The 55,169-nt window shown below is 73.9% G+C and carries 54 protein-coding genes (1 of these 54 running past the window's edge); 26 read left to right on the top strand and 28 right to left on the bottom strand.

All coding sequences use genetic code 11. The features are described 5' to 3' along the window. The 3 genes from ABZ444_RS42675 to ABZ444_RS42665 all read left to right on the top strand — a co-directional run. A protein-coding gene (locus tag ABZ444_RS42675) for a nitroreductase family protein (protein ID WP_358009790.1) crosses the window boundary here: on the top strand, window positions 1-693 show its 3' portion. The gene continues 282 nt to the left of window position 1, outside the view; the window shows 693 of its 975 coding nt (coding positions 283-975); its start codon lies off the left edge, out of view; the stop codon is at window positions 691-693. A 28-nt stretch (window positions 694-721) separates the two neighbouring features. After that, on the top strand, window positions 722-1,516 hold the full coding sequence (ppk2, locus tag ABZ444_RS42670; RefSeq protein WP_358009788.1) for a polyphosphate kinase 2: 795 nt from the start codon (window positions 722-724) through the stop codon (window positions 1,514-1,516). A 77-nt stretch (window positions 1,517-1,593) separates the two neighbouring features. Continuing rightward, window positions 1,594-2,784, top strand: coding sequence for a MarP family serine protease (locus tag ABZ444_RS42665; protein WP_358009786.1), 1,191 nt, complete (start codon window positions 1,594-1,596; stop codon window positions 2,782-2,784). Between the two features lie 27 nt (window positions 2,785-2,811). Here ABZ444_RS42665 and ABZ444_RS42660 read toward each other — a convergent pair whose 3' ends face one another. Further along, entirely contained in the window at window positions 2,812-4,308 is a 1,497-nt protein-coding gene (locus ABZ444_RS42660) for a carboxylesterase family protein (protein WP_358009784.1), read from the bottom strand. Window positions 4,309-4,577: 269 nt separating this feature from the next. On the opposite strand from ABZ444_RS42660, the gene ABZ444_RS42655 reads away from it, so the two are divergent. After that, complete coding sequence (locus ABZ444_RS42655) at window positions 4,578-4,994, top strand: hypothetical protein (RefSeq protein WP_358009782.1); 417 nt, start codon at window positions 4,578-4,580, stop codon at window positions 4,992-4,994. Between the two features lie 16 nt (window positions 4,995-5,010). Here the strand turns inward: ABZ444_RS42655 and ABZ444_RS42650 are convergent, their stop codons facing one another. The 10 genes from ABZ444_RS42650 to ABZ444_RS42605 all read right to left on the bottom strand — a co-directional run bounded on the left by ABZ444_RS42650 (window position 5,011) and on the right by ABZ444_RS42605 (window position 15,627). Then, window positions 5,011-6,111 carry an alcohol dehydrogenase catalytic domain-containing protein gene (locus ABZ444_RS42650; protein ID WP_358009780.1) on the bottom strand — a complete coding sequence of 367 codons (1,101 nt, stop codon included), beginning with the start codon at window positions 6,109-6,111 and terminating at the stop codon, window positions 5,011-5,013. After that, window positions 6,111-7,028, bottom strand: a complete 918-nt coding sequence (locus ABZ444_RS42645; RefSeq protein WP_358009778.1) for a DMT family transporter — start codon at window positions 7,026-7,028, stop codon at window positions 6,111-6,113. Before ABZ444_RS42645 ends, ABZ444_RS42650 begins: the two co-directional genes overlap by 1 nt. Before the next feature lie 27 nt (window positions 7,029-7,055). After that, on the bottom strand, window positions 7,056-7,667 hold the full coding sequence (locus ABZ444_RS42640; RefSeq protein ID WP_358009776.1) for a glycerol-3-phosphate responsive antiterminator: 612 nt from the start codon (window positions 7,665-7,667) through the stop codon (window positions 7,056-7,058). 10 nt (window positions 7,668-7,677) lie between these two features. Then, a complete protein-coding gene (locus ABZ444_RS42635) occupies window positions 7,678-9,231 on the bottom strand; it encodes an FAD-binding oxidoreductase (RefSeq protein WP_358009774.1) in 1,554 nt (517 codons plus the stop codon). Then, window positions 9,228-10,901 (bottom strand): glycerol-3-phosphate dehydrogenase/oxidase, encoded by a 1,674-nt coding sequence (locus ABZ444_RS42630; RefSeq protein WP_358009772.1) that lies wholly within the window; start codon window positions 10,899-10,901, stop codon window positions 9,228-9,230. The genes ABZ444_RS42635 and ABZ444_RS42630 overlap by 4 nt, the downstream gene beginning before the upstream one ends. Further along, complete coding sequence (locus ABZ444_RS42625; protein ID WP_358009770.1) at window positions 10,898-12,424, bottom strand: FGGY family carbohydrate kinase; 1,527 nt, start codon at window positions 12,422-12,424, stop codon at window positions 10,898-10,900. The genes ABZ444_RS42630 and ABZ444_RS42625 overlap by 4 nt, the downstream gene beginning before the upstream one ends. Next, a complete protein-coding gene (locus tag ABZ444_RS42620) occupies window positions 12,421-13,857 on the bottom strand; it encodes an MFS transporter (RefSeq protein WP_358009768.1) in 1,437 nt (478 codons plus the stop codon). Before ABZ444_RS42620 ends, ABZ444_RS42625 begins: the two co-directional genes overlap by 4 nt. 197 nt (window positions 13,858-14,054) lie before the next feature. Further along, the gene (locus ABZ444_RS42615) at window positions 14,055-14,546 is read right to left on the bottom strand and encodes a hypothetical protein (protein WP_358009766.1); all 492 of its coding nucleotides are present in this window, start codon (window positions 14,544-14,546) and stop codon (window positions 14,055-14,057) included. Window positions 14,547-14,720: 174 nt separating this feature from the next. Beyond that, the gene (locus ABZ444_RS42610; RefSeq protein ID WP_358009764.1) at window positions 14,721-15,023 is read right to left on the bottom strand and encodes a GNAT family N-acetyltransferase; all 303 of its coding nucleotides are present in this window, start codon (window positions 15,021-15,023) and stop codon (window positions 14,721-14,723) included. Between the two features lie 10 nt (window positions 15,024-15,033). Further along, window positions 15,034-15,627, bottom strand: a complete 594-nt coding sequence (locus ABZ444_RS42605; protein ID WP_358009762.1) for a hypothetical protein — start codon at window positions 15,625-15,627, stop codon at window positions 15,034-15,036. Window positions 15,628-15,798: 171 nt separating this feature from the next. Between ABZ444_RS42605 and ABZ444_RS42600 the strand changes: the two genes are divergently transcribed. Beyond that, the gene (locus ABZ444_RS42600) at window positions 15,799-16,335 is read left to right on the top strand and encodes a hypothetical protein (RefSeq protein ID WP_358009760.1); all 537 of its coding nucleotides are present in this window, start codon (window positions 15,799-15,801) and stop codon (window positions 16,333-16,335) included. Window positions 16,336-16,501: 166 nt separating this feature from the next. Here the strand turns inward: ABZ444_RS42600 and ABZ444_RS42595 are convergent, their stop codons facing one another. After that, the gene (locus ABZ444_RS42595) at window positions 16,502-16,654 is read right to left on the bottom strand and encodes a hypothetical protein (RefSeq protein ID WP_358009758.1); all 153 of its coding nucleotides are present in this window, start codon (window positions 16,652-16,654) and stop codon (window positions 16,502-16,504) included. 94 nt (window positions 16,655-16,748) lie between these two features. Next, window positions 16,749-17,585, bottom strand: a complete 837-nt coding sequence (locus ABZ444_RS42590; protein ID WP_358009756.1) for an EamA family transporter — start codon at window positions 17,583-17,585, stop codon at window positions 16,749-16,751. A 117-nt stretch (window positions 17,586-17,702) separates the two neighbouring features. Here ABZ444_RS42590 and ABZ444_RS42585 point away from each other — a divergent pair, with 117 nt between their 5' ends. Continuing rightward, complete coding sequence (locus ABZ444_RS42585) at window positions 17,703-18,308, top strand: XRE family transcriptional regulator (RefSeq protein WP_358009754.1); 606 nt, start codon at window positions 17,703-17,705, stop codon at window positions 18,306-18,308. A gap of 13 nt (window positions 18,309-18,321) precedes the next feature. Here ABZ444_RS42585 and ABZ444_RS42580 read toward each other — a convergent pair whose 3' ends face one another. Then, window positions 18,322-19,077, bottom strand: coding sequence for a ZIP family zinc transporter (locus ABZ444_RS42580; protein WP_358009753.1), 756 nt, complete (start codon window positions 19,075-19,077; stop codon window positions 18,322-18,324). Between the two features lie 154 nt (window positions 19,078-19,231). Between ABZ444_RS42580 and ABZ444_RS42575 the strand changes: the two genes are divergently transcribed. Then, window positions 19,232-19,456 carry a hypothetical protein gene (locus tag ABZ444_RS42575; RefSeq protein WP_358009751.1) on the top strand — a complete coding sequence of 75 codons (225 nt, stop codon included), beginning with the start codon at window positions 19,232-19,234 and terminating at the stop codon, window positions 19,454-19,456. Continuing rightward, window positions 19,453-20,169 (top strand): DUF2071 domain-containing protein, encoded by a 717-nt coding sequence (locus tag ABZ444_RS42570; protein WP_358009749.1) that lies wholly within the window; start codon window positions 19,453-19,455, stop codon window positions 20,167-20,169. The genes ABZ444_RS42575 and ABZ444_RS42570 overlap by 4 nt, the downstream gene beginning before the upstream one ends. A gap of 24 nt (window positions 20,170-20,193) precedes the next feature. Here the strand turns inward: ABZ444_RS42570 and ABZ444_RS42565 are convergent, their stop codons facing one another. After that, window positions 20,194-20,682 carry an HXXEE domain-containing protein gene (locus ABZ444_RS42565; RefSeq protein ID WP_358009747.1) on the bottom strand — a complete coding sequence of 163 codons (489 nt, stop codon included), beginning with the start codon at window positions 20,680-20,682 and terminating at the stop codon, window positions 20,194-20,196. Window positions 20,683-20,766: 84 nt separating this feature from the next. On the opposite strand from ABZ444_RS42565, the gene ABZ444_RS42560 reads away from it, so the two are divergent. Together ABZ444_RS42560 and ABZ444_RS42555 are read left to right on the top strand one after the other, a co-directional pair. Then, the gene (locus tag ABZ444_RS42560; RefSeq protein WP_358009745.1) at window positions 20,767-21,405 is read left to right on the top strand and encodes a TetR/AcrR family transcriptional regulator; all 639 of its coding nucleotides are present in this window, start codon (window positions 20,767-20,769) and stop codon (window positions 21,403-21,405) included. A gap of 78 nt (window positions 21,406-21,483) precedes the next feature. After that, window positions 21,484-23,022 (top strand): alpha/beta fold hydrolase, encoded by a 1,539-nt coding sequence (locus ABZ444_RS42555; protein ID WP_358009743.1) that lies wholly within the window; start codon window positions 21,484-21,486, stop codon window positions 23,020-23,022. A gap of 47 nt (window positions 23,023-23,069) precedes the next feature. Here the strand turns inward: ABZ444_RS42555 and ABZ444_RS42550 are convergent, their stop codons facing one another. Continuing rightward, the gene (locus ABZ444_RS42550) at window positions 23,070-24,326 is read right to left on the bottom strand and encodes a cation:proton antiporter (protein ID WP_358009741.1); all 1,257 of its coding nucleotides are present in this window, start codon (window positions 24,324-24,326) and stop codon (window positions 23,070-23,072) included. Window positions 24,327-24,515: 189 nt separating this feature from the next. Here ABZ444_RS42550 and ABZ444_RS42545 point away from each other — a divergent pair, with 189 nt between their 5' ends. Then, the gene (locus tag ABZ444_RS42545) at window positions 24,516-25,037 is read left to right on the top strand and encodes a snapalysin family zinc-dependent metalloprotease (protein WP_358009739.1); all 522 of its coding nucleotides are present in this window, start codon (window positions 24,516-24,518) and stop codon (window positions 25,035-25,037) included. Window positions 25,038-25,141: 104 nt separating this feature from the next. Beyond that, window positions 25,142-26,563, top strand: coding sequence for a hypothetical protein (locus ABZ444_RS42540; protein ID WP_358009737.1), 1,422 nt, complete (start codon window positions 25,142-25,144; stop codon window positions 26,561-26,563). A gap of 114 nt (window positions 26,564-26,677) precedes the next feature. Here ABZ444_RS42540 and ABZ444_RS42535 read toward each other — a convergent pair whose 3' ends face one another. Further along, a complete protein-coding gene (locus ABZ444_RS42535; RefSeq protein ID WP_358009735.1) occupies window positions 26,678-27,277 on the bottom strand; it encodes a hypothetical protein in 600 nt (199 codons plus the stop codon). 63 nt (window positions 27,278-27,340) lie between these two features. Here ABZ444_RS42535 and ABZ444_RS42530 point away from each other — a divergent pair, with 63 nt between their 5' ends. Further along, window positions 27,341-27,970 (top strand): TetR/AcrR family transcriptional regulator, encoded by a 630-nt coding sequence (locus tag ABZ444_RS42530; RefSeq protein ID WP_358009733.1) that lies wholly within the window; start codon window positions 27,341-27,343, stop codon window positions 27,968-27,970. 61 nt (window positions 27,971-28,031) lie between these two features. Then, entirely contained in the window at window positions 28,032-28,502 is a 471-nt protein-coding gene (locus tag ABZ444_RS42525) for a nitroreductase family deazaflavin-dependent oxidoreductase (protein ID WP_358009732.1), read from the top strand. On the opposite strand, the gene pip is transcribed toward ABZ444_RS42525, so the two are convergent. From pip to ABZ444_RS42510, 3 genes are all read right to left on the bottom strand, one after another. Then, window positions 28,451-29,452: a prolyl aminopeptidase gene (pip, locus tag ABZ444_RS42520; RefSeq protein WP_358009730.1), complete on the bottom strand. Its 1,002-nt coding sequence runs from the start codon at window positions 29,450-29,452 to the stop codon at window positions 28,451-28,453. The two genes, ABZ444_RS42525 and pip, sit on opposite strands and share 52 nt — an antisense overlap. A gap of 23 nt (window positions 29,453-29,475) precedes the next feature. Then, a complete protein-coding gene (locus ABZ444_RS42515) occupies window positions 29,476-29,901 on the bottom strand; it encodes an ATP-binding protein (RefSeq protein WP_358009728.1) in 426 nt (141 codons plus the stop codon). A 226-nt stretch (window positions 29,902-30,127) separates the two neighbouring features. Beyond that, window positions 30,128-30,679, bottom strand: a complete 552-nt coding sequence (locus ABZ444_RS42510; RefSeq protein WP_358009726.1) for a helix-turn-helix domain-containing protein — start codon at window positions 30,677-30,679, stop codon at window positions 30,128-30,130. A 67-nt stretch (window positions 30,680-30,746) separates the two neighbouring features. Between ABZ444_RS42510 and ABZ444_RS42505 the strand changes: the two genes are divergently transcribed. Next, window positions 30,747-31,583, top strand: coding sequence for an alpha/beta hydrolase (locus ABZ444_RS42505; protein WP_358009724.1), 837 nt, complete (start codon window positions 30,747-30,749; stop codon window positions 31,581-31,583). On the opposite strand, the gene ABZ444_RS42500 is transcribed toward ABZ444_RS42505, so the two are convergent. The 3 genes from ABZ444_RS42500 to ABZ444_RS42490 all read right to left on the bottom strand — a co-directional run bounded on the left by ABZ444_RS42500 (window position 31,573) and on the right by ABZ444_RS42490 (window position 36,364). After that, on the bottom strand, window positions 31,573-32,115 hold the full coding sequence (locus ABZ444_RS42500) for an isochorismatase family cysteine hydrolase (RefSeq protein ID WP_358009722.1): 543 nt from the start codon (window positions 32,113-32,115) through the stop codon (window positions 31,573-31,575). The two genes, ABZ444_RS42505 and ABZ444_RS42500, sit on opposite strands and share 11 nt — an antisense overlap. A 65-nt stretch (window positions 32,116-32,180) precedes the next feature. Further along, on the bottom strand, window positions 32,181-33,929 hold the full coding sequence (locus tag ABZ444_RS42495; RefSeq protein ID WP_358009720.1) for a CBM35 domain-containing protein: 1,749 nt from the start codon (window positions 33,927-33,929) through the stop codon (window positions 32,181-32,183). 26 nt (window positions 33,930-33,955) lie between these two features. Then, entirely contained in the window at window positions 33,956-36,364 is a 2,409-nt protein-coding gene (locus tag ABZ444_RS42490) for a PQQ-dependent sugar dehydrogenase (protein ID WP_358009718.1), read from the bottom strand. A 374-nt stretch (window positions 36,365-36,738) separates the two neighbouring features. Here ABZ444_RS42490 and ABZ444_RS42485 point away from each other — a divergent pair, with 374 nt between their 5' ends. Next, window positions 36,739-36,912: a hypothetical protein gene (locus ABZ444_RS42485; RefSeq protein ID WP_358009716.1), complete on the top strand. Its 174-nt coding sequence runs from the start codon at window positions 36,739-36,741 to the stop codon at window positions 36,910-36,912. Window positions 36,913-36,919: 7 nt separating this feature from the next. Here the strand turns inward: ABZ444_RS42485 and ABZ444_RS42480 are convergent, their stop codons facing one another. Then, the gene (locus tag ABZ444_RS42480) at window positions 36,920-37,420 is read right to left on the bottom strand and encodes a DUF6789 family protein (RefSeq protein ID WP_358009714.1); all 501 of its coding nucleotides are present in this window, start codon (window positions 37,418-37,420) and stop codon (window positions 36,920-36,922) included. Between the two features lie 54 nt (window positions 37,421-37,474). On the opposite strand from ABZ444_RS42480, the gene ABZ444_RS42475 reads away from it, so the two are divergent. Then, the gene (locus ABZ444_RS42475) at window positions 37,475-39,130 is read left to right on the top strand and encodes a RecQ family ATP-dependent DNA helicase (protein ID WP_358009713.1); all 1,656 of its coding nucleotides are present in this window, start codon (window positions 37,475-37,477) and stop codon (window positions 39,128-39,130) included. Here the strand turns inward: ABZ444_RS42475 and ABZ444_RS42470 are convergent. Then, window positions 39,127-39,582: a protein-tyrosine phosphatase family protein gene (locus tag ABZ444_RS42470; RefSeq protein WP_358009798.1), complete on the bottom strand. Its 456-nt coding sequence runs from the start codon at window positions 39,580-39,582 to the stop codon at window positions 39,127-39,129. The two genes, ABZ444_RS42475 and ABZ444_RS42470, sit on opposite strands and share 4 nt — an antisense overlap. 50 nt (window positions 39,583-39,632) lie before the next feature. Further along, window positions 39,633-40,697 (bottom strand): serine hydrolase domain-containing protein, encoded by a 1,065-nt coding sequence (locus ABZ444_RS42465; RefSeq protein ID WP_358009711.1) that lies wholly within the window; start codon window positions 40,695-40,697, stop codon window positions 39,633-39,635. A 203-nt stretch (window positions 40,698-40,900) separates the two neighbouring features. On the opposite strand from ABZ444_RS42465, the gene ABZ444_RS42460 reads away from it, so the two are divergent. The 3 genes from ABZ444_RS42460 to ABZ444_RS42450 all read left to right on the top strand — a co-directional run bounded on the left by ABZ444_RS42460 (window position 40,901) and on the right by ABZ444_RS42450 (window position 44,405). After that, complete coding sequence (locus ABZ444_RS42460) at window positions 40,901-41,719, top strand: serine protease (protein ID WP_358009709.1); 819 nt, start codon at window positions 40,901-40,903, stop codon at window positions 41,717-41,719. Window positions 41,720-41,913: 194 nt separating this feature from the next. Beyond that, window positions 41,914-43,359, top strand: coding sequence for an MFS transporter (locus ABZ444_RS42455; protein ID WP_358009707.1), 1,446 nt, complete (start codon window positions 41,914-41,916; stop codon window positions 43,357-43,359). Window positions 43,360-43,421: 62 nt separating this feature from the next. Continuing rightward, on the top strand, window positions 43,422-44,405 hold the full coding sequence (locus ABZ444_RS42450) for a BtrH N-terminal domain-containing protein (protein WP_358009705.1): 984 nt from the start codon (window positions 43,422-43,424) through the stop codon (window positions 44,403-44,405). Window positions 44,406-44,450: 45 nt separating this feature from the next. On the opposite strand, the gene ABZ444_RS42445 is transcribed toward ABZ444_RS42450, so the two are convergent. Next, a complete protein-coding gene (locus ABZ444_RS42445) occupies window positions 44,451-45,728 on the bottom strand; it encodes an NAD(P)/FAD-dependent oxidoreductase (RefSeq protein ID WP_358009703.1) in 1,278 nt (425 codons plus the stop codon). A 201-nt stretch (window positions 45,729-45,929) separates the two neighbouring features. Here ABZ444_RS42445 and ABZ444_RS42440 point away from each other — a divergent pair, with 201 nt between their 5' ends. Then, window positions 45,930-49,706 (top strand): protein kinase, encoded by a 3,777-nt coding sequence (locus ABZ444_RS42440; RefSeq protein WP_358009701.1) that lies wholly within the window; start codon window positions 45,930-45,932, stop codon window positions 49,704-49,706. Between the two features lie 12 nt (window positions 49,707-49,718). On the opposite strand, the gene ABZ444_RS42435 is transcribed toward ABZ444_RS42440, so the two are convergent. Continuing rightward, complete coding sequence (locus ABZ444_RS42435) at window positions 49,719-51,596, bottom strand: serine hydrolase (RefSeq protein ID WP_358009699.1); 1,878 nt, start codon at window positions 51,594-51,596, stop codon at window positions 49,719-49,721. A gap of 200 nt (window positions 51,597-51,796) precedes the next feature. On the opposite strand from ABZ444_RS42435, the gene ABZ444_RS42430 reads away from it, so the two are divergent. Genes ABZ444_RS42430 through ABZ444_RS42410 form a run of 5 tightly spaced genes read left to right on the top strand, consistent with a single transcriptional unit; the run spans window position 51,797 to window position 55,079 of the window. Continuing rightward, window positions 51,797-52,636, top strand: coding sequence for a CPBP family intramembrane glutamic endopeptidase (locus tag ABZ444_RS42430; RefSeq protein ID WP_358009697.1), 840 nt, complete (start codon window positions 51,797-51,799; stop codon window positions 52,634-52,636). Next, entirely contained in the window at window positions 52,633-53,889 is a 1,257-nt protein-coding gene (locus ABZ444_RS42425) for a histidine kinase (protein ID WP_358009695.1), read from the top strand. Before ABZ444_RS42430 ends, ABZ444_RS42425 begins: the two co-directional genes overlap by 4 nt. Further along, a complete protein-coding gene (locus tag ABZ444_RS42420; protein WP_357971590.1) occupies window positions 53,853-54,497 on the top strand; it encodes a response regulator transcription factor in 645 nt (214 codons plus the stop codon). Before ABZ444_RS42425 ends, ABZ444_RS42420 begins: the two co-directional genes overlap by 37 nt. 40 nt (window positions 54,498-54,537) lie before the next feature. Then, window positions 54,538-54,663: an SDR family NAD(P)-dependent oxidoreductase gene (locus ABZ444_RS42415; RefSeq protein ID WP_358009693.1), complete on the top strand. Its 126-nt coding sequence runs from the start codon at window positions 54,538-54,540 to the stop codon at window positions 54,661-54,663. Next, window positions 54,660-55,079 (top strand): SDR family NAD(P)-dependent oxidoreductase, encoded by a 420-nt coding sequence (locus tag ABZ444_RS42410; protein WP_358009691.1) that lies wholly within the window; start codon window positions 54,660-54,662, stop codon window positions 55,077-55,079. The genes ABZ444_RS42415 and ABZ444_RS42410 overlap by 4 nt, the downstream gene beginning before the upstream one ends. Window positions 55,080-55,169 lie beyond the last annotated feature (90 nt).

Here is a 55,169-nt window from a genome sequence, read left to right as displayed (position 1 = left end):
GCGACGGTCAGGCCGGGCCGGGAGAGCGAGCCGGACGAGGTGACGCGGGTGCTCGGGGGCGAGATCGAGCGGCGTCACACGCATCGGGCGGGTTTCGCCGACGTCCCGGTCCCTGACCGGTTCGTGGAGTCGCTGGTGAGGGCGGCGATGAGCGAGGGGGGCCGGTTGACGCCCGTCCGGTCGGCGGAGGCGGTGGAGGTGCTGGCCGCGCTGACCCGGGCGGCGCAGGGCGTGCAGGAGCAGGACCAGCGGTTCGGCCTGGAGGTCGTGCGGTGGTCCAGACCGCCGGGCAGCACGCGGGGCGACGGTGTGCCGGCCGGGAGTCACCCGCGGGAGGGCGCGCCGACGGAGGCGGTCTTCCCCCAGCGTCACTACGCGTGGCGGCAGGGCTGGGGCGCGCCGGGCGGCCAGGACGAGACGGCCGTCGGGGTGGTCGCCGTGCTGACCACGCGGGCGGACGACCGGCGGGAGTGGCTGGCCACGGGGCAGGCGCTGCAGCGGGTTCTGCTGCAGGCCTCGGCGCACGGGGTCAGTGCCGCCTTCCACACGCAGGCCCTGGAGCTGGAGCTGTTGCGGGAGTTCCTGCGGCTGGAGCTGTTCTCGGGGGAGCACCCGCAGATGATCATGCGGCTGGGGGTCACCTTCGAGGAGCAGGGCACGCCCCGGCGCCCGCTCTCCGACGTCCTTGAATGAGCGCAGCGCCCTTCTAGAATCCGCAGGCATGGGGACCGACAGGCTGCGCCGCAAGCCGTACGAGAAGGAACTGCTCCGCCTCCAGGCGGAGCTGGTGGAGTTGCAGGAATGGGTGCGGGCCGAGGGGCGGCGCGTCGTGGTGATCTTCGAGGGGCGCGACGCCGCGGGCAAGGGCAGCACGATCAAGCGGGTCACCGAGTACCTGAACCCGCGGGTGGCCAGGATCGCCGCGCTGCCCGTCCCGACCGACCGGCAGCGGTCGCAGTGGTACTTCCAGCGGTACGTCGAGCACCTGCCGGCCGCCGGGGAGATCGTGCTGTTCGACCGGAGCTGGTACAACCGGGCCGGGGTCGAGCGGGTGATGGGGTTCTGCACGCAGGAGGAGTACACGCGCTTCCTGCACCAGTGCCCGATCTTCGAGAGGCTGCTGGTCGAGGACGGGATCCTGCTGCGGAAGTACTGGTTCTCGGTGAGCGACGCCGAGCAGGAGCGGCGCTTCCGCGACCGGCTGGCGGACCCGATGCGCCGGTGGAAGTTGTCGCCGATGGACCTGGAGTCGATCACCAGGTGGGAGGAGTACTCCCGGGCCAAGGACGAGATGCTGGTGCACACCGACATCCCCGAGGCGCCCTGGTACGAGGTGCAGGGCGAGGACAAACGGCGGGCCAGGATCAACATGATCGCGCACCTGCTGTCCACGATCCCCTACCGGCGGGTCGAGCGGCCGCCGCTGGAGATTCCGCCGCGACCGCCCGCCACCGGCTACCGGCGTCCGCCGCGCCGCCCCGGGGGGTACGTCCCCGACGTCACGGCCGGCCTCTGAGCGGGCCGCCGATCAGGGAAATCCGGCGTACCGGACCGGATCCTCCCTTGTAGGGGAAAAGGTGATTGTCTTTGCTTGTGTCCGGTGATCTGCTCGACGTCGTCCTGGTCGTTCTGGTGGTCGGGTTCGGCGTCGCAGGGTTCCGGCAGGGGTTCGTCGTCGGAGTGACGAGCTCGATCGGGTTCGTCGCCGGATGCGTGCTGGGCATCTCCGTCGCCCCCGCCGTGACGAACGCGCTCGTGACCGGCGACGTCCCGCAGACGGCCCTCGCGGTCGTCATCGTGTTCCTGATCGCGCTGGTCGGCCAGTTCGCCGCGTCCACGCTGGGGGTGCGCTTACGCACGTACCTGCGCGGCGAACCGGCCCGGATCCTGGACTCCCTGGGCGGCGGGCTGGTCAACGCCACGTTCGTCCTGCTGGTCGCCTGGCTCGTGGGCAGCCTGCTGGTGTCCGGCCCGTGGACGCTCGTGGTGGAGCAGATCCGCGGCTCGGCGTTGCTGTCCACGCTCGACGAGGCGGCGCCCGAGGCGGCACGGGACTGGCAGCGGCCCTTCAAGCAGTTCATCGACCGGTCCGACTTCCCGCCGGTGCTCGACGCCATCGCCGGGCTGAGCCCCGTCCGGGTGCCGCCGCCGGACGTGGCCGTGCTGCGCAGCCCGGCGCTGCGGCAGGCCAGGACGGGCATCCTGCAGGTCCAGGGGACCGCCTCCTCCTGCGGCAAGCGCATCACCGGCACCGGCTTCACGTACGCGCCCGACCACATCATGACCAACGCGCACGTCGTGGCCGGGGTGGACACGGATCTGCAGGTGGTCGACCATCAGCAGCGGCCGCACCCGGCGCAGGTCGTCTGGTACAACCCGCGGCGGGACGTCGCGGTCCTGTACGTCCCCGGCCTCGGGCTGCCCCCGCTCTCCTTCGACACCCGGGCCAGGGAGGGCCAGGACGCACTGGTCGCCGGCTACCCGAACGGCGGCGGCTTCACGCCGGAGCCCGCCCGCGTCGCCGTCCGGCAGCGGGCCGGCAGCCCCGACATCTACCGGGCCTCGCAGGTGACCAGGGACGTCTACCTGGTCCGGGGCAAGATCCAGCAGGGCAACTCCGGCGGCCCGCTGCTGGCCGTGGACGGCCGCGTGCTGGGCGTGATCTTCGCCGCCGTCGCCGGCCAGGTGGAGACCGGCTACGCGCTGACCGCCGGCGAGGTCGCGCCCGACGCCCGCCAGGCCGCCACGGCCACGAACCCGGTCAGCACCCAGTCCTGCGACTGACCCCGGCCCGCCCGCGGAGACCGGCGCTCACGCCCGCGCGGACGCCGGCAGCGGGAGCGGGTCGAAGGCGTGCCCGGCCCACAACCGACGGGACGCCTCCTCCGGGTACGCCGCCGTGCCCGGCTCGGTGTCGACGATCCAGGTCAGCCGCTCGCGCGGCTCGTACGCCGGCCAGCCCGGGTCGCCGGTCGCGGCGAAGGCGGTCCACGCCGCCCGCACCCGGGCCGACAGCTCGGCGGCCTCCGGCGGCGGCTCCTGGCCGAGCAGCAGCCCGGCCACGCCCGCGGTCAGGTTGCCGAACGTCAGCGGCAGGCCCAGCCCGTGGCAGGCGCCGAGCATCCCGCCCATGCCGGGGGCCGGCCAGGTCAGCTCGTACAGGTGGGCCCGGCCGTGCCGCCCGTGGGCCTCGGCCAGCCGTACGGACGGCATCCGGAACAGCCAGTCGGAGTGGACCAGCTCGTACAGCCGCTCGTCGCCGGCCTCCGGGTGGGCGGCCCGGTAGGCCGCCGGGTCGGGGGCCAGCGTCCGCAGCGCGGCGGCCGCCTGCTCGGCGGTGACCTGGCCGAGCTCGCCGTTGAGCGCCATGAACAGCCGGTACTCGTCGCGGTTGTGCCCCACGAGCAGGTCCACCTCGCCCACCGGTGACCGCCAGGGCGTCGCGGGCAGCACCTCGCCGTCCACGACCGGCGCGAACGGCGTGCGGACGTGCGCGGCCAGACCCCAGTGCGAGCTGCCGTCCATCCCGGCCGCCACCGCGTCACCGGCCTCGATCAGCCGTTCCGGCGACAGGCGCGCCAGATCTTCCGCGTGCGGGGCCGCTCCCAGCTCGGCGGCCACCGCGGCGGCGAGATCGGCGGCCAGCTCGGGAGAGAAGAACAGGCTCGGCACGCTCTGCGCGATCGCCCGGTGGAACAGGCCGGCCGCGCCGGGCATCGTCATCAGCGCCGCGATGCTCCCGGCTCCGGCGGACTCGCCGAAGACGGTGACCCGGTCCGGATCGCCGCCGAAGGCCGCCGCGTTCTCGCGCACCCAGCGCAGGGCGGCCACCTGGTCCAGCAGCCCGCGGTTGGCGGGCGCGCCGCGGAAGTGCCCGAAGCCCTCGGCGGAGACCCGGTAGTTGACGGTGACCACGACGACGCCGTCCCGGGCGAGCACGCCGCCGTCGAAGAGCGGGTCGCCGGACCAGCCGTACATGTAGCCCCCGCCGTGGATCCACACCATCACCGGCAGCCGGGCCGCGCCCAGGTCGGGGCTCCACACGTTGGCCGTCAGCCAGTTCCCGTCCGTGCCGGCGCCGCCGGACGCGCCCAGCAGCCTGGACTGCGGCGGCGGCGGGCCGAACGCGGCGGCCTCGCGCACGCCGTCCCACGCCTCGGGCGGCGCCGGGGCGGCCAGGCGCAGGCCGCCCACCGGCGGGCGCGCGTACGGCACGCCGCGGAAGACGGCCACGCCGCCCTCGATCCGGCCGCGCAGCCGGCCCGTACGCACGGTGACCTGCGGGTGAACGGTTCCGGCGGCGCTCATGGCACGCTCCTCGTCCGGGGGGACGGCTCTGACGGCCGTGCTCGGCCATCCTCACCCCGGACGCGGGCCGGCCGCATCCCGTTTTCGACGGCCGGGCCCACGGCGCAGGCATGGGACGAGCACGTGAGGGTATGCGGTCCGGATCTCCCACCCGGAAGGAGCCGCCGGAAGGCCTGACCGCATCGCCGATCCGTGGGGTTCGCGCACGCCGTACGGGCCGCGGGTGGTCGAGCAGTGCCCGCCGGGAACGGGCGGCGGAGATCTGCGACGTGCCCGTGGCCCTGATCGAACGGGCCGCCGCGGCCCACGGTGACGAGCCGGACGTGGTGCACATCTGCCGACGGCTCGCCGAGCAGTGCGACGAGCACGTACGGCGGCTGCGGCCGTTCGTGGAACGCTACTCCGAGGACGCCCCCGACGAGCCGGAGCGGCTGCACTCGACGCTCTTCTCCGGCACCCGTGGCGGCGGCCTCGGCCTGCTGCGCGACCTGCACGACCTCTACCTCATGGCCGCCGAGTGCGACGTCTGCTGGACGCTGATCGGCCAGGCCGCGCAGGGCGCCCGCGACGAGGCGCTGCTGGCGGCGGTCCGCGGCTGCGAGGAGGAGACCGCCACCCAGATGACGTGGGCACGCGGCCGGATGAAGCAGGCGGCCCCCCAGACGCTGGTCGTCGCGTCGGGGTAGCGCCCGGCCCAGGCGGTCAGCCGTCGAAGACGATCAGCTGGCGCAGGGCGGCGCCGTCGGCGAGCTGGTCCATCGCCTCGTTGACGGCCGCCAGGCCGATCCGGGCCGAGACCAGCCGCTCCACCGGCAGCCGGCCCTCGCGCCACATCCGCGCGAACACCGGGATGTCGCGGGCGGGCAGCGCCGAGCCCAGGTAGCTGCCGATGATGCTGCGCCCGCCGGCCACCAGCGCGAGCGGCGAGATCGAGGCGCGGGCGCCGGGCGCGGGCAGGCCCACGCTGACGGTGCGGCCCCCGGGGGCCGTGGCGGTCACCGCGGTCTCGAACGCCCGCGCGCTGCCCGCCGCCTCGACCACGACGTCCGCCTGGCCCGGCGGGTCGTCCGGGCCGTACACCTCGTGCGCGCCCAGCTCGCGGGCGGTGGCGAGCTTGGCCGGGTTGGCGTCCACGCCGATCACCCGGACGTCGTCGAGGGCCAGCGCGGTGAGCAGCGCCGCCATGCCCACGCCCCCGAGCCCGACGACCGTGACCGTCTGCCCGGGGCGCGGCCGGCCGGCGTTGAGCACGGCGCCGCCGCCGGTCAGCACGGCGCAGCCGAGCAGGGCGGCGACCTCGGCCGGCACGTCGGGATCGACCGGGACGACCGAGCGCCGGTCGACCACCACGTGCGTGGCGAACGCCGACACCCCGAGGTGGTGCAGCACCGCGACCCCGTCCCTGTGCTGGCGGACCGCGCCGCTCAGCAGGGTGCCGTCGTTGTTGGCGGCGCTGCCGGGCAGGCAGGGCGTCACGCCCTCGGTGGCACAGCCGGCGCAGCCGCCGCACCTGGGCAGGAAGGTCATCACGACGCGCCGCCCGGGGGCGAGGTCGTCGACGCCGGGGCCGGTCCGCTCCACCACGCCCGCCGCCTCGTGGCCGAGCAGCATGGGGACGGGACGCACCCGGTTGCCGTCCACCACCGACAGGTCCGAGTGGCACACGCCGGCCACCTCCACCCGCACCAGCAGCTCGCCCGGCCCCGGTGGATCGAGTTCGAGGTCGCAGACCGTCAGGGGCCGCGACCCGGCGTAGGGCCGGGACCGGCCGATCTCCTCCAGGACCGCGCCGCGAATGCGCATCAGTTCGCCCTTCTTCGTGTCGAGAGGTTGGCCAGCAGCACCCCGCAGCCGCCCAGGACGAGCCCGGCCACGGCGAGCGGGGGCAGCGGCTGCCCGGCCAGCGACCAGGCCAGGACGGCGGTCACGGCCGGGGTCAGGAAGAACACCGTGCTCACCCGGCTGGCCGGGGAGCGCAGCAACATCCGGTTGAGCAGGATGAACGCCGCGATGGAGTTGACCAGCGCCATCCAGCCCACGGACAGCCCGAACGCCGTCCAGTCCGACACCCGGACCGGGCCGAGCACCAGGCAGGCCAGCCCGGCGGCGGGGGCGCTGACCAGCAGTTGCACCGCGGTGCCGCTCAGCGCGTCCATGCGGGGCGCGTACCGCTGCTGGTAGAGGGTGCCGGCGCTGAGCCCGGCCAGGCCCAGCAGGCACAGCGCCACCCCGGACGCGGACAGGCTGATCCGGTCGGCCACCGCCAGGACCACCCCGGCCAGGCCGAGCGCGAACCCGGCCCACTGCCCGGCGCCGACCCGCTCGCCCAGCACCCGGCCGACCAGCAGGATGACCACCGGGTTCAGCCCCTGCACCAGGGACACGACCGCGGCCGGCAGGCCCGCGCCGAGCGCGCTGTAGAAGGCGCCGAACTGCACGGCCTGGATCAGCAGCCCGGCCACGGCCACGTGCGCCAGGTCCCGCCCCCGGGGCCACGGCACCCGCCTGACCAGCGCGTACGCCCCCAGCAACACCCCGGCGACGGCGAACCTGCCGAACATCAGCAACAACGGCGGCGCCGCCCTGACCCCCGGGATGCCCGCGATGAACGCGCTGCTCCACAGGACGACGAACACCCCGGGCGCCACCGGCCACCGCCTCCCGGCGCGCCGGGCGGGCACCGTGGGGGCGGCGGTCTCCCGCACGCGGGCAGGCGTCATCGCAAGGTCCTTCCGGATGAAGACGGATCAGGAGGCGCGCAGGGCCGAGCGGCGCAGCCCCCACAGCTCCTCGTCGGAGGTGCACACGCCGACGGCCCCGTGCCGCAGCGCCTCCACCACGTCGTCCGCGCTCTGCACGAACCCCGCGGCCAGGCACGGCACGCCGACCGCCCGCACCTGCCGCTCGACGTGCCGCAACACCATGGCCGGCATGAGCTGCACCAGGTCGGGCCGCGACCGGGTGATGGACTGCATGCTGCGCCGCAGGTTCGACCGGTCGGTGACGAACACCTTCTGCATGGTCAGCAGCCCGAGCCCGGTGGCCCGCTCGATCATCGCCTGCCGGGTGGAGACGATCCCGACCGCGCCGATGCTCTGCAGGTACGCCAGCGCCCCGGGATCGTGCCCCAGGCCGGGGGTCGAGTCGATGTTGACGAATCCGATCTTCTGGGCGGTCACCGTGCGCTTGACCGTGGCCGCCAGGTCGCCGAGCGGGATCGAGGCCAGGATGCCGATCGGCGTGGGGGAGGAGGTGAACCGCTCGACCATCTCCACCCCCACCAGCGACGCGGCGACGGGATGCTCGGCCAGGGCGGCGAGCAGGCGCTGATCCAGCGGGCCCTTGTGGCGAGAGTTCACCGCATCCACCTTAGTGCGCCGTGTTTTCGAAGGGCGCGGGCAGGCCCAGCTTGCCGGGGTTCATGATGCCCCGCGGGTCGAGCGCCTGCTTGACCGCCACCAGCGTGGGATAGCCGCTGCCCAGCGCGTCGCGCATGTACGGCGAGCGCAGCAGGCCGACGCCGTGGTGGTGGCTGATCGCCGCGCCGTGCCTGACGAGCACCTCGGCGGCGGCGTCCCAGGCGGCCCGGTACCAGGCGCGCCGGTGGTCGCGTTCGACGTCGCCGCGCAGCGAGAAGTACAGGCAGGCGCCGTCGGTGTAGGCGTGCGACTGGTGGGCCGAGGCGCGCAGCGTGCCGGGGACGGCCTCGATGGCGGCCACGACCTCGTCGTACAGGGCGGGCAGCGCGGCCCACGGCCCGGCGATCTCGCAGGTGTCGGAGACGAACCCCGGCCCCCGGACGAAGCCGTCGGCGGCCTTGCCGACGATCATGCGCTCGTCCAGCCAGCGGGCGAAGACGGCCGCGCCGTCCAGTTTCACCGACGCGCGTTCGGCGCAGACCTCGTCGGCGATCTTCATGACGGCGTCGACCAGCACCGGGTCGCCCTCGTCGGCGACGAGCAGCAGGTTGGTGCCCGGCTCGCCGAAGTGGGTGCCGCTCTCGTGCGCGTCGTACAGGCGCAGCGCGGCCGGGGTGGCGCCGCGCTGCAGGATCTCCCGGCACGCGTCGAGCCCGGCGGCGAAGGTGTCGAAGCCGTAGGCGATGCCCACCGCGTAGTCGGGCAGCCGGTGCGTACGCAGCCGCAGCCGGGTGATGACGCCGAGCGTGCCCTCCGAGCCGATGAACAGCTGCCGCAGGTCGGGGCCCACCGCCGCGCGCGGGTAGGTGCCGTAGCTGGCGGTGGTGCCGTCGGGCAGCACCACGTCCAGCCCGACCACCATGTCCTCGATCTTGCCGTAGCGGGTGGAGAGCTGGCCCGCGCCGCGGCAGGCGGCCCAGCCGCCGACGGTGGAGATGGCGAACGCCGACGGCCAGTGGCCGGTGGTGGCGCCGTGCGTCTCCTGCAGCTCCTTCTCGAACAGGTCGCCGAACATGCCCGCCTGCACCTCGACGATCATGGACTCGGCGTCGAAGGACAGGATGCGGTTGAGCCGGCACACGTCCAGCACGACGCCGCCGTGCACGGGCAGCGCGGCGCCCAGCACGTTGCTGCGGCCGGCCGAGACGGTCAGCGGGATGCGGTGCTCGTGGCAGATCCGCACCACGGCGGCCACCTGCTCCTCCTCGTCCACCTCGACGACGACCGCCTCCGGCGTGGCCGGGCGGCCGTCGGTCTCGCCGATGGAGGTGCCCGCCCACCAGTCGCGGGTGCGCAGGACCACCTCGTCCCGCTCGGTGTGCACGGCGGCGCCGAGCGCGCGCAGCTCCGCCACCACGCTCTCGGGGACCGGCACGACCTGGCCCTGCAGGCTGGCCGGGCCCTTCCCCGGCGGGCAGTCGGCGGCCCAGCGCGGCGGCGTCGGCGCGCCCACGACGTAGTCGCCGCGGTTGAACGGGTGGGTGACGGTCTGCCTGCTGATCATGAAAGTCCCTCCATCAGAACGCTCTTCTCGCGGTCCACGCCGCGCACGTAGTCCTCGACCTGCCGGGCCACCTCGTCGTCGGAGAGGCCCAGCTCGCGCTGGAGCAGCCGGCCCACCTCGGGAGCCGCCTCGACCGACAGGTCGCGGGCGAAGACCCGCATCCGGGTGCGCCGCGACAACACGTCGTCCACGTTCCTGGCCAGCTCGCAGCGGGCCGCGTAGACCACCTCGGCCCGCAGGTACTCGCTGCCCTCGACGACCGGCCCGGCCAGCGACGGGTCCTCGGTGATCAGGTCGGCGACGAACCTGGCCTCGGTGCCGTACCGCTCGCCCAGGTGGGCGCCGAGCCCGCCGGTCGCGGTGGTCGCCTCGGCGTCGTAGCCCGCGCCGCCGAGCAGGGGCAGCCGCGCGGTGCGGCAGCGGGCCTTGCGGCCGAGCACCTTCAGCGCCTCGTCCACGGCCAGCTCGCCCATGTGCCTGCTGGTGGTCAGCTTGCCGCCGGTGACCGTGACCAGGCCGAAGCCGTCGGTGATGATCCGGTGGTCGCGGCTCATGTCGAGCGTGGCGCCCTCCTTCTCGCCGACCAGCGGGCGCAGCCCGGCGATCGAGCCGATCACGTCGTCCGGGGTGAGGTCGGCGTCGAAGGCGGTGTTGGCGCCGTCGAGCAGGTACTGCATCTCCTCGCGGGTGCACAGCACCTCGTCGGGCGAGCCGTCGTAGTCGGTGTCGGTGGTGCCGACCACGACCACGTCGCCCCAGCGGGTGCAGGTGGCGCGGCGGGCCCGGCCGGGCACCGGGACGGTTACCGTGCCGTCCACCGGCAGCCGCGTCCACGGCACCACGATGTGCACGCCCTTGGCCGGACGCACCCGCGGCCGGTGTCCCGGGTCGGACAGCGCGTCCAGGGTGTCGGTCCACACGCCGGTGGCGTTGACGACGACCCCGGCGCGCACCTCGACCGTGCGGCCGTCCACCTCGACGCGGGCGCCGCGCACCCGGCCGCCCTCCTTGACCAGCTCGCGGCAGGTGGCGCCGTTCAGCACGGTGGCGCCGAAGTGGGCGGCGGTCCTGGCGATGGTCAGGGTCAGGCGGGCGTCGTCGGTGCGGCTGTCGTAGTAGAGCAGGCCGCCCTTGAGCCGGTCGGCGCGCAGCCGCGGCGCCCTGGCCAGCACCTCGGCCACGCTCAGCCGCTGGTGCAGGCGGCCGATGCGCCAGCCGCCCGCCAGGTCGTAGGTCCACAGCAGGCCCTCGAAGGCCTTGGCGATGCGGGCGTCGAAGACGCCGTCCTGGGCGAGGATCGGCAGCACGAACGGCAGCCGCCGCACCAGGTGGGGCGCGTTGCGGCGGAAGCGCTGGCGCTCCAGCAGCGAACGGCGCACCAGCGGCAGGTTGCCCTGCTCGATGTAGCGCAGGCCGCCGTGGACCATCTTGGAGGACTTGGAGGAGGTGCCCGAGGCGAAGTCGTCGCGTTCCACCAGCGCCACGCTGAGACCGCGGGTCGCGGCGTCCAGCGCGGCGTAGCAGCCGGTCACGCCGCCGCCGACGACGAGCACGTCCACCGGCCTTCCGGCCAGCCGCTCGATCTGCGCCTGACGGTCCAGCCGCAGCGGGGTGCGCCGGATGGCGCTCCTGGTCTCCGATCTGGGCTTGCGTTCTGGAAGCCGGATCACGAGGGGAAATCCTCCTGTTGGTACGAGATGTGCCGGGTGAGCAGGTCACGCCAGGCGGCGCGGGCCTCCTCGCGGGCGGCGTCGGGCAACGTGGGCTCGAAGACGGGGACGTCGCCGAGCCCGGCGAGGGCGGCGGGCAGGTCGGGCCAGAGCCCCGCCCGCACGCCCCCGAGATAGGCGGCGCCGCGCAGGCTGGCCGTCTCGTTGGCACGGGCGCGGCGGACCGGCCGCCCGACGAGGTCGGCCTGGCTCGCCATCAGCACGTCGCTGCTGGCCAGGCCGCCGCCGCAGAACAGATCGGTGACCGGCGCGCCGAGCGCCTGCTCCACCCCGTCCAGCAGGTCGCACACCGAGTGCGCGATGCCCTCCAGGACGCCCCGGGCCAGCTCGGCCCGGGTGGTGGACAGGCTGAGCCCGGTCAGCGCGCCGGTGGCCTCGGGCGACCAGACCGGGGTGCGCATCCCGGCCAGCGCGGGCAGGAAACGCACCCGGCTCGGCCCTGGATGCTCGCGGGCCAGCGCGGTCAGCTGGGCGGGCGAGTCGAACAGCCCGATCTCCTCGCACAACCAGCGCACCGCCGAGCCGGTCGTGGCGGCGTAGCCCTCCAGGCTGAACACCGCGGCGCCGCGCGAGCGCCAGCCGACGAGGGTCAGCACCCCCGGCACCGCCCGGCGATGCGCGGGCGGCCGGTCGCCGGCCACGGCGTCCAGGAACGTTCCCGTGCCGTGCACGCACATCGCCTGGCCCGGCCGGTGCGCGCCGAGCGCGATCATCGCGGCGTGCTGGTCGCCCATCACCGACAACACCGGCAGCCGCACGCCGAGCACGGACGGGTCGGTGTGGCCGTAGTCGCCGTCCTCGTCCAGGATCTGCGGCAGCACGTCGCGGGGGCAGCCGAGGAAGTCCCGCCACGGCTCGTACCAGTCGCCGGTGCGCAGGTCGTAGGCGCCGGCGGCGACCGCGTTGGTGGCGGACATGACGTGCCGCGCGCCGCCGGTCAGCCGCCACACCAGCCAGGTGTCGACCGATCCGAACGCCACCCGTCCCGCCTCGTGCGCCCGGCGTACGGCCGGGTCGTCGCGCAGCACGTCGGCGGCCCACAGCAGCGGAGCGCGCGAGCCGACCGGCCGGCCGGTGCGCTCGACCAGGCGGGCGTCCCAGCCGGGTTCCCATTCGCGCAGCCGGGCGGCGTAGCGGCGGTCCTGCCAGACCACGGCGGGGGTGAGCGGCTCGCCGGTGACGGTGTCCCACAGCAGCACGGTGGCGCGCTGGGTGGCGATCGACACGCCGGTGACCTCGACCTCGTGCGCCCGCGCCCACTCCAGGGCCTGCGCGCAGACCTCGGCGGTCTTCGCCCAGATCTCCATGGCGTCCTGCTCGACCCGCAGGTGGTCGGGGGAGTGGACCGAGATGGGCCGGTAGGCGGGCGGGGCCGCGGAGCCGTCGTCCAGGACGACCGCCGCGCGTGTGCCCGTGGTGCCCTCGTCGACGCTGAGGATCCCCCGTCGGGTACGGCCGGTCATCGGCGCTCGTCCCCCTTCCGCAGCGCGATCTCCTCCTCCTCCAGGTTGACCGCCACGCGGGTGGGGTCCCACTTGATCAGCAGGCAGGTGACCAGGCCCACCAGCGGCACCACCGACAGCACCATGAGGCTGGCGCCGACCCCGATGCCCGCCTGCAACTGCGGGAACAGGTACAGGCCGGCGACCGAACCGAGGCTGCCGAGCATGCCGGTCACGCCGGTGCCCAGGGTGCGGATGTCGCTGCGGTAGGACAGGGCGGCGATCGACTTGCCGTTCGGGCCGGGCCCGGCGGAGTGGAAGAAGATGAACATCACGGGCAGCAGCGCGGCCAGCGCGACCGGCAGCTCCTTGAACGTCGCGCCCATCACCAGCAGCGCCACGAACACCACCGCGTACCCGGCCATCGAGCTGACCCGCAGGCCGAGGCGGCGGCCCGTGTAGGCCGCCAGGCAGCCGCCGACGATGCCGACCGCGTTGAACGCCATCGACCCGATCGTGGCCTTCTCGAACTCCTTGCCGAACAGCTCCAGGCTGATCACCGGCAGGTACCAGCCGACCGCGAAGTACTGCATGGCCTGGGTGAGCGAGATGACCGTGGACAACACCGTGCGCGGCAGGTACGGCCTGCGGAACAGCACGCCCGCGTCGCCGAACCCCACCTGCCGCCCCTGCTCGGCCGGGCCGCCGCCCTCTCGGCCGTCCTCCTGGACGGCGAAGCCGTACATGCGGCGCAGGGCCGCGGCGGACTCGCGCAGCCGTCCCTTGGCGGCCAGCCACGTCGGGCTCTCCACCAGGAACGCGAGTTGCAGGACCAGCAGCACGACGGCGAAGGCGGCCGAGGAGCCCACCGACCAGCGCCAGATGTCCGCGCCCACGTCGAAACGGTAGAACACCAGCGTGAGCAGCAGGTTCGTGGTGGTGGCGGTGTACCAGACGCCTTGCCAGAAGTTGAGCCTGCCCTTGAGCGCGGACGGGGTGTACTCGGCCAGCAGCGCCATGGCCACCGCGAAGTCGATGCCGTACGCGATGCCGACCAGGCCGCGGCCGGCGAAGACGGTCTGGAAGTCGGAGCCGGCCGCGGTGAGCAGCGCGCCGAGCGCGAACACCACCTTGGTCAGCAGCAGCGGCTTGACCCGGCCGATCCGGGCGGCCAGCCAGCCGCCGAACGGGTTGGAGATGATGGCGATGGCCGGCGCCATGGCGGTGAGCACCCCCACCTGGCCCGGCGACAGGCCGAGCTGCTTGACCATGGGGGACAGGCCGGCGCCCAGGGCCGCGTTGGAGTAGGCGTCCAGGAACAGGCCCGCCAGGGCGAGGAACCAGATCCAGTTGGCCCGGCCGGCCAGTCTCGTCAGGGTGTTGATGACGTCGGCCGCGTCTCCGGCGTTGCGGATCCGCGTGACCGAGGTGTTCTGCACGGGGGCGTCGCTCATGCCCAGCCGCCTTTCAGGGGGGTGTGATCCCTTGCCAGCGGTCCGGATACGACAAAGGCACAGACGAAGACCACTGACAGGGATCTCTTCGTCTGTGCCTGCCGATTGACGGGACACTATGTGCCGGTTGTCCGGTATGTCAAGCAGTCGCCGTCGTATCGCCGCAGCTCGCACGCCCTGCCCGGCGGACCGGCCGGTCAGGAATACCTGATCTCCCACCAGCCGTGGGTGCACGACCACTTGCCCGCGGCCTTCACGCAGGCGCGGAACTTGCGGCCGTTCGGGGCGTCCACCGCGAAGGACGTGACGCTGCGGCGTCCGCCGCCCCTGACCACCGCGTGGCAGGCGTGGTAGGTGCGGCCCCCGTCGTCGGTCCAGTCGATGGAGATCCGGTCGCCGGAGCGCAGGCTGGTGCCCCACGCCCACCACACGTCCCGGCCGCGGTGGACGCCGCCGGCCTCGTACAGGTAGACCATGCCGCGGCGGCCCTTCGCCTTCGCCATGCGGTGCCAGGTGTTCCTGGGCACGTCCCGGCTCACCCGCAGCCGCGCGCCGCACGAGTAGTTGATCGGCCCGGCGGCCCGCGACACCTGCCGGGCGTCCTGCGCGGAGGCGCCGGCGGGCGAGGCGACGGTCAGGACGCCGCCGGCCACCACCGCGGCGACCGCCAGAGCGTGAAGGTTACGCATGTGCTCCCCCTTGGTGCGGAATCGGATGATCGCAAGGTAGGGGCGCCCGTGTTGAGGATCCGTTGAGCCCGCGTTGATCTCCGCCGACGTCCGCGCGGCCCTGGTCAGGCGCCCGGGGCGGGAGACTCCTGGGTCCTGTCCAGGTCGGCGCGGACGATGCCGTACATCACGCCGTCACGCCACGCGCCGGCGCTGCGCCCGCGTCCCGTGCCCCCTGCCGCGGAAGCCGGGCGCCACGATGAGGCCCATCTCCCAGCAGTACGACACCCGGGAGGTGAGCTGTCTGCGCCACGACACGAGGCCCGCCCGGTCCTCGCCGGAGGCGATCACGAGCAGGCCGCCGTCCTCGCCGAGGATCCCGTTCTCGTCCCAGAGGCGGCGCAGGCGGTGGGGGGCCTGCCAGCCGTACCACTGGTACTCGCCGCTGCTGTCCTGGTCGCCGATCAGCCGGGTCAGGAACGCCAGTTCGATCGTCATGATCGCGACACTATGTGACAGATGTGACGTCGGCGCGGGCCCGGCGCCCGGCGCGCAGCGCCAGGGCCAGCGCCGCCAGCAGCGCCGCGCCCGTGAACGGCAGCCACGACAGCCCGGACGGCGGCCCGAACGTCCCGCCCGCCCCGGCCCGGTCGAGCACCGCGGCCACCGCGAGCGCGGGCAGTGCCTGGGCCGCTCCCGAGACGAGCGCGAGGACGGCGAGCCAGCCGACCCGCGCCGCGTTGCCCACGCGGTACGGCTCCCCCTCGAACACGGACGTCAGCAGCCCCCCGACCAGGAGGGCGGCGACGAGCGCGCACAGGCCGCCCACCAGCACGTCCGCCCGGAAGAGCACCTGCTCGACCGCCGTCGAGTCCCAGACCCGCAGCGTCAGCTCCCCGCCTCCCAGGGAGAGGCCGCGGGGCAGCTTCACCCCGCTCAACCCGAGCCGGTCGGCGGTTTCCAGCCGGGGGACGACGCGGACGGTGATCTCCCCGCCGGCCTGCGTGGCGCCGTTGACGGCGTAGGCGACCCCCCACACCCCCGCGACGGCCCCGGCGAACCTGACCACGTAAAGAACCAGCCGCACGAACAGACGATCCATGGACGCTCCAAGGAGACGGACCGACGGCTGCCCATTATGCGCACCGGGCCGGGCCCGCGTACAGACGCCCCCGGGTCACGCGCGGGACGGCGTCGGTGACGCTGATTGGACTCTCCCCCGCGGGGAGACCGCACGCTATGGGGATTCCACCCAGATCTACCCGGAGGATCCATGACCCCGCGACTGATCCATTGCCATCCCGTCACCTGTCTCAACGTCACGGGCATGGGAGAGCCCGGCGGCGCCGAACACGTCTCGGCCATCGGCGCCCTGTACGCCGTGGCCTCCGTCATGGGCGGCGCCGCCGGGCCGCTGGAGGGGCGGTGGTGGGTGGAGGACACCACGCTGCCGCCGCTGGAGACCCCGCGCGACCAGTGGCGGTGGCACCTGCTGCTGCCGTTGCCCGAGATGCCCGAGCCGGGGGCGGCCGAGGCGGCGCGTGAGCGGGCCCGCCCGTCAGGGGCGGCCGTGGACCGGGTCCAGGTCGTCACCTTCACCGAGGGCGAGTGCGTGGAGCTGCTGCACGAGGGGCCCTACAGCGAGGAGAAGAGGTCGCTGGAGGTGATGGAGGCGTTCATGGCCGAGCACGGGCTGGTGCCCAACGGGCTGCACCACGAGATCTACCTGACCGACTTCACCGACCCCGACCCGAAGACGCTGCTCAGACAGCCGGTCGCCCCCCGCCCGGAGCAGGCGGCTCACCGGTAGACGGCCGGGGTGTAGGCGGTGTCAGCGAACGCCGGTCACGTCCGCGCGGACCGCGGAGCCCCCTGCTGGGCCCCGACCCCCGCGCCGAAGAACACCGTCAGGCCCTTGCGACCCCGCCGTGCGTCGCCCGGCGTCGCGCCTGTCATGCGGACGGAACCGGCGGACCTCACACGAGGCGGGCCTCGTACGCGGCGATGACCAGGTGCACGCGGGTGCGGGCGCCGGCGTGCTTGAGCACGTTGGTCAGCGCCTCCTGGACGATCCGGTAGACCGTCGGCTCCATCTCGCCGTCCACGGCGCCGTCGACCGACAGCTCCACCTCCAGGCCCGCCGCCCTGGTCCGCGCGACGAGCGCGTCGAGATCGGCCAGGCCGGGGGCAGGCCCGCGCCCGGCGTCGTCGGCGGGCAGGAGGTCAGGGCAGGGCGAGGAGGCTGACGGCCAGGGCCGCGGCGCCCAGGCCGACGAGCTGGCCGCGGTGGATGCGCTCGGCGAGCACGCCGCGGGCGAGCAGCACCGTGCCGGCCGGGTAGAGAGCGGTGATCACGGCCACCACGGCCAGGTCACCGCTGCGGGCCGCGAGCAGGAACAGCAGGTTCGCCACGGAGTCGAGCACGCCCGCGGTCGCCGACAGCGCGTACGCGGGCCGCTCGGAGCCCAGCCGGCGGCGCAGCAGCCCGGCCGCGGTCAGGGTGACGGCCGAGGAGACCGCCCGTCCCACGATCAACGGCGCCACCCCGCTGTCGGACGGCGCCTGGTGCAGGAAGACGAGCTGGAGGGCGATCGCCGAACCCGCGCCGAACGCCAGCAGCAGCGCCGTACGCGACGGGCGCGCCGAACCTCCGCCGTGCCCCGCGCTGACCAGGACGACCGCCACCAGCGCGAGCGGCAGCCCCACCAGCCCGGCGGCCGACAGGTGCTCACCCTGGAGCAGCCCCACGGCGACGGGCAGCGCGGCCGACACCAGCGCGGTCACCGGCGACAGCACGTTCATCGGGCCGATCGCCAGCGTGCGGTAGAGCAGGGCGAACACGGCCGCCGAGGCGACGCCCGAGGCCGCGCCCCAGCCGAGCGCGGCGGGGCTGAACGACGCGCCGAGCATCGGCCACAACAACAGCTCGACCACCAGGCTGGCCGGGGCCGCGACCATCACGGTACGCAGCACATGGGCCTTTCGGGCGCCCAGGCCGCCGAGGAAGTCGGCGCAGCCGTAGGCGAGCGAGCTGCCCAGAGCCAGCAGCAGAGCGATCACGACACCTCCCGGACAGTCAGCGGAACGACCAAAGAGTACATTAGAATGACCGCTGGAGGACAACGGACCGACCGCGCAGTACATTGCACCGGTCCGCCCCGCGAGGAAGGTGAACAGATGGCCGAGCCGGCCCAAGCCCTGCGAACGGTCGCCCACAACGTCAAGGCCGCCCGCACCCGCGCCGGCCTGTCCCTGGAGGAGCTCGGCCGGCGCGCCCAGGTCAGCAAGGGCGCCCTGGTGGCGCTGGAGAAGGCGCAGGGCAACCCCAACCTGGCCACCCTGGTCCGGCTGGCCGACACCCTGGGCATCTCGGTCTCGGCCCTGATGCAGGGGCCGCCGGAGGGCCGCCTGCGCGTGGTGGCCGCCGACGCCGTGACCCCCTTGTGGACCGGGCCGCGCGGCGGCCGGGCCCGGCTCATGCTGACCACCACCGGCCCGGCCCCGGTCGAGGTCTGGCGCTGGCAGCTGGAACCCGGCGAGGAGTACCCCAGCCAACCCCACCAGGCCGGGGTGGTGGAGACCCTCAGCGTCGTCTCCGGGCGGATGACGCTCGTCCTCGACGGCGTCGAGCATCCCGTCGAGGCGGGCCAGACCGCCACCTTCGACGGCGACGCCCCGCACGGCTACCGGGGCGAGGGCGCCGGCACCTGCGACATGATCATGACCGTCCACCTCCCTCCGGGACCCTGGACCCTCGGCTCGGCCGAGGCCGGCCGGCCGTGAGCCGCGCTCGCCGTCAGGAGGCCAGGCGCTCGATGGCGAAGGCGGACAGGAAGCCCACGGTGGTGATCAGCCCGGTCAGGACGTGCGCCTGCTCGAACGCCTCCGGGATCATGGTGTCGGCCACCATGGCCAGGATGGCGCCGGCCGCGATCGCGGTGATCAGCGCGATCGCCTCGGGGGAGGCCGACCGGAGGGTCAGGTAGCCGGTCATGGCCGCCACGCCGCTGATCACGGCGATGCCGCCCCAGACGCCGAACACGTACGCGGGGCTGCGCCCGGCCCGTCGCATGCCGGCGGCGCTGGACAGGCCCTCGGGGACGTTGGAGACGAACACCGCCGCCACGACGGCGAGGCCGATCTCGCCGCCGTGCAGCAGGGACAGGCCGAGCACCACCGACTCGGGGATGCCGTCGAGCAGCGCGCCGACGGCGATGGCGGCGCCGCTGCCCTGCGTGTCCGCCTCGCTGGGCTGCTGGTCGCCGGAGCGTTTGCGGTGCCGGGCGCCGTGCCGCGCCAGGATCGCGTTGGCCGCCACGTACGCGCAGGCTCCCGCCAGGAAGCCGACGGCGGTGGGCAGCAGCCCGCCGGACCGCTCGGCCTCGTCCAGCAGCTCGAAGGACAGCGCCGAGATGAGCACCCCGGCGCCGAAGGCCATCACGGTGGCGATCGCCCGCGCCGGCACCCGCACCAGCATCGCCACGGCCGCGCCGAGGACCAGCGCGCCCCCGGCGACCAGCCCCCATGTCCCCGCTTCCAGCCACTCAGGCATGTGCACCGATCCCTCTCGCGTCCTCGTCCCTCAGGTTCTCTCGCCTCTGCCCTTCCCGTCACGCGTTCGCGAATCCGCGCCGGCGGCGGGGGATTGGGCCGGGACGCCCCGGGTAGGGCAGGCGGCGGCCCGCCCCCGTCGTGAGGAGACCTGGATGGAGCACCGCCACACCCCCTGCACCCCGCGTCCGGCGCGCCAGCTCTACGAGATCACCGCCCTGGACGCGGCGGACGACCGGTGGCACACCATCGGCTGGGGGATCGACCAGGCGGAGGCCGAGTCGGCCGCGCGGGCGTGCGTCACCCGCCCGGTCCCGCCCTACCGGGCCGCCCGGATCCGGCACGACGGCCGGGTCCTCGCCGAGCACCGCCGCACGTGAAGGCGCCGCCGTCCCCGCGCGTGGCGCTGCCGGTGATGTGCCACCGGTGGGCGCACATCACGTTCCTGCACTGGCGTTACCCCGTCCAGGTGGTTCGTGGGCTGGTGCCGGACGAGCTCGCCGTCGAGACCATGGACGGCTCGGCGTGGGTGGGGGTGACGCCGTTCCTCATGCAGGACGTACGGGTGCCCGGCCTGCCCGCCGTGCCGTGGTTGTCCGCGTTCCCGGAGACCAACTGCCGCACGTACGTACGGGACGCGCGCGGCCGTTCCGGCGTCTGGTTCCTGTCCCTGGACGCGGGACGGCTGCTGGCCGCGCTCGGCGGGCGCTCCGGCTACCGGCTGCCCTACCACTGGTCCGACATGTCGGTCCGGATCGACCGGCGGCGCCGCCGGTACCGCTGCCGCCGGCGGTGGCCGGGGACGCCGGGTGTACGGTGCGACGCCGAGGCGGAGGTGGGCGGCGTCCTGCGGGAGGACGAGCAGGACGAGCTCGCGCACTTCCTGACCGCCCGCCACCGGCTGTTCACCCGGGTGGCGGGCCGGCTGGTCGCGGCCGAGGTCGAGCACCCGCCGTGGCCGTTGCAGCACGTCGAGCTCACCGGCCTCGACCAGGGTCTGCTGCGGGCCGCCGGCCTGCCCGACCCGGCCGGCCCTCCCCTCCTGCACGCCTCCCCGGGCGTGGACGTACGCGTCGGCATGTGGTCGTGGTGACCTGACGAGCGGCCCGCGTACGGCTCACAGGAAGAGGAAGCCGATCGCGGCGGCCGCCACGAGAGTGCCGACGACCAGCGCCACAGCGATCTCGCGGCCGCTCGCCCGGTCCTCGCGGCGGATCCAGGCCAGGTACCAGGCGGTGGCGGGGAGAGCGACCACGGCGGCGGTGACGGCGCCGGGCGAGTACTCGCCGAGGACGACCCAGGTGCCCAGGTGGAAGAGCGCGTTGACGGCGAACTGCCACTGGAGGGCGGTGGCCAGCACCACCCAGACGCCGTGCCGGTCCCGCTGCGTGGCGCGCCAGGAACAGGCCAGCACCAGCAACATCAGCGGGACGTGGTACGAGGCGAAGGCGCTCGTGGTCTCCGGCCCGAAGTGCCGGGTGGCCCAGGCGGCGAAGCCCGGCAGCTCCTCCAGGGTGTGCAGGACGTAGACGCCGAACGGCATCAGGAACGGCAGCACCCCGGCGGTGGGCGGGGCGGCGATCTGGCGTACGCCGGACCTGGTCACGGTGATACCTCCAGGGGGTTTGGAAACGAGCGGCTAGAATATGAGGAATTCCTCAGTTTTTGCACTCGCATCCGGAGGCCGCCGTTGCCCCCCGCCCGTTCCCCCCATCGCCCCAGGAAGACGCCGCGGCAACAGCGTGCCTGGCAGACCCGCCGGCGCATCGAGGAGGCGGCGGCTCGCGTTTTCAGCCGCCACGGCTACGCCTCCGGCACCACGGACCGCATCGCCGAGGAGGCCGGGCTGTCGATCGGTTCGCTCTACCAGTACTTCCCCAACAAGGACGCGATCCTGGTCGTGCTGGCCCGGCGGCACCTGGAGGAGACGGCCCGCACGGTGGCGGACGCGCTGGCCGAGCCGCGGCCCCTGGCCGAGTGGCTGCCGGAGCTGACCCGGGCGCTCGTGGCCGTGCACGCCGAGGACCCGCGGCTGCACCGGGTGCTGTTCGAGCAGGCGCCCCGGCCGCCCGAGCTGCTCACCCGCTTCCGCGAGGTCGAGGGCGAGGCGGCGGCGGCCGTGGAGAGGCTGCTGCGGGCCGACCCCGGCCTGTCCCCGGCCGATCCAGGACGCCAGGCGCGGTTCGTCGTGGCCCTGGTCGAGTCGCTCGTCCACCGGTTCGCCGCCGACCCGGCCGGCCTCGACGCGGCGGAGCTGGAGGGGGAGATCGTCACGATCGCCACGCGCTATCTGCGGGAGGGAGGCCGAGCGGAAGGTACTCAGGGATGACTCCGGTCTCCTCCTCCAGTCGGATGGTCTTGTCGGAGGAACTGATCGATGATCAGGTCCCCGACGATTGGAGTCGCGATGCGAAGACCAGTCCTGATCCTCACCCTCTTATCGGCCCTCGCGGCGCCGCTCGCGCCGGTCTCCGCGGCCGCCGCCACCACCGGTGCCACCGCCGCCCCCGCCGTGCGGTGGGCGCCGTGCGCGGAGAATGCCGCGGTCGACTGCGGGACGCTGACCGTGCCGGTCGACTGGAACGACCCGCGCGCCGGGACGTTCGAGCTGGCCCTCGCCCGGCGCCGGGCGAGCGACCCGGCCGCCCGCATCGGGTCGCTGGTGATCAACCCCGGTGGCCCCGGCGGCTCGGGCGTGGACGCCGTGGTGAACGACTGGCTCGGCTTCACCCCCGAGATCACCAGCCGCTTCGACGTGGTCGGCTTCGACCCGCGCGGCGTGGGCCGCAGCCATCCCGTCACCTGCTCGCTGGAGCTCGCCCAGCAGGCGCCCGACCCGCTGTCGATCAAGGACCAGGCCGGCTGGGACGCCCTGCTCGCCTTCAACCGGCGCTACGGCGAGGACTGCCGCCGGCGCACCGGCCCGCTGTTCGACAACGTCCACACCGGGTACGTGATCCGCGACCTCGACGCCCTGCGCGCCGCCCTCGGCGACGACAAGCTGACCTACTACGGCGTCTCGTACGGCACCCTGATCGGCCAGCTCTACGCCGAGCGTTACCCGCGCCGCGTCCGCGCCCTCGCGCTGGACAGCAACATGGACCACAGCCTCGGCACCGAGGCGTTCCTGGACACCGAGGCATGGACCTCCCAGGACTCCTTCAACGAGTTCGTGGCCTGGTGCGGCCGGACCGACTCGTGCGCGCTGCACGGCCGGGACGTCCGTGCGGTGTGGCACGAGCTGCTGGCCAGGGCCGACCGGGGCGAGCTGACCTTCCCCGGGCAGCCGGACGTCAAGCTGCGCAGACTCGACCTCATCGGCCTGGCGTTCGGCGCGTTCTACGGCCCGGCCTGGAGCCGGCTCGCCGAGCTGCTGGCCGCCATGGAGAGCGGCGCCGGCCCGGTCAGCCCGCTCTTCGCGCCGCCCGTCCGGGCCGCCGGGGAGACCGTCAACGACGCGACCTTCGTCTTCTGCCAGGACTACGCGCTGCCCGTCCGCGGCTACCGCGACTGGGACCGGCTGCTCCGCAGGTCGGCGGCCGTCGCGCCGGACATGCTGGTCAGCGCCGCGGCGCACCCGCTCGCGCTGGCCTGCCAGGGCACGGCCACGCCCAACCGGCAGCACCGGCTCAGGGTGGACGGCTCGCCGACGCTCCTGCTCGGCAACGCCCTGCACGACCCGGCCACGCCGTACGTGTGGGCGGCCTCCACGGCGCTGCAGGCCGGCCGGCAGGCCCGGCTGCTGACCTACGAAGGGTGGGGGCACGGCATCTACGGGCGTGGCGAGTGCCCGACGGCCGCCTTCGACCGCTACCTGCTCTCCCGTGACCTGCCCGCCCGGGGCGCGCGGTGCCCGGCCGTCCCGCCGGGCGAGCTGTCGCTCAGGCGGGTCCCGAGCCCGAGCCCGCTGCCCGGCCGTCCCGGGTGGACGTCCGTCCTGCGGTAGCCAGGTGCTGACGCGGCCTCGCGACCCCCTCTCCGCGAGGCCGCGTCCTACCCCCGGGCGCCCGTCGCCAGGCGCTCGCGGAGGGCGTCGAGGCGGGCCATGGCCGGCGTCGCGGTGATGCCGTGCAGGACGACCGAGAGCATCACGGTGAAGGCCGTCACCGCCCACAGTTCCTCGGGCGGCACGCCGAAGTCGGCGTGCCCCAGCGCGTACGCCAGGTAGAACAGCGACCCCACCCCCCGGATCCCGAACAGCGAGATGATCCGGCGCTCGCGCGGGCCGGCCGGGCCCCTGACCTGGGAGAGCCAGCCCGCCACCGGTCGGATGACCAGGATCAGTAGTACCCCGACGAGGGCGCCGCGCCAGGTGAGCGGGGCCAGGCCGCCGGCGGCGACGAATCCGCCGAGCAGGAGCAGCAGCCAGGAGGTGAAGAGCCGTTCGAGCTGCTCGACGAAGCCGTGCAGGACGTTGTTGTAGCCGTGCCCGTGCTCGACCCGGCGGATGGCGCAGGCGGCGACGAACACGGCGATGAAGCCGTAGCCGCTGACCAGCTCGGTGACCCCGTAGGCGAGCAGGGTGGCGCCCAGGGCCACGAAGCCGTCGCGGCGCTCGGCCAGGCGCAGCTCCTCGGCGGGGGAGTGGAAGAACAGCCGGCCGAGCAGGCGGCCGATCAGCAGGCCGCAGACGACCCCGGCGACGATCCGGTAGAGCACGTCCGTCAGCGCCCACTCGCCCGTCCAGCCCAGGCCGCCGGCGGTGGCCAGGGCGATGGCGGCGTACACGATGGGGAAGGCCAGCCCGTCGTTCAGACCAGCTTCCGAGGTGAGGGCGAAGCGGACCTCGTCGTCGGCGTTCTCGGCGTCGGCGGGCTCGCCCACGCTGACGTCGGAGGCGAGCACCGGGTCGGTCGGCGCGAGCACGGCCCCGAGCAGCAGCGCGGCGGCGACGGGCCAGCCCAGCACGCCGGACGCCGCCGCCGCGACCCCGGCGACGGTCAGCGGCATCGCCCAGCCGAGCAGCCGCCAGGTCGTCGACCAGCTCCGTAACCCGATCCTCCGGTTGAGCGCCAGCCCCGCGCCCATGAGCGAGACCAGCACGCAGATCTCGGTGATGTGCTCGACGGCCGCCCGGTGGGCGACGGGATCGGGCTCGGGCAGCCCGATCGGCAGCAGGTACAACCCCATGCCGCCGAGCAGGTAGACCAGGGGAGGGGAGAAGGCCCGGCGGGCGAGCAGGCCGGGCAGGACGGCGGCGAGCAGCGCGGCCGCGCCGCCGAGGGCCAGGACGAGATCGGGGGTGGACATCCCGGCCCCACTGCCCTGATCAACTCAGGACAATCTTCCTCTTATTCGTGCAAATCGCTCAGTATCCGCCGAAGCGGCGAGCCCAGGCCGCCGTCGGCATATCGCGGCAATATGCACTAATAGCTACTTTTCCGACCCCTGACTGCGCGCCTACCGTGACAGGACCCCCCAACTTCTGGAGGAGGATCCGTGTCAAGGTCTCTCCGTGTCACGCTCTCCGTCGTCCTCGCCCTCTCCTTCCTGCTGGTCACCTCCCCGGCCCAGGCCGCCGTGCTGGTCCGGGTGCTGCGGTACGACGCCTCCCGGTCGGCGGAGTTCGTCAACGTGGTCAACCAGGCCGCCCAGGTCTGGAACGCCAACGTGGTGAACGTCCGGCTCATGCAGGGCACGCCCGCCGGCTTCGTCGTCCTGGCCGACAACAACTGGCCCAGGACGCTGCCCACCAGCCTCGGCCGCGGCACGATCTGGATGGGCCGCCAGGCGGTCAACCAGGGCTACAACCCGCTGCGGATCGCCACCCACGAGATCGGCCACATCCTCGGCCTGCCGGACCGGCGCACCGGGCTCTGCAGCGACCTGATGTCCGGCTCCAGCGCCCCCGTGAGCTGCACGAACGCCACCCCCAGCGGGGCCGAGCGGGCCGAGGTGGACCGCAACTTCGCCGGCAGCGCGCCCGCGGTCGAGTTCGGCCGCGTCCACGAGGACCGCTGACCTCGGCCGGAGCCGCCCCCGCCGGGTTCGTCCGGCGGGGGTTGGCCGGAGGGGCGTGATCGTATTGTCTGGGAGCAATCACCCCCCGACGTGAGGATCAGCGCATGCCCCGTTCGAGAGCCGCCCTGTCAGCCCTCGCCGCCGCGGCCTCGGTCCTGGCGGCCGGCGGATCGGCCGAGGCGGCGGCGGACGTGCCGTTACCCTCGGCGGTCTTCCGCGCCACGCACAACAGCTACTCGGGCAACGTCAACGGCGCCAGGAACTCGATCGCCTACCAGCTCGACCACGGCGTCCGCTTCGTCGAGCTGGACGTCCACGACAACGGGTACGCCACCGCCCGCGACTACTCCGTCGGCCACGACGCCCCCGGCGACGAGGTGGACCACGCGGGCAACCCGGCCTCCAACCTGCTCGGCGACTGGCTCGCGGTGATCGACGACTGGTCGGCGGGGCATCCCACGGCCGCGCCGATCGTCGTCGCCCTCGACCTCAAGGACGACCTGACCGACAACCCGTCCTACGCCGCGGGCAACCCGGCCGCGCTGAACGACGAGCTCGTCGCCGCCTTCGGGCCGCGGCTGCTGCGGGCCGAGGACTACCCGGCCGGCCCGCCCACCGTGGACGCGCTGCGCGGCCGCGTGCTCCCCGTGATCTCCGGCGACGGCACCACCCGCACGCTGTACAAGCGCGACCTCGGCTCGAATCCGGCCGTCGCGGCCAACACCCGCGGCCAGGTCGTGGAGGTGCACGACTCGGGCGCCGGAGCGCTGTGGTACTGGACAGGTGTGTACGGCGCCGACGGCCGGGTGACCTGGCTGCGCCACGGCAGGTACGACAGCGGCGTCACCCCGGCCGTCGCCCTCAACGACAACGGAGACCTGGTCGAGGTCCACCAGTCGCAGAACGCCACCACGCTCTGGTACCGCGTGGGACGCCTGGACGCCGCCGGCGAGATCACCTGGTCCGCCGGCCGCCAGTACGACAACGGCGTCCTGCCGACGGTCCGCTTCACCGACGCGGGCGGGACCCGGCTCCGGGAGATCCACCGCAGTCAGAGCAGCAGTCAGAACTGGGAGTGGTCCGGCGCGCTCGACGCCGGCGCGGCGAGCGTCGCGTGGAGCGGCAACGCCAGGACCTCCGACGCCCGCCACGACAGGACCACCTCCTACGGCGGCGCGCCCCGCGTGCACGTGTGGACCGGCGCCGACGGCCCGACCCCGTCGCGGACCCTGCGGGTGGACACCGACGCGTTCACCGGCGACCGCATCCGCTACCGGCAGGTCGCCTTCGCCGAGTTCCAGCAGGGGGACAGCGCGGAGCTGCGGCAGGGCGCGCTGTTCTACGCGGCGCCCGCCGGGCAGTCGTCGTTCATCACCGAGGCGCGGCGGGCGGGCCGGCTCGTCCGCGGGTGGGACTTCGACTCGGCGGGCCAGGCGACCGATCCGCCGGCGAACTACCCGGCGACCAACCATCCGTACGACACCTGGTACCAGGACCTGCTCGCGCGGACGGGCGCGGTGGAGTGACCGGCGGACGGCGGCGGGTCAGCACGCGGGTGGTGCCGCCGCGGGAACCGGCGCGTGGATGAGCCCGTGGCGTGCCCGTCGGCTTGATCTCGGCGTGCCCGGCCAGTTCGCCGGTCACGCCTCCAGTTCGGCCGCCCGGCGCAGGTCCTTCGGCCGGCCCAGGGCGCGGCGCATCCGGATCAGGTCCGCCCGGGAGACGTAGTGGACCTCCAGGCCGCCGGGGCCGGTCGCGGTCACCGCGCGGTCCAGGCACTCGCCGACCCGGAGCCCTCCCCAGGGGAGCGCCGGGGTGCAGCAGTCGCCGCCGGCCCCCGGCGAGGTGAAGCACGTCTTCGGGCGCAGCAGCGAGTCAGGGTGCACGGGCAGCGGGCCGCCCGTCTCGTCGGCGAACCGGGCGCCGACGGAGGCGAAGGCGGCGGCCAGGGCCGGGGCGTGGCCGGGGCGGCCGTCCCAGAGCAGGTCCAGGTCGCCGGTCAGCTCGGCGGACCCGTGCATGATGCCGGCGACCTGCCCGATCACCACGGCCCGGACACGATGCCGGTGCAGGGCTTCGAGCAGGGGGAACGGGTCGAAGCCCAGGGCGCCGTCGGTGCCGATCGTCCCGGCGTCGTCGTCGGCGTCCTCGTGGCCCACGCCGGTGGCCCCCCGTTCCAGGGCCAGTTCGCGGGTACGTCGTGCGGCGGCGCGGAGGCGGTCCAGCGGTTCGTCGATCATCCGGACATGCAACACCGGCCGCCGCCGTGGCGCACGCGAATTTCCCCGTGCTAACTTGGCCGTATGACCAACTTGGCCGATCGGCCAAATTCGGCGCGCGGCGACCGCCGTCGTGAGCAGCTGGTGGAGACCGGGGTCGCGCTGCTGGGCGAGCACGGGTGGCCCGGCGTCACCACGCGGGCCGTGGCCGAGCGGGCCGGCACCAACCCCGGCCTGATCCACTACCACTTCGGCGGGCTGCCCGGCCTGCGCGAGGCGATCTTCCGCCGCGCCACCGACCTCGTCGTCGGCCCGCTGGTCACCGAGCTGCTGGCCGCCGACGACGAGCGCGCCGCGCTGGCCCTGATGCGCGGCCTGCCGGCCCAGGCGGCGGGCGACGGGCCGATGCCCCGGCTGGCCGCCGAGCTGATCGTGGGCGCCACCCGTGATCCGGCCCTGGGCGTGGTGCTGCGCGACGAGCTCCGCCGGGCCCGCGGCCGGATCGCCGCCCGTCTCGGTCGGCTGCGCCCCGGCTGGCCGGCCGCCCGCCTCGACGGCGTCGCCACGCTCGTCACCGCCGCGATCGACGGGCTGATGCTGCACCACATGATCGACCCCGCCCTCCCCGTCGGCGAGGCGCTGTCGGCGGTGGAGGACCTGCTGGAGGCGGGCGAGTCGGGCGGTCCGCGTCCGCGGGGGGCGCCGCCCGGCTGACTGAGGCAGTCCTCGACCGGGCCGTCCGGGGCCCGCCACCCACCACGGGAGGAGACCGACCATGGAGATCGTCAGGAGACCGGACCCGCCGACCGGGCTGCGCCGCAGGCTGTGGCGGCTGCCCATCCTGCTGTACCGCCTTGGTCTCGGGCCGCTGCTGGGCGGCCGCGTCATGCTGCTCACCCACACCGGACGCGTCTCGGGCCTGCCCCGCCGGGCCGTCATCGAGGTGGTCCAGCGCGACGAGCGGGGCTACGTGGCCGCCTCCGGCTTCGGCCCCAAGGCCGACTGGTACCGCAACGTCAGGGCCACCCCGCAGGTGACGCTGGAGGTCGGCGGCTCCCGCCTGCGCGCCACGGCGGTGCCGCTGGAGCCGGGCGAAGGCGCGGACATCATGGCCCGGTACGCCCCCCGCCACCCGGCCGCCGCCCGCCGGCTCTGCCGGATCATGGGCTTCGCCGTCGACGGCGGCGTGGACGACTACCGCGAGGTGGGCAGCCGCATACCGTTCGTCCGGTTCGTTCCGGGGTGATCGGCGAAGCCGTCCAGGGCCTCCAGGATCTCGTCGCGGAAGGTGCCGCTTCCGGTGTGCCCGGAGTCCTCCACGATCACCAGGCGGGCCTCGGGCCACGCCTGAGCCAGTTCCCAGGCGTACTCCAGGGGCGCGCCGAGGTCGAAGCGGCCGTGGACGAGCACGCCGGGGATGCCCGCCAGCCGGTGCGCCTCCCGCAGCAGCACGCCCTCCTCCAGCCAGGCGCCGTTGGAGAAGTAGTGGGCGCAGATGCGGACGAGCGCCGCCAGCCTGTCCGCCGGCCGGTCGCTGTAGGCGTTGGGCTTGCCGTTGGTCTCCAGTGAGATGACCGTGTCCTCCCACGCCGTCCAGTCGTGGGCGGCCTTGGCGCGGACCGCCGGATCGGGGTCGGCCATCAGCCCGGCATAGGCGCTCAGCACCTCGGCCAGGCTGCCCCGGCAGCCCTCCGGCACCCCCTCGCGGAAGCGCTGCCGCTGCTCGGGGAAGAACCGGCCGACGCCGTCGTACAGCCAGTCGATCTCCGACCGGCGGGTCGTGGTGACCCCGGTGAGCACGATCTCCGAGACCCGCTCGGGGTGGGCCTCGGCGTAGGCCAGGATCAGCGTCGAACCCCACGAACCGCCGTACAGCAGCCAGCGGTCCACGCCCAGGTGCTCGCGCAGCCGTTCCATGTCGGCCACCAGGTGGTGGGTGGTGTTCGCCGACAGGTCGGTGGCCGGGTCGGCGGCGTGCGGGCGGCTGCGCCCGCAGTTGCGCTGGTCGAACAGGATGATCCGGTACCGCTCCGGGTCGAAGACGCGCCGCTGGCCCGGGGTGCAGTTCGACCCCGGCCCGCCGTGGACGACCAGCGCGGGCTTGCCGCCGGGGTTGCCGCACGCCTCCCAATAGACGAGATGACCGTCGCCGACGTCGAGCAGGCCATGGTCATAAGGTTCGATCGCGGGATACATCCGGCCACCGTACTAGTAGGGGTTCACCGCTGCCCGTCCTCGTCCGCGGGGGCGCGGCGCATGAACAGCTCCAGCCGGGAGCGGCCGTCCGGATGGTCGAGCGTCACCCGGTCGCACAGGCGCTGCATCATCCACAGGCCCATGCCGCGCTGCGGCGGCCAGGCCGGGACGCGGTCGAGGTGGGCGTGCGTCAGGGTGCCGCGCTCGTCGATCACGTGCACCGTCACGCCGTCCTCGTCGCTGCGGGCGCTCACCGTGCCGGGCGCCTGGGCGTGTTCCAGGACGTTGCCGGCCGCCTCGCTGACCGCCAGCACCAGCCGTTCCACCCGCTGCCTGTCGAGCCCCGCCTCCAGGGCGAAAGCGCTTACCAGGCCACGCAGATGAGCCAGGTTCGTACCGATCGGCACGTGCAGCCCGAAGGACTCGCCCATGGTCACCGCCTGATTCATCCCGTTGGTCGGTACCGGCCCCCCGCCGCGACGAGCGGAGTGCGAAGTGAAGCCACTCATCCGTCAGTGAGCAAATCCTAAGCACCCTGATACGACATTCGACCGGAAAATCCCTGAAAGCCCTCCGGGGGTGTGCCGAGCCTCCCCAGGATGAGGGCAACCCGGCCTGGGGAGGCGGCACGACATCGAGGCCCTGCCCGCCCGGACGGCGTGACGTCCCGGCGGGCTACCGGCCGGTCCCGTGCGCGGGCGGGTCGCCGGAGGGGAACAGGATCGCGCTGAGCAGGTAGGGGACGCGGCCGGGGGCCGGGGCGTTGCCCAGCCGGTCGCCCAATACCGCCAGCAGGTCGGCCAGCATCGCGGCGAGCTCGCCGGGGCTGAGCCACACGGTGCCCTGCCGGTAGTTGACCGAGTCGGCGACCGGATCGGCGCCCTCGCGGCGCAGGTAGGCGTCGAACTCGGCGATCAGGACGGCCATGGCGGCGGCGAACCCCCTGCGGTGGTCGTCGAGCGACATCGCGGCGGCGGCCCCCGCGTCGATCGCGGGACGGTCCTGGCGCAGCCGGTAGCGGCGCTCGGTGGCGCCGCGTACGCGCTGCTCGCCCTCGACCTCCAGGAACCCGCCCTCGGTCAGGTGCGCCACCTGGCGGTAGACCGTGATCTTGGGAACCTCGGGCATGCGGGCGCAGAGCTGCGCGATCGTCATCGTGCCCGCGGCGGCCACGGCGTGCACGATGCGCAGCCGTACGGGGTGCAGCAGCTGCTCGACAGGGTCCATGGCCCAACGATTTCATATGAGATACCGTTATCCAAAATGAAAACGTTCGGTTCGCGGAGGAGGCGGCATGCGGAACGTGCCGGGGCGGACGGTGCCGGTGAACGGGCGGCACGTCTATGTCGAGGAGACCGGTGAAGGCCACTTACCGGTGGTCTTCGAGGCGGGCGGCGGATGCGGGCGCACCTGCTGGGACGCGGTGACGCCGCTGCTGGCGAGCAGGGCGCGGCTGGTGACCTACGACCGCGCCGGGCGCGCGCGCAGCGGCCCCGCCGCCGGGCCGCTCGGCATCGACGACCTGGCGGCCGACCTGGTCGCGATGACCGAGGCCGTCGTGCCGGGGGAGTTCGTGCTGGTCGCGCACAGCATGGGCGGGCTGGTCGCGCGCCGTGCCGCCGAGCTGCTGGGGCCCCGGCTGCGGGGGCTGCTGCTGGCCGACGTCCTGCCGGAGACCTCGCCGGTGTACGACACCTGGGACCGGACCGCCGCGCGGGTCGACCGCATGATGGCGGTGACGCAGGCGCTCAGCCGGTTCCGTCCCCTGGCGCGGCTGTTCAGTGGGAACGTCCGGCGGCTGTTCCCCGCCGACACCTACCGGACCATGCTCGCCGAGGACTTCACCCCCACCGGGGTCGCTCGGACGCGGCAGGAGATCCGGGCCGTGGCCGCCGCGATCCCGGAGTTCCGGGCGCGACCGCCGCGGCCTCCGCGCTGCCCGACGATCGTGTTGTCGGTGACCCGCGCCGCCCGGGGGCGGGAACGCCAGCACGCCGCCAACCGCGAGCACCAGCGCCGCTACGCCGACGGCCTGCCCGACGGACACCACGAGGACGTCTTCTCGGGCCATCTGGTCCAGGCCGAGCAGCCGCACCTCGTCGCCGACCGCACGGCCCGGCTCATCGGGTGAAGCAGTCGCCGGACGGGGTGAGCCGGGCGGACATGTTGCGTTCCATCATCTTCAGCGCCGCCTGCCCGAGATCACCATGGATGGCCGCCACGCAGTCGGGCGGCACGGTCAGCTCGTAGTGCCGCACGTACGCGTCCAGCGCGCTGTACAACACGCACTGCTCCGTCACCTGCCCGGCCAGGACGACCCGCTCGACCCCGCTCCGCGACAGCAGGTACTCCAGGGCCGTGCCGAAGAAGGCGCTGTGCCGCACCTTGGGCAGGAACGCGCACCCCGGCGGCGGCAGGACCGGCTGCACCAGATCGGGCCGCCGGCCCTTCATCGCCCGCTCCTCGATCTCCCGCCGGTCGGCGGCGAAGTCGCCGTAGTTGTCGTTGACGTACACCAGCTCGACGTCGTCCCGCTCGCCGGCCCGCGCCACCAGGTCCGCCAGCGGCTCGACGACCGGCTCCACCTGCCGGGCGAGCCGCTCGGCGTCCTGGTGCTCGTACGGGTTCAGCATGTCGATGACGACCAGCGCAGATCTTGCCATAACCCCTGTCCTGTCCAGCTACCTGCCGTTTTATCCTGGACAAATCGGGGCATGGCGGGGGTTGGTCAGTTGTCGTCGACGAACCGCTGGGCGAGGGTCCGGCCCAGCGTCACGGCCTGGTCGTGGTTCTCGATGGCCGCCACCTTCGTCCCGGAGCCGGTGAACGCGATGTACGTGACGCCGGAGTCGGTGCCGCCGTTGCTCGGGTCGGGGTTGATGCCCAGGTCGGCGGCGGTGCGGTAGGAGGCCTCGCCGATGATCCCCGACGGGCCCGTGTCGCCCGTGACCGCGTACTCGACCTGGCCGTTGTAGATGACGGCCACCACCGTCCCGCAGCCGATGCCCTTGGTCCGGTAGTCCCAGATCGAGCTGGGGCTCGGCACCACCACGTACGGGAGCTGCGCCGCGTTGAGCGGCGTGTCCGAGGTGGTGTGGCAGAACGTCTCGGCCTGGAAGCAGCAGTCGGTGCTCTCGTTGCACTGGGCGGTCCGGACGCCGTCGCAGTCGATGTCCAGGTCGCCCTTCCAGAACACGCCGCCGGTCTTGCCGCACACCGCGACGGTCCCGGAGGAGACGTCGGAGTCGGTCTTGTACTTGCCGCTGGAGATCTGGGAGCACGAGGTGAGCTCGGCGAGGAGCTGGTCGGCGGTGGGCCCGCCGGTGCCGCCGGTCGTGGTGCCGGTGACCGCGGCGCTGTGCCCGGACTCGTTGCCCGCCGCGTCCACCGCCGTGATCGTGTACGTGTGGGTGGACCCGGCGGCCAGCCCCGCCACCGTGGCGCTCGCGGTGGGCGAGGTCGCCACCACGGCCGTGCCCTCATGGACGCGGTAGCCGGTGACGCCCACGTTGTCGGTGGAGTCGGTCCAGGCCAGCGAGATGCCGGTGGCCGAGACGCCGGTCACCCGCGGGCTCGCCGGCACGGTGGGCGCCTGGCCGTCGGCGCCGCCGGAGCCGCTGACCGACAACCGGTCCACGTTCGGGCCGCCGTCGGCGCCGGTCCCGGTCGCGCGCACGGTGTTGACGCCGGCGTTCAGCGTCACCGTGGCGCGGGCGTCGGCCCAGGCGTCCCAGCTGCCGGTGCCGGGGAAGGCCAGGCCGGTCACCGCGGTGACGCCGTTGACGGCGACGTCCATCGGGCGGCCGGCGGCGGTGCCGTTGGCGTAGCGGAAGGTCAGCGTGTGGCTGCCGGCCTCGGCGACGTTGACCGACCATTCGACGGAGCCGCCGGGGGCGTTGACGTAGTCGACGAAACCGGCGCCGGTGTAGCCGGTGTGGTTGGTGGCCACGCTCGCCCCCGTCAGCGTCGCGGCCTCGGCCTGGTACTCGGTGGCCGGGGCGGCGGCGGTCGTGGCCTCCAGGAAGTCGAGGTTGGGGTTGCCGCCCGCGGACGCCGCGGTGACACGGATCTTGTTGTCGCCCCGGTTCAGGGCGGCGGTGAGGGTGGAGGTCGCCCAGGTGTCCCAGTTCGCGGTCGCGCCGAACGAACGCCCGGCGGACACGACCGTGCCGTTGACGGAGACGTCGGCGGTGCGGGCCGAGCCGGTGCCGTTGGCGTACCTGATGGCCAGGGTGGCGGTGCCGGCCGCCGGGGCGTCGACGGTCCACTCCGTGTACGGGCCGGCCGTGTTGGCGCTGTTGACGAAGCCGGTGCCGGAGAACCCGGCGTGGTTCGCCTCGACGGCGCCCTGGACGTTGGTGGCGTTCTCGGCCTCGTAGCGCACGGTCGCCGCGCGCGCGGGCAGCGCCACGAGCGCGGAGACGGCCAGGCACGCGGCGGCGACCGGGACGAGGCTGCGTAAGCGGGATACGAGCACGGTTCTCTTCCTCGGGGCGTCGGGGGCTACTGGATGGCGGAGCGGCGGATGGTGTCGGCGCTGCCGTCGCCGTTGTTGTCGGAGTTGGTCGAGCCGAACCAGATGGCGGCGGCGCCCGGCACCTTCTCGACCACGCGCAGCCTGCCGTACGTGCCGTTGAAGTAGGAGTTGACGGTCGAGACGTTCTCGCCGTTCAGGACGATGCGCCACAGCCGCTGCCCGCGCAGCGCCGCCATGAAGACCGTGTTGCCGACGATCGCGATGCCGCTCGGCGAGGCCTCGGCGACGCCCCAGGTGTACTTGGGGTTGGTCATGCCGGAGGTGGTGCAGGTGCCCTCGCAGGTGGGCCAGCCGTAGTTCTTGCCGGGCTGGATCAGGTTGAGCTCGTCGCGCGCGGAGTTGCCCAGCTCCGACGACCACAGGCGGCCGGCGGAGTCCCAGGCCAGGCCCTGCGGGTTGCGGTGGCCGTAGCTGTAGACGCGGGTGCCGAACGGGTTGCCGGGCGCGGCGGCGCCGGTCCTGGTGAGGCGCAGGATCTTGCCGTTGAGCGAGTTCAGGTTGGGCGCGTTGCCCGACTGCTGGGCGTCGCCGGTGGTGGCGTACAGGTAGCCGTCGGGGCCGAACCTGATGCGGCCACCGTTGTGGTAGCGGTTCTTGTCGATGCCCTGGAGGATCGTGGTGTAGCCGCTGAGCGTGCTGCCGTTGAAGTTCATCCGCGCGATGCGGTTGCCCTCGGCGGCGGTGTGCATGAAGAAGACCTCCTGGTCGGTCGTGCCGTTCCAGGTGGGGGAGAGGTCCAGGCCCATCAGGCCGCCCTCGCCGTCGGTGGTCTGCACGTTCGGCACGGTCCCGACCTGCGTCTTCGTGCCCGAAGGTGTCACCTTGAACACCTTGAACGTGTCCCGCTCGGTGACCAGCGCGAACGAGCCGTCCGGCGTCCAGGAGGCGTCCCAGGGCACGTCCCAGCCGCCCGCGACGGACGTCGGCGTCTGGGGCACGGTGCCGCAACCGCCCGTGGTGAACGAGGCCGACGCCGGGCTCGGCGCGGAGAGCTGGCCGGCGGTGTCGCGGGCGACGACGTCGAGCTGGTAGGTGCGCGCGCACTCCAGCGGCACGCTCGCGGTCGTGGCGGGCGGTGCGCCGGCGACGGTGGCCAGCACGGCGCCGGAGGCGTGGTCGCGGACCAGGTAGGCGCGCACGCCGCCGTCGTCGGTGGAGGCGGCCCAGGTGACGGTCGCCGAGGTGGGCTGCACGCCGCTGACCGCGGGCCGGCCCGGCGGCGAGGGCGGGTCGTCCGGCGGCGCGGGCAGCGTGTGGCAGGCCGCCTCGGGGCTGCTCAGCGAGACGTTGCCGGAGGCGTCCCGGGCGAACACCGACAGCTGGTAGCCGAAGTCCGGGGTCAGCCCGGTCAGCGTGGCCGGCGGCGTGGGGGCGGTGGCGATGAGCTGGCCCTGCTGGTAGATGTCGTAGGCCACGACGCCGATGTCGTCCGTGGCGGGCGGCCAGTCCAGCTTCAGGCTGTTGTGGGTGATCTCGGAGCACACCGGCTGGCCGGGCGCGGTCGGCTTCTGGGTGTCGGCCGGTCCGCTGACGCGCAGCCGGTCGAGGTTCGGGCCGCCGTCCGCGGTGGTCGCGGTGGCCCGTACGGTGTTGGCGCCCGCGTTCAGGGTGGCGTTGAGCGTGACCTCGTTCCAGGTGGTCCAGGCGCCGGTGCCGGGGAAGGAACGGGTGCTCGCGGAGCCGTTCACCGAGACGCTCATCGGCCGGTCGATCGTGGTGCCGTTGGCGTAGCGGAAGGTCAGGCTCTGCGGGCCGGTGGCCGCCGCGCTGACCTGGAACTCGACGTACGAGCCTGTCGCGTTGTCGTAGTTGACGAAGCCGGAGCCGGTGTAGCCGGCGTGGTTGGACTCCACGACGCCCCGCGCGATCGTGGCGGTCTCGGCCTGGTAGTCGGTGAAGCCGCTGACCTGGACGTCGGCGTCGAGATAGTCCCAGTTGGGGTTGCCTCCGGCGGTGGCGGCGGTGGCCCTGATCGTGTTGGGGCCCGCCTTGACCTGGGCGGTCAGCGTGACCGTGGCCCAGGTGTCCCAGTTCGCGGTGGGGGCGAAGGCGCGCGAGGCGGCCACGACCGAGCCGTTGACGGCCAGGTCGGCGGGTCGGTCGCCGGTGGTGCCGTTGGCGTAGCGCAGGGCCAGCGTGGCGGTCCCGGCGCCGGGCGCGTCGACGGTCCACTCCGTGTAGGAGCCGGCGACGTTGTCACCGTTCACGAAGCCGCTGCCGGAGTAGCCGGTGTGGTTGGACTCGACGGCTCCCTGCGAGAGCGTCGCGTTCTCGGCCTCGTACCGGGTGGGGGCGGCGTCGGCGGGGCCGGCGGGCACGGCCAGCGCGCCCGCGACCAGCGCGAGGACGCATAACCGGGGCTTCCACGAGTTCATCGGGTGGCTCCTGGGGGGTGAGCGGCTTTTCATCGTGTTCCCACAGGGAGTCACACCCGTCAACAAGTTGTCGATCTTGGAACGATCCAACTTTAGGAAACTTTACTAACTCGGCCTGGATGAGACATCGGAGGTACGGGCGGCCGTGGACAGATATCTACCGGGGATGTATGTCTGAAGCAGGTGTGAGGTCGGATCTGTGATCGTCGCCGGACGCCGGGAGGCCGGAACCATGTGGCTCGGAAACCGACATCAACGCTCGCCCCCGGGCGGCTGGACGGCCGCCCGGCGATGCCGCGACGATACGTGATCATGGACCAGAACGACGCCGGGGAGCCGCGGCTGCGGCCCGCCGCCTCTACCGGCGCTTCTTCGTGCTCGCCGCGGCCGACGGGCGCGAGCGGGTCAGGGCGATCACCTCTCCGGCCAACAGCGCGTCCGTCGCCTTCCACGCCGCGATGGGCTTCACGGTCACCGGGCCCGTCCCGGACTACGACGGTCCCGGCGTCGATCGGGTCGTCTTCGAGCTGCGGCTCCCGCCGCGATGACGCCCGCTCATCGGGGGTCCGTACGGGCGTTGAGGCGGTTCAGGGTCGCCGCGAGGGCCGATCCGTAGACCACGTGGCCGAGGGCCATCACCGCGGGGCGGCCTGGCCGGTCGCGGGAGACCGGCGGCAGGATGTCCAGGCCCGGGATCCAGCCCTGGTAACTGGCGATCCAGATCGTCAGCGCGTACCCGACGCCCAGCGCGGACGGGGTGCGGCGCCCGCGGGTCAGCAGGCCGAACAGGGCTCCGGCGGTGACGCCGAAGCCCAGGTGGGCCAGCGCCCCCACGACCCCCTCGCCCGGTTTGGGGCGATGCCGGTGGCCCGGCAGCAACGCCCGCGCGATGCGTTTCGGCGGCTGGTCCTCCATCAGGCCCGCCCGGCTGCCGGCGAGCATCACCACGCTCATCGCCGCGGTCGCCACGGCGCCGCCCGCGGCGCCCTTCATGAGGTTGCGCATGCGAAGCCCGGTGCCCAGGACGGGACGCAGGAAACGGGCGGCGGCTGACATGCCGGCCGCCCGGCGGGGCAGGAAGGACGGTCTTCCCCGACCAGAGAGGACCGGATGGGCGACACGGCGGCGGCATGCGAGCGGGTGGCCAGGCAGGCGCTGGGCCTGACCGACCTGCGGCCCGGCCAGCTCCGGGCGATGACGGCCCTGGCCGAGGGCAGGGACACGCTGGTGGTGATGCCCACCGGGAGCGGCAAGTCGGCGATCTACCAGGTGCCGGCGCTGCTGCTGCGCGGCCCGACCCTGGTGGTCTCGCCGCTCATCGCCCTGCAGCGTGACCAGGTCGAGGCCCTGCGCGACCGCGACGAGGAGGCCGTCAGCCTGGACGCGGGAACGCGGGCCGTTGAGCGGGCGGAGACGTTCCAGGCGCTGCGGGCGGGGGAGACTGAGTTCCTGTTCTGCGCGCCCGAGCAGCTCGCCCGTCCCGACGTCCTGCGCGAGCTGGCCGCCGCGGCCCCCTCGCTCATGGTGGTGGACGAGGCCCACTGCGTCTCGGCCTGGGGGCACGACTTCCGCCCCGACTACCTGCGGCTCGGCGCGGTGGCCGACGCGCTCGGCCGTCCGGTCGTCGCGGCGCTGACGGCGACCGCCGCCCCGCCGGTACGGGCGGAGATCGCCGAGCGGCTGGGCATGCGTGCGCCGGTGGAGATCGTCCAGGGGTTCGACCGGCCCAGCATCTCGCTGGAGGTGCGCCGGGCGCTCGACGACCCCGCCGCCGACATCGTCACGACCGTCGCGGCGGCGAAGCAGCCCGGCATCGTCTACACGACCTCGCGCAGGCAGACCGGCCGCCTGAGCGGGCTGCTGGCGCAGGCCGGCGTATGGGCCGCCGCCTACCACGCCGGGCTGCGCCGGGCCGAACGGGACGCGGTGCACGACCGCTTCATGGCCGGTGACCTGGACGTCGTGGTCGCGACCAACGCCTTCGGCATGGGCATCGACAAACCGGACGTGCGTTTCGTCCTGCACGCCGAGATCCCCGGTTCGCCGGACGCGTACTACCAGGAGATCGGCCGGGCGGGCCGGGACGGCGAGCCGGCCGACGCCGTGCTCTTCTACCGGCCAGAGGACCTGGGGGTGCAGCGGTTCTTCACCGGCGGGACGCCCGACGAGGAGCGGCTGGCCCGGGTCGCCGAGGCGGTCGCCGAATCCGGCCCCGGCAGCGACCGCAAGGCCCTGGCCGAACGCGCCGGGTTGTCGGCGCGCCGCCTGACGGCGCTGCTGGACCTGCTGGAGAGAGCCGGCGCGGTACGGCTCGGCACCCGCAAGGTCGATCCCGTGCCCGGCCTCGATCCCCGGGCGGCGGCGAGCCGCGCCAGGGAGCTGGCCGAGCGCCGCCGGGACGTCGACCGCAGCCGGCTGGAGATGATGCGCCGCTACGCCGAGACCACCGACTGCCGCCGGCGTTTCCTGCTCGGCTACTTCGGCGAGGAGCTCGCCGACAACTGCGGCAACTGCGACACCTGCCGCGCCGGGACCGCCGAGCGGGCGCCCCGGGAGAGCGGCCCCTTCCCGCTGCACGCCCGGGTGGAGCACCGCGCGTGGGGGCCCGGCCAGGTCATCCAGCGCGGCGAGGACCGCCTGACGGTCCTGTTCGAGGACGCCGGATACCGAGAGCTCCAGCTCGACGTGGTCCTCGACGAGAACCTCCTGACCGAGTCCGGACGAGCGACCGGGTCTCCGACACCCACGCCGGAGATCCGCTCCTAGCGCCGCGCCGGGCCGGGGAAGCGCAGGATCCAGCGGCGTTGCCACGGGGTCTCGACCGCACGGGGGTGGTGGTGCTCGCGCGTCCAGGCGACGGCGTCGGCCGGGTCGAGGCCGGCCAGGACGGCGAGGCAGGCGACGACCGTGCCGGTGCGGCCCACGCCGCCCCCGCACGCCACCTCGACCGCCTCCCCCTCCCGCGCCCGCCGGTGCAGGTCGCGGATCCGCTGCACGGCCGCGTCGCGGTCGCGGGGCAGCAGGAAGTCGGGCCACTCGATCCACGCGTGCGGCCAGCGCAGCGCGTCCTCGTGGCGGCGGGTCAGCCGCGCCGACCCGAGGTAGAGGCCGAAGCCGGGCGCCGGGCCGTCCGGCAGCGGGTGGCGCAGGCCCCGGCCGCGGATCCAGGCGCCGTCCGGGAGCCGGAAGGCGCCCGCGAGCGGCGGCTCGCCCGTCATGCCGTTCGTCGGAGTCGTCACGGATCCTCCTCGTGGTCCCAGGGGCCTGCTCATCCCGCGGTCCCGCAGAATACCTTGACGGCCATCCCCATGATCTCCGCCGTGGACGGGTTCCTGGTCGAGGGGTTGAGCGACAGGGTCAGCGACTTGCCCGAGTCCGAGCGGAACGCGAACGTCAGGTAGCCGATCAGCTCCCCGCTGTGCCCCCACACCGTGCCGCACGGCAGCGCGTACGCCTGCAGCCCGAGCCCGTAGCGGAACCCGGCGCCCGTCTCGACGGTCGTGCGCATGGCCCTCAGGGAGGCGGCGCTGGTGAGCCTGCCGCCCAGCAGGGCGGACATGAACCGCTCCAGGTCCGCGGTGGTCGAGATCATCTCTCCCGCGGCCCAGTCCAGCGAGGGGTTCATGCGGGTGGCGTCCACGAGGGCGGGCATCGGCTCGTACCCCTTGGCGTGGGGGGACGGCAGGCCCGCCCGGTCACCGGGGACCAGCGTGTGGCGCAGGCCCAGCGGGCGCAGGATCCGGCGGGCGACCTCCTCGCCGTACGTGCGGCCGGTCAGCTTCTCCACCAGCAGGCCGAGCACCACGTAGTTGGTGTTGGAGTAGTGCCACTTGCCGTCGTCGGGGAGCTTCTTGGCGAAGGCCACCTTGAGCAGCTCGCCCGGCCGGTAGGAGCGGAAGCGGGCCTCGCCGCGCCAGCGGTTGGTGGAGTAGCCGGGCTCGCTCATGTAGTCGTACAGGTGGCTGGTGTGGTCGAGGAGGCCGCGGACCGTGATCCGGTCGCCGCCGGGGACCAGGCCGGGCAGGTGGTCGCCGATCGGGTCGTCCAGCTTCAGCCTGCCCTCGTCCACGAGCTGGAGCACCACGGTGGCGACGAAGGTCTTGGTCACGCTGCCGATCCGGAAGTAGCCGCCCGGCGAGGGGCGTCCGCCGCGCTCGACGTCGCGGACGCCCGCCGAGCCCGACCAGGTGCCGCGCTCGTCGGTGACCCGGGCGAGGGCCGCCGTCGCGCCCTGTCCCGCCACGATCCTGTTCAGCTCCTGGCCCACTCCGGCGCCCTGGCCGCCCGCCGCCATCGTCGCCGCCACCAGCACGTTCATCATCGTCTGCATCATGCGGTCAACGTTAGGAAGATCGGCCGTACGGCGGAATGCGGTGCTCCGCCCAGTCCTGCTGCGGAAAACCACAGCCGCCCGCGCGGCGCGTCGTGAGGGGGGTTGTCCCTACCGCGAGTTGGCGTGCTGGCGTACTGATGCGGGCGAATTCTTCGCAGATAGCGTGTTTTCATCGTAATCACGCACTGAAATGGATAAATCCGTTGTTTAGTAGTAAATCGCTGAGTCGTGTCCTGGGCCGTTCCGCCGTCGTCGCCGTGGCGGGCGCGGCCTGTCTCGCCGTCACCGCCGGCGCCGCCGGCGCGATCGTCAACGGGGGGAAGGCCACGGAGGCGTACCCGTTCATGGCCTCGATCCCGATCTCGGCCCCGGCCCTGGGGCTGAAGGACGGCGTGTGCGGAGCGGCGCTGATCGCGCCGCAGTGGGTGGTGACCGCCGCCCACTGCCTGGACATGGAGGTCGGGTCGATCCCGAAGGGAACCGTCCGGGTCGGCAGCGACCTGCGCAAGTCCGGCGGGGAGGTGCGCGAGATCGCCCAGGCCGTGCTCCACCCCCGCTACTCCCAGAACACACCCAACAGGAACGACATCGCCCTGGTCCGCCTGGACCGTCCCGTCGACCAGAAGGCCGTCCCGATCGCCGCGCGGCCGGGACGGCCCGGCACCCCGACCCGGATCATCGGCTTCGGCGTCACCGAGTCCAAGCCCGACCCGGCCGACTGGAAGATGTCCCCGCGGCTCAACCAGCTCGACACGCGCATGGGCGCCCCGTCCGAGTGCGGGCCCGGATACGCGAGCGGCACCCGGCTGTGCACGGTCAGCCGGGTGCCCAAGGCCATGGCGTGCAACGGCGACTCCGGCTCCCCGCAGCTGCAGCGGGGCAGGAACGGCCGATGGGAGCTCATCGGGGTCACCTCGGGGCCCGGTGCCAAGAGCCCGTCCTGTGCGGAAGGTCCTGGTCTGTACACCAGCGTGCCGGCGTACGCGGAGTGGCTGGTCCGGACGATGCGCGCGTACAGCTGACCGGCGGGGCTCTACCGGCGGTTGAGGGCCGGCCGCCCGGTGGCCCAGCGCCGCCCGCGGCAGCCGGCGCAAAGCTTCCGGGAGCGGTTCAACGACAGCCTTGAAGTCATGAGAACCGAAACCGAGCTCGTTCACGGGACACCGGTCCCGTCCCCGTCCCCGTTCCCGCACACCCGCACGGCGGAGGTGCGGGGATGAGCGTTCCCGCGCAGGACGTCCCCGCCACCTGGCGGGAGCTGCTGGGACGGGAGCATCTCGGGGCCGCCGTCGTGCCGGCCGGGGGAGTGCTCGCCGGCGCGATCAACATCTACCTGGCGGCCGGGCTGCTGCCGACCGCGGTGGCCGAGCTCGGCGGGGCGAGCTTCTACGCCTGGAACATGACGGTCTACCTGGTCGCCATGGTGATCGCCACCATGCTCACCGCCCGGTCGTTGTCGGTGTGGGGGACCGTCGGCTCCTACCTCGCCGGGTTCGCCACGTTCACCGTGGGCTCGCTGGCCTGCGCGGTGAGCCCGGCGATGGCGGTGCTGCTGGTGTCGCGCGGGGTGCAGGGGCTGGGCGCCGGGCTGCTGTCGGGGCTCGGGTTCGCCGTCGTCCGGTCGGCCCTGCCGGCCCGGCTCTGGACGCGCGGCACCGCGCTCATGTCGGCGATGTACGGCGTCGGCAACTTCGCCGGCCCGGCGCTCGGCGGGCTGTTCGCGCAGTTCGGGGCGTGGCGGCCGGCGTTCGCGGCGATGGCGGTGATCGGGGCCGGCTGCGGCCTGATCGTCCCGCGTGCCCTGCGCGGCGGAGGCGAGGCGCCGCGCGGCGGCGGCGCCGGCCGGGTGCGGGTGCCGGTGGGCTCGTCGATGCTGGTGACGGCGGTCGCGGGGGCGGTGAGCGTGGCGGCGGTCGTGACCGGCACGCTCGCCAAGACCGCCGTCCTCGCGGTGGCGCTGCTGGCGGCCGTGGGGTTCGTCGTCCACGAGCGGCGCAGCGAGCACCGGGTCCTCCCGGCGGAGACCTACCGGCGGGGTTCGTCGCTGAAGTGGGTCTACCTGACGATCGGGGTGCTGACCTTCGGGGTCGCGGTCGAGTCGTTCCTGCCGCTGTTCGCGCAGCGGCTGGCCGGGCTGCCGCCGCTGGTGGCCGGGTTCTTCGCCGCGGCCGTCTCGTTCGGCTGGTCGGCGACCCAGATCGGCAGCTCGTCCGTGGCCGGGCGGCGTGTGGTGCGGCGGCTGCGGGTGGCCGGTCCGCTGCTGCTCGCGGCCGGCCTGCTCGTCCAGGGGCTGGTGCAGCGTACGGACCCGCCGGGATGGCTGGTGCTGGTCTGGGTGCCGGTGCTGTTCGCGGCCGGCGCGGGGATCGGCCTCGCCTACCCGCACCTGTCCGTGGCCGTGCTGACCAGCACGCCGGACCCGGCCGAGGGCGGCCGGGCGGCCGCGGCGATCGCCACCGTGACCAGCCTGTCCATCGCGTTCGGCACGGCGGTCGCCGGCATCCTGGTCAACCTCGGCGGCGCCTCCATGCTCGACTCGGCCCGGTACGTGCTGTTCGGCTTCGCGGCCCTCTGCGCGACCGGCGCCCTCACCGCCCACCGGGCCGCGCGGCGGGAGCGGGACGATGGACTCTCCCCCCGTGGGAGGCGGCAGGCTGCTTGACGGGGCCGGACCGGCCGGCGGCCCCGCGCCCGATGATCGGACCGGCCAGAGGAGAGCGACGCATGACCATCGTGGAAGGCATCGAGGCTCGCGGCATGGAGCACTGCGAGACGACGGCACTGGGGGTGCTGCTGCGTCACCAGGGGCTCGACCTGTCCGAGCCCATGCTGTTCGGGCTCGGCTCGGGCCTGTCCTTCGTCTACTGGGACGCCAAGGGCATGGACGTCCCGTTCCTGGGCGGCCGGGTCAAGCCGTTCGAGCTCACCAGGAACCTGGCCGCCAGGCTCGGGCTGACCCTGGACGTGGCCGAGACCGGCTCGGCCCGCAGGGCCTGGGAGAACGTGGCCGCCCGCATCGACGAGGGCCTGCCGGTCGGCCTCCAGCTCGACAGCCACCACCTGGACTACTTCGGGTCGAAGGTGCATTTCGGCGGCCACGTCGTCGCGATGTACGGCTACGACGAGCGGCAGGCGTACCTGGTGGACACCGCGCAACAGGGCGGCGCGGTGCGGACGAGCCGGGACAGCCTGGCGGCGGCGCGGGCCGAACGCGGCCCGATGACCGCCAGGAACCGTTCCTTCACCCTCACCCTGCCGGGCGGCCCGCCCGCCTGGCGGGAGCGGGCCGTCCCGGCGATCAGGGCGTGCGCCGAGGCGTTCCTCGCCGCGCCCATCGCCAACCTGGGCCACCGCGGCATCGACAAGGCCGCCCGCCTGGTGCCCGGGTGGCTGGACCGCGTGGCGGAGCCCGCGCGTGACCTGTCGCTGGCCGCCCTCCTCATGGAGAAGGGCGGCACCGGCGGCGGCCTGTTCCGCGCCCTCTACCGGGACTTCCTCGGCGAGTGCGCCGGATTCGTCGACGACGACCGCCTGCGCGCCGGCCACCGCCTGTACGCCGAGGCCGCCGCCCTGTGGACGGAGGTGGCCGCCCTGGTCGCCAAGGCCGGCGAGGGGCGCGAGGCGGCGTACCTGGAGCAGGCCGGGGCCGTCCTGCACGACCTCGCGCGCATCGAGCGGGACGCCATGCTGGCGCTGCGCGAGCTGTGACCCCGGGCCGCCGGAGCACCCTGGACGGGCTGTGAGCGCGGGCCGCTAGAGCGCCGCCCGGTCGAGGGCGGCCAGGCTGTCCGCGCGCAGCGACGGAAGGTCGCCGAGCACGGCGTCGGCCGCGCGCCGGCCGGACACCAGCGCCCCCTGGAGCGAGCCGGTGTCGCGGTGGTCGCCGCACACGTACAGGCCGGCGCGCAGCCGCACCGGCCTGCGCAGCGGGTACGGCGGCCGCATCGCCGGCAGCGCCGCCGGCACCTGGTAGGTCGCCACGTGCTCCCAGCCGGAGGTGTCGCCGTAGATGTCGGTCAGGCGCCGGCGGACCGGGCGTTCGTCGTCGGCCAGGCCCAGGACCGACGTGGACACCAGCGCCCGCCCGTCGGCGGAGTACCCGGGGGCCGCGTCGGTGAGCACCAGGGTGTCGGTGACGGCGCCGGTGGCGTCCACGATCTGGATCGGCTCGCGCATGGGGGAGCGGGGCGCGGCGTGGTAGAAGGTGGTCACCGCACGCATCTCCGGCGTCTCGATCTCGCTCAGCAGCCGGCCCGCGGCCCGCGGGTCGGCGGCCACCACCACCGCCCGGCCCCCGACCGTGGCGCCGTCGGCGAGCCGCACGCCGCCGGGGCTCACCTCGGTGACGCGGGCGCCGAACGTGACCGTGCCCGGCGGCAGCCGGTCGGCGAGCCGGCGCGGGATCTCGCCCATGCCGAGGGCGGGCAGCGCGATGGTGCCGCGCGCGAACGACCGCCAGAACAGGTGGAAGATCCGGCTGGAGGTCTCCAGGTCGCGTTCCAGGAGCACCCCGGCCAGGAAGGGACGCATCAGGCAGTCGATCATCTTCTCCGACATGCCCCAGGCACGCAGCTCGTCGTCGGTGCGCCGGTCGGGCCCGCCACGCAGCCGGGACGCGGGCAGGAGCAGGTCGCGTGCCGTGAGGGCGGCGAGCACGGCGTCGTCGCGCGGCGTGCCGAGGCCGGTCAGCAGCCCGCTCAGCGCGTGCCGGGGATGCCGCCACGGCAACATCACCCTGGCCCTGGCCCGCGTCCCCTGGACGATCATGCCCGAGGCGAACGGGCGCAGGTCGAGCGCGTCCAGGTCGAGCATCCGGCGGGCCTCGGGGTAGGCGGTGTTGAACACCTGGAAGCCGCGGTCCAGCCGGAACCCGTCCACGACGTCGGTGCGCACCCGGCCGCCCACCCCGTCGGACGCCTCCAGCACCCGTACCGGCACGCCGGCCTCGTGCAGCCGCACCGCGCAGGCCAGTCCCGCCATCCCGGCCCCCACGACGATGACGGCCCCCGCCGTTCTGCGCTCGTTGTCCATGCCAGGGGCCCTACCCGCGACCTCGCAGCTCAGACGCGGCGACGGTGCGGCGGGCGTGCGGCGGGCGTGCGCCGACCATGATCCGGCGGCGGCATACGGCGGCGAACGGCGCCGCCGGCGCGTACGGTACTCGCGGGGGAACCCATGATCCGGCGCCCTCGTTTGTCCCAGGGGATCTGCTCCGCCGAACGAGGGGTGAGAATGCTGAGGGTTCCTCTCAAAGGCTCCTTCCGCTACATCCACGAGCCGCTGCGGCACGACGAGCAGTCGATGCCGCTGCTGGGGAACGCCGAGCTCGTCGACGAGCTGAACCAGCGGCTCCACTGGTCGCGCGGCGGCACGTTCCTCGTCACCGGGTTCCGCGGCGTGGGCAAGAGCACGGTCGTCATGCGCGCGGTGGCGGAGATCGCCGCCGGCCGTCCCCGCGACGAGCTCGTCGTGCCCGTCTCGCTGAACGTCGCCCGCCCCATGACCCCCGACCAGCTGCTCTTCGCCGTGGTCAGGCGGACCTACGAGACCCTGCACGACCGGCGGGTGCTGCAACGCCTCGACGCGGGCGCGCGGCGCGCGTTGCTGCTCGCGCACGTGCGCACCTCGTTCGGGCTCAAGCAGACGCAGTCGGACGCCTCCGAGCGCACGGCGACGTTCAACGTCGGCATGGGCCCGGCGGCCAAGAAGCTGACCGGGCCGGCCGGGTGGCTGAGCCCCAGCGGCAGCCTGTCCGGCAAACGCACCCGCTCGCTGGCGCTGGAGGCCTCGTACCTGACCTACTCCGACACCGACGTCGAGCACGACCTGGCGCGCATCATCAACCTGCTGGCCAGGCAGCCGGCGCGGCGGCGCGGATGGCGGCGGTGGTCCCGCGGGCCGCGGCGGGTGCATCTGATCATCGTGCTGGACGAGGTGGACAAGCTCACCGCGAGCCCTTCCGGCCTCGACGAGATCGAACGGCTGCTGGGCAGCCTCAAGAACACGCTCACCACGCAGGGCGCGCACTTCCTCGTGGTGGCCGGCCCCGACCTGCACGACCACGTGGTCAGGGACACCAGCCGGGGCAACAGCGTCTACGAGAGCGTCTTCGCCTGGCGCTGTTACGTCCCCTGCTCCTGGGAGGCGCCCGACCGCCTGCTGGACGCGGTGCTCGACGAGCGGCCGGCCGAGTTCGAGCAACTGGCCCGCTACCTGCGTTTCAAGGCGCGCGGCATACCCCGCCGGCTGCTCCAGGAGTTCGGCGAGCTGGTCAGGTGGGAGGGCGAGCGGCCGTTCCTGGTCATCGGCGACCAGGACGAGCAGCGCGTCGCGTTCTACGCCCGGCTGGAGGAGCTGCTGGAGCTCTTCTTCCGGCAGAGCGGCCAGGACCGGCTCTTCCGGGTGCCGATCGACGAGGACCGGTGGCGGCTCACCGGCTACTACATCGTGGACTGGATCCTGCGCAGGCAGGGCGACACGTTCACCGCGCTGGACATCGTCGGCTCGGCCGAGCAGCCCGAGCTCGATCCGCTGCTGCACGTCGGCAGGGCCGGCGTCGACCGGCTGCTGCTGCACCTGGAGGTGCACGGCGTGCTGACCGTGGCCCGCGACCCCGGCAGGCCGGACGCGACGAACTACGGCGGCGAACCCGACGCGCGGCTGGTGTCGTACAAGCTCGCCGACGGGCTGAAGCACACCCTGCTCGGCATCGCCCTCGGGAACGAGGGCGAACGGGCCGCGCTCGACATGTTCCTGCGCGTCCCGGCTCGCGACGTCACGGTGGTCCCCCCGAAGCAGCCGGGCCCGGGGGCGGCCGGGGTCGAGTCGGTGCTGCGTACCGTCGGCGCCCGGTACGAGCTGGTCGAGTTCATCGGCGAGGGCGGCCAGAGCACCGTCTACCGGGGCCGGGACATCGTGCTGTCCCGGGACGTGGCCGTGAAGGTGCCGCGCCGCTTCCCCTCCGGCAACCCCGACGGGGAGGCGCGGCTGCGCAGGGAGGCCGCCATCGCCATCCAGCTCGACCACCCGAGGATCGTCCGCACCTACGACGTCGCCCTGGACGACGAGGGCCGGCCGATCCTGGTGATGGAGCTGGTCGAAGGGCGTACGCTCAGCGAGATCGTGCGCCAGCAGGGCCCGCTGAGCCCCGCCGACGCGGTCCGCCTGGGCGCCCAGCTCGCCGAGGCGCTCACCTACCTGGACGGCCGCCGGGTCACCCGCATCGACCTCAAGCCGTCGAACATCATGATGAAACCGTCGAAGGACGCCGTCATCGTCGACTTCGGCATCGCCAAGAGCAGGGAAGCGGCCGAGATCACCAGCCCCGGTGACGCCATCGTCGGCACGCCCGCGTACATGTCGCCCGAGGCCGTGCGGAACGAGGCGGTGGACATCAGGTCCGACCTCTACTCGCTCGGCGTGCTCCTGTACTTCTCGCTGACCGGGCAGTCGCCGTACCCGGGCGAGAGCAGCATCCCCGCGGTCATCGCGGCGATCCTGGGCGGGCGGGTCGACCTGTCGGCCCTGACCGGCCTGCCCCACCTGCGGGACATCATCGCCAGGGCGACGGCGAGCCGGCCGGACGAGCGCTTCCAGCACCCCGCCGACCTGCTGACCGCCCTGGCCGGCACCCCCGAGGGCCGGGCGCTCCGCCTGCCGGACACGCCCGGCCCCGTCCGGCGGCCCGCTGAGGAGACCGTCCCGCTGCCGGACGTCGCCCAGGACGACGTACGGGTGTACGGCGTCGACTGCAAGAAGGGGCACTTCAACGATCCCCGCGTGGCCAACTGCGTGGTGTGCGGCCGCCCGCTCAAGCGCACGCTCGTGCCGCACAAGGGCCCCCGGCCGTCGCTCGGGACGCTCGTCCTCGACGACGGGACGACGCTCCGTCTCGACGCCACCTACCTGTTCGGCCGCTCCCCGGAGACGGCCCCCGAGGTGGTCGCGGGCAGGGCCCGCCCGGTCAAGCTGGCCGACCCCGAGAGCACGGTCTCCCGCCACCACCTGCGGGTCAAGCTCGACGGCTGGGACGTCAACGTGATCGACCTGGGCTCGGCCCACGGCACCCGCCTGCGGATCCCCGGCGAGGCCGCGGCCCAGGACCTCCCGCCGGACGAGCCGGTGACGATCCGGCCCGGCACCACCGTCACCCTCGGCCGGTCACGCTGGATGCGCCTGGAGGACGAGCATCCCGGCGCGCCGGCCGACGGCCCGCGCGGTGAACGTCTCGGCCCCTACCGGCTGGTCCGCAGGCTGGGCGAGGGCGGCACCGGCGTGGTGCACCTCGCCGTCGAGCCGGGGGGCGGGCAGGTGGCGATCAAGATGCTACGTCCCGACGTGGCCGGCGACGCCCTCGCCCGGCGGCGCCTGGCCCGGGAGGTCGAGGCGATGCGCCTGGTCCGCGACGACCACGTGGCCGAGGTCGTCGACGTGGACGTGACCGGCGACCCGCCCTACATCGTGACCCGGTACGTGCCCGGCCCGTCCCTGATCGAGCTGGTCGGCCGGGACGGGCCGCTGAAGGCCGCCGCCCTGATCCGCGTGGGGCGGGGCATGGCGCAGGCGCTGGCCGCCATGCACGCGGCGGGGGTCGTCCACCGCGACCTGAAGCCGAGCAACGTGCTGCTGGCGGACGGCGACCCCGTCGTGATCGACCTGGGCATCGCCCAGGCCGTCGACTCCACCAGGCTCACCATGACCGGCATGTTCGTCGGCACTCCCGGCTACCTCTCCCCAGAGATCATCTCGGGGGAGAAGGCGGGGGCGCCGGCCGACGTGCACGCCTGGGGGGCCACGCTGCTCTTCGCGGCCACCGGCCGGAACCCCTTCGGCGAGGGCTCGTTCGAGAAGATCTTCTTCAACATCGTGGAGAGCAGGGCGGACGTGGAGGCGGCTCCTGCGCTGCTGCGCCCGCTGCTGACCGAGGCCCTCGCCAAGGACCCCGCCCTGCGGCCGACCGCCGCCCAGCTGGTCGGCCGCCTGTCCGAGCTGGAGAAGGGGCCGGCCTGACCCCGCCGTGCCCTACGCCCAGCCGTAGACCGACCTGACGGCCGCGGCGATCTCGTTCACCAGCGCCGTGTCGTTGCCGTTGGCCAGCACGGCGTAGCCCGCGCCGAGCTCCGGATAGCCCTTGAACACCGACTTGAAGCCGTAGTTGGAGCCGTCGTGGGTGTAGGAGAAGTTCCGGGTGCCGGAGCCGGCGACGAACAGCCCGCGTCCCATCCCGGGCTGCGGGCCCTCGGTGAGCAGCGTGCGCACCGACGTGCGGGTGAGCGGCCCGGCGATGTCGCCGGTGGCGGTCCAGGCCCGGTTGAGGTACGACACCAGGCGGCACAGGTCGAGCACGTTCGTGTAGAGGCCGGCGGCGGCGGACTCGGGATACCGGTTGTGGCCGCCCGGGATCACCGTCCCGGTGGAGGTGTGGCCGGAGGCGAGCTCGAAGGCGGGGGAGAGCGCGTACGAGCTGCCCGCCATGCCCAGCGGGGCGAACACCTCCTGGCCCATGTAGTCGGCCAGCGACCTGCCGGTCAGCTCCTCCACCATGCGCTGCAGCAGCACGTACCCGGCGCCGGAGTAGTGGTACTCGGCGCCCGGCTCCGTGGACAGCTCGATCCTGGGGGAGTTGCCCTCGCCGTTCATGATCTGGAGCAGTGACGGGACCGTGGCGGCGGCGCCGTACCCGGCGAAGCCGCCGCCGCCGGCGTCGAAACCGGAGCAGGCCCCGGCGGGCGAGGTGGAGCCGCGCCCGACGACCCCGGACCGGTGCGTCAGAAGCTGCTCGACGGTCGGTACCGCCGTCGGCGACACGCACGAACGGGCCGGCAGCGTCCAGCCTAGATGCGGCCGGACGTCGGCGGTGAGCGCGATCTTGCGCGTCTGGAGCAGGCGCAGCACGCCCACCGCGGTCACGGCCTTGCTGATGGAGGCGGCCTGGAACGCGCTCTCCGGATGCGCGGCGGGCGCGCTCTCCGGATGCGCGGCGGGCGCGCCGCCGGCGGCGAGCCGCCCGTAGCCGGTGGACCAGGCGATCTTGTTGCCGACGACCACCGCGACCGCCACGCCCGGCGTCTTGTACGCGCTCATCCGCTGCCAGATGGTCGAGCCGCCGACCGCGTTCTCGAACTGGCGCACCCGGTCGGCGGGCAGCGCGGGCGCCTTGCCCCTGGAGCACAGCGCCCAGCCGCCGCCCGGCGCGAAGGCCAGGTTGTGCAGCTGCCAGCCGCCGCCGGCCAGGGACCTCATCTTCGCGAAGCAGGCGTCGTCGACGCCGCGGGCGTGGAACTCGTCCTGCGCGACCAGGGCCCAGCCGCCCGCCTCGGGGAAGGCGACGCGGGTCAGCCGGCGGCCGCCCTGGGTCAGGTTGCGCATCATCTGGTAGCACTCGTCGTCCACGCCGTTCGCCTGGAAGGCGCCGGACGCGACGACCGCCCAGCGGTCGCCGCCGGCGGGCGGGAAGGCCACGTCCACGACCTGCTGCCCGGCGGTGTAGTACGCCTTGATCCGGCTGAGGCACGCCGTGGGCAGGCCGCGGGACGACACGCCCTTGTCGGTGGTGATCACCCAGCGGTCGCCGCCCTCCGGCGGGAAGGCGATGGCGTTGACCTTCCGGCCGGCCTTGACCAGCGCCCCCAGCTCCGTGAAGCAGGCGTCGGGGATGCCGCGGGCGAAGTACCGCCCGTCCTGCGTGACCATGACCCAGCCGCCGGACGGCGTGAAGGCCAGCGCCGTGACGCCGTAGGGAGCCAGCTCGGCCAGCTTGGCGTGCGCCTCGGCGGTCAGCCCCGCGTCCGCGGACGGGTAGGCCGCCGCGAAGGCGGGCCCGGCGGGCACCATGGCCGGCACTGTGGCGGCCGCCAGTCCGGCGACACCGGTCAGGGTGAGAAAACGTCTCCTGTCCACAGGGCTCCTCGGTCAAGGCGGGGCGAAACACGGTGATCTTGGCAGAGATGTCCGGCCAGGGCCAACCGCGACCGGCTCCGGCGCGGGCCGGGGGGTGTACCTGGGTCCACCCCGGCCCGGGGGACAGGTGCAGTGACCGGGCGCGCGGCGGGCGGCATCGTCGTCCTCGTTCTACCGGATCGACGAAAAAGTGAGAGCACATGGTGCAGACAGAGAGCAGGACGGCCCGTGGCGTGCTGGCGCCGGTCGGGGTGTTCGTCGCCGTCGCGCTCGTGGCGTCGGGCGTTCTGGGCACGGCGCAGGCGGGCACGCCGATCCCGCCCGTGGTCATCCAGCTGACCCAGTTCGGCCCGGCCCTGGCCGTGGCGGTCGTCGCGCTGCTGTGGCCGCGCATCGCCCGCGAGGCGCTGACCGGGGCCGTGGGCCGTGGCGACCGTTCGGCGCCGTCCGGGGCCCGGGGGCGTGGCGGCGGGACGGCGCTGTCCGGGACCCGGGGGCGGGCCGGTCTCGCCGGGGTGGCGTTGCAGGGCACGGCGTTGCTGATCGTCGGGCTCAGCGCCGGGGCGTACGGCCTGCTGACCGGCGACGCGCGCTTCACCGCACCGGGGGCGTTGAGCAGCCCGTTCGCGCTGATCGTGGTCGCGCAGCTGGTCGGGGCGTGCGCCGAGGAGATCGGCTGGCGGTGCCTGCTCCAGCCGCTGCTGCGCCGCCGTACCGGCCCGCTGACGGCGTCGGTCGTGGTGGGCCTGCTGTGGGGTGCCTGGCACGTGCCGGTGTTCGGCCGGCCGCCGCTGTACGCGGCCGCGTTCCTGCTGGCGACGGTGTCGATGTCGGTGGTGATGGGGCTGGCCCTGGAACGGCTGCGCGGCCACCGGCTGCTGCTGGCCGGCGGCTTCCACACGCTGGTCAACCTCGGCCTGCTGCTGTTCATGGACGAGGAGGCGGGCGCGCTCGCGCCGATCGCGCTGTTCGGCGTGACGTGCCTGCTGGCGGCCCTGCTCTGGATGTGGAGGGCACCGGCTAGAATCCACGTTCGATGAGGGGGAAGGGGAGGCCGGCCGCCATGGCCCGCTGCCAGCTCGCGGGGCTGCTCGCCGTGGCGGTGTCGGCGGTGGGGGCGTTCGTCGTCCTGGCTCTCGTCCTGCTGCCGGTCGGGGCCGGCTTCTGGCTGCTCGGGCCCGGGGCCAGGGCGCTGCGTTCGCTGTCCGACCGCGCCCGCGACCACGCCGCCCGGTGGACGGGCACGCGCGTCGCCCCGGCCGAGCCGTTCGCCGGCGACCCGTCCTGGAGCAGGCGCAGGCGGGCCGGGGCGATCCTGGCCGCCGAGGGGTTCTGGCGGGACCTGGCCTGGGCCTGGCTGGAGCCGTGGATCGGCGGCGCCCTCGTCGCGGTCCCGCTCGCCTGCCTCTGGTACGGCGCGTTCGGCGCGCTGGTGCAGCCGTTCATGTGGCCGCTGCTCGGCGGGGGCAACTGGTACGCGTTCGTCCCGGTGAGCGACACTCCGACGATGCTGGCGGCCGTGGTGCTCGGGGTCGCCTTCATGGCTGCCGGGCTCCTGCTGGCCCCGCCGGTCCTGCGCCTGCACGCGCGCTGGACCCGGCTGCTGCTGTCGGTGCCGCGCCGTGCCGAGATGGCCCGGCGCATCGCCCACCTGACCGACACCCGGGCCCAGGTGCTCGACGTGCAGGCGGCCGAGCTGCAGCGCATCGAGCGCGACCTGCACGACGGCGCCCAGGCCCGGCTCGTCTCCCTCGGCCTGACCCTCGACAGCGCCACCCGGCTCCTCGACAGCGACCCGGCCGCCGCCCGCACGCTGCTGCTGGAGGTGGGCGAGACCGCCGCCCGCGCCCTGGAGGACCTGCGCAACCTGGTGCACGGCATCCAGCCGCCGGTGCTGGCCGACCGGGGGCTCGGCGACGCCGTCAGGTCGCTGGCGCTGGACAGCTTCCTCGACGTCCACGTCGAGGCCCGGCTGGCCGGCCGGCTTCCCCCGCCGGTCGAGTCGGCGGCCTACTTCGCGGTCGGCGAGCTGCTCGCCAACGCGGCCAAGCACGCCGCCGCCCGGGAGGTCGCCATCGTCCTCGACCACGACGGGCGGCGTCTGCGCGCCACCGTCACCGACGACGGCAGTGGCGGCGCCGACCCGGCCAAGGGCACCGGGCTGCGCGGGCTCCGGCGCCGCCTGAAGTCCTTCGACGGCGTCTTGACCCTGCACAGCCCGCCCGGCGGGCCGACCACTGCGACCCTGGAGATCCCGTGCGCGTTGTCCTCGCCGAAGACCTCTTCCTGCTGAGGGACGGGCTGACCAGGACCCTGCGCGAGCACGGCTGCGAGGTGGTGGCGTCGGTCGACAACGGCCCGTCCCTGCTGCGGGCGCTGCTGGAGGACGAGCCGGACGTCGCCGTGGTGGACGTCCGGCTCCCGCCCACGTACACCGACGAGGGGCTGCAGGCCGCGCTGGAGGCCCGCCGCCGGCGTCCCGGCCTGCCCGTCCTGGTCCTGTCGCAGTACGTCGACCAGCTCTACGCCAACGAGCTGCTGGCGACCGGCGACGGCGCGGTGGGCTACCTGCTGAAGGACCGGGTCACCAACACCGCCCAGTTCGTCGACGCGGTACGCCGGGTCGCGGCGGGCGGCACGGTGATGGACCCCCAGGTCATCACCAAGCTGCTGTCCCGCAGCCAGGCCCGCGGCATGATCGGCAGCCTGACCCCGCGCGAGCTCGACGTGCTGGAGATGATGGCCGAGGGCAGGTCCAACGTCGCCATCGCCGCGGCCCTGCACTTCAGCGAGAGCGCGGTGGCCAAGCACACCGCGAACATCTTCGCCAAGCTCCGCATCGCCCACTCGGCCGACGACAACCGCCGCGTCCTGGCGGTCCTGGCCTACCTCAAACGCTGACTTTGACTTCGAGCGCGCTCGAATCCCTAGCGTCGCGCCCATGACGACGACACTGATCACAGGGGCCAACAAGGGGCTCGGGTTCGAGACCGCCCGGCGGCTCGTCGCCGCGGGGCACACCGTCTACGTCGCCGGCCGGGACGCCGGACGCGGGCGGCGGAGGTGACCGCCGAGATGATGCGGCGCACGTTCGAGACGAACGTGTTCGGCATGGTGCGGGTGCTCCACGCGTTCCTGCCGCTGCTGCGGCGATCCGGCGCGCCGGTCGTCGTCAACGTCAGCAGCGGCCTGGCCTCGCTGTCCCGGATGACCGAGCCCGGCAGCCCCGGCCACGCCTACCCGGGCGTCGCCTACCCGGCGTCGAAGGCGGCCGTCAACATGGTCACCGTCCAGTACGCGAAGGCGTTCCCGCAGATGCGGATCAACGCGGTCGAACCCGGCTTCACCCGTACCGACCTGAACGGCAACAGCGGCCGGCAGACCGTCGAGCAGGGCGCCGAGATCATCGTACGCATGGCCCAGGTGGGACCGGACGGCCCCACCGGGGGCTACTTCGACGCCGAGGGTCCCCTGGCCTGGTGACCGCCCCGCGCGCCGCCCCCGGAGGCGCGCCGGCCCCCCCGGCAGTCCGTGAGGACCCCCGCGCGGGGACCGGCGTAGAACCGGGTGTGT

The organism is Nonomuraea sp. NPDC005730, assembly GCF_040630865.1.
GTDB lineage: Bacteria > Actinomycetota > Actinomycetes > Streptosporangiales > Streptosporangiaceae > Nonomuraea.
Note: the sequence above shows the minus strand (reverse complement) of the source record. Positions and strands in the feature narration are given on the sequence as shown.

Bases quoted from the DNA above. Each gene is read 5' to 3' on its own strand.
- ABZ444_RS42635 (WP_358009774.1), bottom strand. From the start codon at position 9,231: ATGATCAGCAGGCAGACCGTCACCCACCCGTTCAACCGCGGCGACTAC.
- ABZ444_RS42580 (WP_358009753.1), bottom strand. From the start codon at position 19,077: ATGCCTGAGTGGCTGGAAGCGGGGACATGGGGGCTGGTCGCCGGGGGC.
- ABZ444_RS42610 (WP_358009764.1), bottom strand. From the start codon at position 15,023: ATGACGATCGAACTGGCGTTCCTGACCCGGCTGATCGGCGACCAGGAC.
- ABZ444_RS42625 (WP_358009770.1), bottom strand. From the start codon at position 12,424: ATGACCGGCCGTACCCGACGGGGGATCCTCAGCGTCGACGAGGGCACC.
- ABZ444_RS42510 (WP_358009726.1), bottom strand. From the start codon at position 30,679: ATGGACCCTGTCGAGCAGCTGCTGCACCCCGTACGGCTGCGCATCGTG.
- ABZ444_RS42445 (WP_358009703.1), bottom strand. From the start codon at position 45,728: ATGGACAACGAGCGCAGAACGGCGGGGGCCGTCATCGTCGTGGGGGCC.
- ABZ444_RS42505 (WP_358009724.1), top strand. From the start codon at position 30,747: ATGCGGAACGTGCCGGGGCGGACGGTGCCGGTGAACGGGCGGCACGTC.
- ABZ444_RS42470 (WP_358009798.1), bottom strand. From the start codon at position 39,582: ATGACGGGCGAGCCGCCGCTCGCGGGCGCCTTCCGGCTCCCGGACGGC.
- ABZ444_RS42660 (WP_358009784.1), bottom strand. From the start codon at position 4,308: ATGAGCGCCGCCGGAACCGTTCACCCGCAGGTCACCGTGCGTACGGGC.
- ABZ444_RS42500 (WP_358009722.1), bottom strand. From the start codon at position 32,115: ATGGCAAGATCTGCGCTGGTCGTCATCGACATGCTGAACCCGTACGAG.
- ABZ444_RS42530 (WP_358009733.1), top strand. From the start codon at position 27,341: ATGACCAACTTGGCCGATCGGCCAAATTCGGCGCGCGGCGACCGCCGT.
- ABZ444_RS42425 (WP_358009695.1), top strand. From the start codon at position 52,633: ATGAGGGGGAAGGGGAGGCCGGCCGCCATGGCCCGCTGCCAGCTCGCG.
- ABZ444_RS42550 (WP_358009741.1), bottom strand. From the start codon at position 24,326: ATGTCCACCCCCGATCTCGTCCTGGCCCTCGGCGGCGCGGCCGCGCTG.
- ABZ444_RS42475 (WP_358009713.1), top strand. From the start codon at position 37,475: ATGGGCGACACGGCGGCGGCATGCGAGCGGGTGGCCAGGCAGGCGCTG.
- ABZ444_RS42555 (WP_358009743.1), top strand. From the start codon at position 21,484: ATGCGAAGACCAGTCCTGATCCTCACCCTCTTATCGGCCCTCGCGGCG.
- pip (WP_358009730.1), bottom strand. From the start codon at position 29,452: ATGTATCCCGCGATCGAACCTTATGACCATGGCCTGCTCGACGTCGGC.
- ABZ444_RS42480 (WP_358009714.1), bottom strand. From the start codon at position 37,420: ATGTCAGCCGCCGCCCGTTTCCTGCGTCCCGTCCTGGGCACCGGGCTT.
- ABZ444_RS42430 (WP_358009697.1), top strand. From the start codon at position 51,797: ATGGTGCAGACAGAGAGCAGGACGGCCCGTGGCGTGCTGGCGCCGGTC.
- ABZ444_RS42585 (WP_358009754.1), top strand. From the start codon at position 17,703: ATGGCCGAGCCGGCCCAAGCCCTGCGAACGGTCGCCCACAACGTCAAG.
- ABZ444_RS42535 (WP_358009735.1), bottom strand. From the start codon at position 27,277: ATGATCGACGAACCGCTGGACCGCCTCCGCGCCGCCGCACGACGTACC.
- ABZ444_RS42540 (WP_358009737.1), top strand. From the start codon at position 25,142: ATGCCCCGTTCGAGAGCCGCCCTGTCAGCCCTCGCCGCCGCGGCCTCG.
- ABZ444_RS42415 (WP_358009693.1), top strand. From the start codon at position 54,538: ATGACGACGACACTGATCACAGGGGCCAACAAGGGGCTCGGGTTCGAG.
- ppk2 (WP_358009788.1), top strand. From the start codon at position 722: ATGGGGACCGACAGGCTGCGCCGCAAGCCGTACGAGAAGGAACTGCTC.
- ABZ444_RS42465 (WP_358009711.1), bottom strand. From the start codon at position 40,697: ATGATGCAGACGATGATGAACGTGCTGGTGGCGGCGACGATGGCGGCG.
- ABZ444_RS42600 (WP_358009760.1), top strand. From the start codon at position 15,799: ATGACCCCGCGACTGATCCATTGCCATCCCGTCACCTGTCTCAACGTC.
- ABZ444_RS42450 (WP_358009705.1), top strand. From the start codon at position 43,422: ATGACCATCGTGGAAGGCATCGAGGCTCGCGGCATGGAGCACTGCGAG.
- ABZ444_RS42490 (WP_358009718.1), bottom strand. From the start codon at position 36,364: ATGAACTCGTGGAAGCCCCGGTTATGCGTCCTCGCGCTGGTCGCGGGC.
- ABZ444_RS42650 (WP_358009780.1), bottom strand. From the start codon at position 6,111: ATGCGCATTCGCGGCGCGGTCCTGGAGGAGATCGGCCGGTCCCGGCCC.
- ABZ444_RS42575 (WP_358009751.1), top strand. From the start codon at position 19,232: ATGGAGCACCGCCACACCCCCTGCACCCCGCGTCCGGCGCGCCAGCTC.
- ABZ444_RS42525 (WP_358009732.1), top strand. From the start codon at position 28,032: ATGGAGATCGTCAGGAGACCGGACCCGCCGACCGGGCTGCGCCGCAGG.
- ABZ444_RS42455 (WP_358009707.1), top strand. From the start codon at position 41,914: ATGAGCGTTCCCGCGCAGGACGTCCCCGCCACCTGGCGGGAGCTGCTG.
- ABZ444_RS42605 (WP_358009762.1), bottom strand. From the start codon at position 15,627: ATGGATCGTCTGTTCGTGCGGCTGGTTCTTTACGTGGTCAGGTTCGCC.
- ABZ444_RS42440 (WP_358009701.1), top strand. From the start codon at position 45,930: ATGCTGAGGGTTCCTCTCAAAGGCTCCTTCCGCTACATCCACGAGCCG.
- ABZ444_RS42645 (WP_358009778.1), bottom strand. From the start codon at position 7,028: ATGACGCCTGCCCGCGTGCGGGAGACCGCCGCCCCCACGGTGCCCGCC.
- ABZ444_RS42620 (WP_358009768.1), bottom strand. From the start codon at position 13,857: ATGAGCGACGCCCCCGTGCAGAACACCTCGGTCACGCGGATCCGCAAC.
- ABZ444_RS42515 (WP_358009728.1), bottom strand. From the start codon at position 29,901: ATGAATCAGGCGGTGACCATGGGCGAGTCCTTCGGGCTGCACGTGCCG.
- ABZ444_RS42615 (WP_358009766.1), bottom strand. From the start codon at position 14,546: ATGCGTAACCTTCACGCTCTGGCGGTCGCCGCGGTGGTGGCCGGCGGC.